This is a genomic window from Flavobacterium gelatinilyticum, assembly GCF_027111295.1.
Classification (GTDB): Bacteria; Bacteroidota; Bacteroidia; order Flavobacteriales; family Flavobacteriaceae; genus Flavobacterium; species Flavobacterium gelatinilyticum.
Genome location: NZ_CP114287.1, coordinates 57672 through 115342 on the forward strand (window position 1 = coordinate 57672; position 57671 = coordinate 115342).

The following is a 57671-nucleotide window of genomic DNA, read 5'->3' on the forward strand; positions in this document are numbered from 1 at the left end:
ACAACTGACATTGTTCCTGTGTTTCTGTGGTTTTAACGGTACATTGTTTTACATCGGTGCTTATGATATGTTGTTTTGCCGAAACGAGAATCGATTTGGGATTGGACGGAACAGCCGCTTTATCTGATGAAATATCTCCTTTAAGAAGTTTTACATCCTGAAGAAAATCTACATAACCTAATTTTTCGATGTAATTAATAAGTGAACTGCTGTGAATGCTGACCCCGAATGTGATAGGAATACTTTTATCTACAGCCCATGGTGATAAAAATTTGATTATATCAGAATTGAGTTCCTGTCTGTAAAAATTCTCATCGTAACCGGGTCTGAATTTTACTTTTAAATGCACTGTAACTTCTTCGTATTTAGGATTTATAACAAAAGTATTGACGTGCATGGAGTTCAGCTGATCCATATAATTTTTGACTTTGTTCAGCATTGCGGTGCTTACGCGGGGCTGATAAATATCGAATACGTTTTTATTGACCGTGTCCGGAATAACAACGAGCGTAACATTGCCGGGCGACTGATATGATTTATCTGATGTATGGTTAAGGCATTTTACTTTGTACAATTCAGGGAATTGCTGCAATACCATATGTTCGTAATCCCACATTGTAATGGCGCGGTTTTTATGGCGCAGACGTTCGCTGACTCTTCTGTAATACTCTGGACTGGATTCTTCCGGTTTATGATCGAAACTGTTATAAGGCTGTGTAACCGATTTTACATTGCTTAGCCTTTGCAGCAGTTTCGAAATGGTATTGGCTTCGATTCCGGTTTTTAGATGTGATAAATCATTTGAATTATTCTGAAAAGATGCCCGAACCGCCTGAGAATGTATACCTATCATTTTACAGACTACATCGTATTGTTTGTGCATTTTGGCTCTCAGCCAGATATAATTTTCAGGAAGTCTGGTGTTGTTTTGAGTGGCTTCTTTTGGAAGACTGAATTTCAGGATTCCGGATTGCAGCAGGTTATCGGTTTCATTTAATACAATATCGGCATGGTCAAGAATGCGCCATTCGTTATTACCCAAAACAGCCCATTCTATTTTTTGTTTTCCTGTAAAGGATGGTGTTTCGGGATTTTCGCTTCCTTCCAGTACCTGAAAGAGCAAAGTAATCTGCTGTAATTCGAGTACATTTTGAAGACCAATAAACAATTCGCCGCCTTTGCAATAGGTTGGAACCAAATAAGAATCGGCTGCTTTTACATAATTCAGGCGGGATTTTAAATAACTGTGTTCTTCTGAATAGCCAAAAGGATGAATCTGGAATAATTTTGCCGTATTTTTTTTATAAACGTCTTCGATTGTTTGTCCTGTAGAAACTAAAAAACGGGTAGTTTCAGAAGCCGTGTAATGCAGTACAATACTTTCGGCAAGCGGCGTGTAGGGTTCATTTGGAATTACGACATTTTTATCTTCACTGGAAAGTGCCAGAGCGTAACTTTTAGCATACAAATGATGCAGAAATGAAGACGAAAGCGTTAGTTTTAATTCGCCGTTTTTCTTTGTATTGTAATCGGCACTGCTGTTTATCGTAAAAGTGGTTTTAAACGGATTTACAGACGAAAACAAATTGGCAGAAGTACTAAGATTCTTCCAGATATTGTCTGACAAAAGATCCAGTTTATATTTAAAATAATCATTAGAAGTTACTATTGCTTCTGCGGTATTAAATACTATTTGTGTGCCGTTTTTTTTCACTACACTATCTCTAAACATATTGGTACTGATGGTCTTTTCAGATGTTTTTTTATATGCTTTGTAATGTTCGACGAAATCGGCGGGCGTATTTTTCCACAATAATTCAACATTGATGGTTTCCCAGTTTTTAGAAAAAGCTTCGTTGTATTTAATGTGAAAGTTTGAACCCAAAACAGGTTGTGATGAAAAAGGGAAAAACGGTTTTAAAGCATTCATGCTGCCGTTGTCGTTCTCTAAAACCATGTTTTTTATGTTCTGAACGTCAACATTAATCGTAATGGTTTCAATTATATTCTCAGCTAAGGATTTATACAAATTATAGCCGTTGTCTTTTGAAGAATCCAGATAAAACCGTACTACAGGCAGACTGGTATTAAATTTATCTCCTAATACAGCCGCATTGTAACCTGTAACGGGATCTGCATTTTCGTCGAGCAGAAAAGCGATTTTCATAATTTTTCCGCTTACAGAAGTGGTATATGGATTTCCTGATTTTACAGGCAGTGACAGCTGTATTTTACCGGGATTCAACCATTTTTTTGCTGTTGTTAACTCAAGATGCAGACAGTCTATAAGGTCAGTTGGATTAACAACGGCATCGAGGTTGTTTTTAAAAGTAAAACTTATCTGAATGCTTCGTTTTCCCTGTTCTAAAGACAAAAGAGGCGAGGCAATGGCAAAACCCAGCGGAAACTGCGTTAATTCTTTTGGAGAATTTTCAGCTGCAGGACTGCCGAATGGCCACCATTGTGCATTATTTTCATCAGGAAAAGGTTTTCCTAAACCATCGTATGAATCTGCAAATGGGCGGACGGTTATTTTTTTTGAATCTTTGTGATTGTAAATATTTTTGAGTGACGTAACAACTGTTTTACCGGCTGTTAATTCATTTTCTGAGTAATAGGTTCTGGTTTTTCCAGAAGTATCTTTTCCGCCGTCGAATCCGGTTTTTGCGCTGATTTTTTCCTGAACGGCATTTTTTGCCAATTCAAAAATCAGGTATACTTTGTCAGGTTCGGCAGGGAGTTTTTCAATTTTTAGAACCTGATTGTAATAAAAATCAAGATGACGTTTGGTTAGATTGTTGTATCGTTTTTTGCTGTTTTCAAGCAGCATTAAAAAAGTCAGGAATAAGGTAAGGTGAGGCGTAATGGAGGCTTCTTTTTTGTGTTCGGCAATTACATCTGCAAGTTCTTTTTTGATGCGGTCGAGTTTCATTTGATTTTCTACCGATGGTTTCTGGTCATTCAGTTTAAAAAAATCAAAGAAAGCTTTCCAGTCTCCCGAAGGTTTTTCGGGAACAGCGGTTTCGTAATAATTTACATATTCAGAAAAATTGCAGGCAAACAAAACCCAGTCGGTTAGTTCAAAATCATTAAGTCGAATGCTTTCCGGTTGTAACGCGTTTATATAGCGCTGCTTCTGGTCGCTGCCATTCGAGGACAAAACACTCACTATCGTATTACAATTACTCATTTTTACACAATTTTATAAATCTGTTCCTTCTTGTTTGTATAATGGATATACCATATTGATTCTCGAATTGGTAGATCGTATTCTAAAATCAACCAAAACCAGTAATTCTCCGGTTAAGTCGTCGCCTTTTGTAATGTCAATTTTTTCCACATCAATTCGGGGTTCGTGGTATAAAATGGCTGTTTTAATCATTTCAGAAACAAACGTTTTCAAAGTCTGGTTCAGCGGATTAAACAAGAGTTCATCCATATTACAGCCGTATTTGGGCTGCATAATGCGCTCACCAATTTTAGTCGAAAGCAAAATCTCCAGACTGCTTTTGATATCGGCTTCGTCGCTGAGCATGGAAACCGCTTTGATGTTCTTTCTAAATTCGGGCGGAAAACTCCATCCTGTGCCTAAAAAATCTTGTTCGGTTTCCATAGCTAACCAATTAATACCGTTGGACATCCTCCTGCGATTGTGCCTCCGTGTGCGGTAGAATCGCCCATTCTGGCAGCAGGCTTACCGCCAATTAAAACCGTTGCAGATCCTCCTAAAATAGTATCCGGCGGTCCTGTACAAGTTGCCATATCACCTGCACAGGCAGCGGGAACGCCGCCAATCAGGACGGTTGCGGTGCCCGGAGGCAGTATAGGACCGCCCACATGAGGAACCGTTGCGGTTACCATTGGGCATACATGCATGTCTGTAATTCTTGCTGCTGGTGCTCCCATAATTTTAATTTATTTGTACCATACTTCCTTTTACAATCGCCACAGCTCCGGATGACATTTCGGCTCCGGCACTTCCTTCGGCTTTAAACATCGCTTTTGCTTTTAAGGAGACGTTTGTACCTTCTATTTTTACATCGCCGGAAGCGATTAACTCAATATTTCCGGCGCTTTCCATTTTAATACCGCTGCTGTCGATGGTGATAATATTCGAATTTTCATCTTCGATTTTAATTACTCCTTTGTCTTCATCGAGCGTTATTTTTTTTCCGGCTGGTGTTTCAATTCCAATTGATTTTTTCTCATCATCAAAAAGGACTTTCATTTCGCTTCGGGTTACAATTCCTTTTTGATGATTGTCATCTGAAGCCGGAATAGGAGCGGGTTTGCCGCTGCTGTGAAGCATCCCTAGAACAATGGCGTTATTGGGATCTTCATTTACAAAACCTATAATAACCTCATCTTCAATTTCAGGTCTGAAATAAACACCTCTGTTTTCTCCTGCATCTGGCGAAGAAACTCGGCACCAGATGCCCTGTTCTTCATTATTAATGATGGGAATTTTAACCAAAATCCGGTCTTCGCCGTTTGGATCGCCTTCCAGCTGGGTTACAATCCCGGCGTGAAGTCCTTTGATGGCAGGAATAATTCCGGAACCTGTTGGTGTATGAATGTCAAATGTTTCAGAGAACCATTCGGGATTTAACCCAAATTGGGCATCGATCGTCCAGTTTCCTTCATTTAATTCGTGGAAAACACCTGTGATATAGGCTTTTCCGTTAAAGCGGTCGCCCACGCCTTCGAGCGTGATAATCGTATTGGGTTTTACGGCTGGAATTCCCTGAAATTTTACTCTTCCGCGGATTTTTGATAATTGCTGAAACAGTAATTTCGCATCGGCCCAATCCTGAAGTTCAACTTCTGTAATGGTGCCGCCGTGGCGTAATTCGAAGTTTTCGAGTTTTACAATATCAGATAAATCAGCAGCGGACAAATTGCCGTTCAGGCTCACACCTGGGTCACTGGCTTCAATTTCGACCAATTCCTGATTGGTATAATCCCAGCTGTACGAAGAGACTTTTGTAAACTGATTGCGGGCGTCAATTTCGGCATCAAAATCAATTAATGAAGCGCCAAACGTAACGGTTTCAACAGATGAAGAGGAAACATCCGGTTTGCATATCTTAATTTTTCCGTTCTCTGTAAAACACAATTTTCCGTTGGCCTGCGCTCTTGAAACAATGAAATCCCAGTCGGATGTATTGTACTGCACGAGCTCTTTATGGCTGAAATTGGTTGCTTCGACCTCTTTTTCCAAACCATAAGCATCGATGATTTCTTCGAATACATCGCTGTCTTTTACTTCATAAAAATATTTGCTTTTTCTGCCAATGGTCAGTTTTACAGCTTCGTCTTTACATTCAATAATCAACAGCGACGCGTTGTTTTTTATTTTAATAGAATGTTTGATGATAATGCCTTTGTAAATCGTTTCTTCATCATTGTGATAACCTGCATTTATTTCGATTTTTTTCCCCGGAACCAGCAAATCTTCATTGCTTAATTTAAAATCCCTTTCCGAAGCTTCTCCGTCTAATAGTACAATTTGCGCCATAGGAATTCGGTTGACCTCATTTTGGACCACTATACTTTTTACCTGAAAGGTTTTAGATAATTCTTCGCCTTCAATTAAAATTTTATGCGTTACTAAATCGGCACTTTTACTGGTTTGTATGACTCCGCTGTTGTTCATCAGGATTGCTTTTGTAAAGGCGGAAAGAATAATTTCTGCCCTGTTTTTAATTTTCTGAAATTGACAATGTTGTTTACCCTCGCGACTTCGAGATAATATTTAGAATCACCGTAGATGTAATAAGACATTAAAGGCAGCGTATCGCCGTCTTTTACGACTCGGTAATGCGTTAAGTCTGGCGATTTATTGTTTTCTTTTGCAGCTCTTAGATTATCTTCTACAAATCCCTGAAACTTTGCTTTTGCAATGGCTCTTATCGGTGTACCATCGGGTTTAAAGAGTTTGAACTCGACGTCCATTTCTGTTAGCGAACCTTTAAACAGAAGGGTTCCCCAGGAAATAATCAGGTAATTTGGTTTATGCTCATCTCCATTGTAATCCAGAATGACTTTTTTGAATTTCTCCAGATCATCAATAATTCCGTTAGGCACACTTTGGTAACCGTTGATTACACCGGATCTGTCGAACACAAAATCGAGTTCCAGGTTTTCGGGTAATTTTTTATTGAATCGCGGCGAAACCGTACTCGTTCCTGCTGCCTGTGTGGCATCGGTTTCGATCTTATAATGAAAGGTGTATTTCTCCGGATTCATAAGCGTAGAAAATTCACCTCCTGAAATTTTGTTATTAAATTCAGGATCACTGTAAGCGGCGATTTTTAATTTTTCTAATTCTCCGGCCATAATCAGCGTTCTTTTTTACGTTCGATGATTTTCATTACTTGTTCCACACACTCAGCCACCGGATCTTCATCTTTGCTTTTTGGAGCAGATGGAGGCGGGGCTTTGGGACCTTCGTTCACGTTTATTTTAATGTGAAGCTCTTTTATTTCTATTGGCATAACTAGCTTTTAATTAAAGTGAAATAATTGTAGCTGAGCTCAAAGTTTTCGACGACAAGCTTGCTTTCTTCGGCACTAAAATCTTCTACGGCCCATTTTACGGGAAAAGCATGTACGACATTCCAGGAAATCAAAGGCTGATGTTCTTCATTCAGCAGTTTAATGGTCAGGTTTACAGGTTTAAAAGAAAAATTTTCTATTGCATCCCTGCACCAGTCAATTACAGCAGAATCAAGCAGCATTCCTCTCTTTAAAGTCAGGTTTGGATATTTTGTTTTTACCGGAAGTTTGTGCTTGAACCTGTTTTCTCCACCTTCGGCTATTTCTTCGGTTTCAATATCCACAGACAGACCGGAAACCGACTGAAACTGATGGTCTTTTTCCTTAGAGCCAATGCCTTCAAATTCAACTAAAAAATGAAAACCGACAGGCGGATAGTAGTTAGCCATGATTAATCATTTTGAATAGACAAACCTTCGTGTACCAGTTCCATAGATTCGATAGCGACTTCGTTTCCGTCTGCTTTTAAATCAGTAGACTGAATTTTTGTCGGCCAGGCATTTTTCACCTTCCAGGTAATTACCGGTTCGTGCTCTTCGTTTAGCAGTTTGATCGTAATATCTCTTCTTTCTATCGTATTTAGTTTTACGGTATTCCACCAGTTGTAATACTCGTTGTCGCCTGCAAAAGTTCCTCTTTTTAGAGTAATGTTGGAGAATTTCTGCATGCCCGGCATTTTGATTTTGCTGTATTCGGGACTTGCTCCCTGACGGTATTCTATAACTTCAGTTTCAACGTCTAATCCGGAAACTTCTGTAAATCCTATTTTTGTTCCACCCCAGTCAACTGAGAAATGAAACTTTGGTAGCGGATAACTCATGATTTAGTATTTTTTGAGATTGATAATTAGTTAAGATTCCTGCATTTTATGAGAGAAACGAAGGATGATAAATTCTGCCGGACGCACAACGGCCATTCCGATTTCGACTATCATACGACCTTCCAGAATGTCGAGTGCCGACATCGTTTGTCCTAACCCGATTCTGACATAAAATGCCTGTTCCGGTTTTGCTCCGGCCAAAGCTCCGGCTCTCCATTGCAGGATCAGGAAGTTCTCGATCATGGCGCGGACTCTTATCCAGGTATTGGCATCGTTGGGTTCAAACACAAACTGCTCGGTTGCTTTTTTGATAGATTCTTCGGCCATGTTAAAGAAACGTCTCACCGGAACATAACGCCATTCGTTGTCATTTCCCGCCAAAGTTCTGGAACCCCAAACGAGTGTTCCTTTTCCTGTAAAGGTTCTGATTGCGTTGATGGATTTTCCGCTTACGGTATCGATATTTAAATTGTCCTGAATGGTGTTTGTAATTTTTACCGTTGGACGTATTACGTAGTTCAGACTCACATTGGCAGGTGCTTTCCAAACGCCTCTGTCTTTGTCGACTCTTGCATACACTCCTGCGATGGCAGAACTTGGAGGAAGTGTTACCGGAAGATTGTAAATCTCTGCCAAGATTTTGTTGTACGTTGCATTGTCAAAAGTTTCAACAGCGCTTAGTTTTCTTCCGTTTAATTCGCCGTTGTTTACATCTTTTCCGTCAATTGATTCTATTGCGGTGATTACCGCAGCAAGATCAGTTGTCACAGAAGCAAAAATATTCACAACATCGGAGACATTGCTTTGAGCGGTTAAAGGAGTGTAGTTTAGAAGTTTTTTTAATTCTGTATCAAAACTGACAGCATCTGTCTGGATTAGTTTTTTCAGTTTGGTATCAGTGTTTTCATCCTGTAATTTTTTCTTTAATGTTTTTAAGTTTTTGTATACAGAATCGATTTTGCCTGCCGCTGTAAAGTTTGAATTAAAAGTTGTCAGTGCAGTTGAAATAGCTCCTGCCAAAACCATATTTTCGTCAGAAATAGTACTAATAGCCGCGTTTGCTTCTTCGTTTACCGAATTTCTCAAAAGAGAGATTTTTTCTAAAGTAGCCAATAAAGGATTCAGTCTTTTTAAGAATTCCGTTTTTTTAGTATCATTTGTAGTAAAATTTTCAGGAAGATTAAAACCTGTTGTATCGCTGCTGTATAACTGTAATAGCAAATCACTTATTTGTCCCTGAATTTTCTCAGAATCAGGTTGAGATACCAGTTGAGCTATCGTTGGAGTAAATCCTGTATTTACATCTGTGATTAAGGTAAGACCCGCAGCAATTTTATCGTAAGCCTTTGCGGTATAGGAGTAATGTTTTAAAATAATTTTAGTACTGTCAAAAGCATAGTCCAGTATCGTTTCAAGATGCGGATAATAGGCTGCACCGTATTTGATAGTGTCTTTCTCAACACTGATCACATTTCGCAGCTCATCGATATTATCATCCACAGGGCTTGATTCGTCATAACTTAAGGTATCAACTATCGTAAAACGATCCTGCAGGTTTTTGCATTGCGCCAAAGCATCGTTATATAATCCGTAAAAGTCAGCAGGCAGTATACCCGATACTCTGGTAGCGTCCGGAAACACAATAAGAGTAGGCTCGTCTACTTTTTCCAGTTCCAGTAAACCGTCGCCTAAAGCTTTAGTATTGATTATTGCGGTAACAGGAGTATCTAATTCGTCTAAATCAGAACCATAACGGCCTACTGATATGATATAACACGGTCCGCCGCCATTGGCAAAGTACAGCTGCAAGGAATAATACATTAAAAAAGGCTGTTTTGCAGCTGGCTGATCTACTACGATAGATCTGATATCGCCATTATCAGTTAAAACATCATTAATTGTCACGTTGATTGTTGTTTCCGGTTTTGCAAAGCCAAAAAAACGTTCATATTCTAATAAAGAAGTTATACGGGTTGGTTTTAGTTTTAAATCGCCGTTGATCTTGTTTGTTGCTTTTTCGGTATACCCTATAAAAGCAGGAATCGCTGTTTCTACCTGGGCAACAGAAGGAGGAAATTTTACGATTTCCTCAACATATACCCCCGGTGTTTTGTAAGTTGTTGCCATAATTTATTGTTTTTTAATTATTAGATAAATATTTCAGAATAGTAATTACCGCTGATTTTTTTAATTGATTTTGCAGAAGGATTAGCATAAAGACTTTCCTCGGCCTGAGGAGGTGTAAAATCAGTCAGCGGATCAATTTCAACAAAACCGTACTGGGTGAGCGGTTTTGCGGCATTGGTTTCAATTTCGGTTTTTGCTTTTCGGTTAATGTATTTCCAAAGCGTTTTTCGGTTATCAAAATGAATTTTAAAATTCGGTCCTGTCAGTTTACCCTGGCTGGTAATGATGTTCCCCGAAGTTTTATCGCCCTTCAAAGTGAGTGATACCAACCCGAATACGCCTTGTTTTTCTGACGGATGAAGTGTCGAAATCAAATCAGCCGTTGTTTCTTCGGATACTAAATAAGAATTAGAAATTAATTTGGTTTCGTTTATTTTAGGAAGATATTGAAACGTAATTGGCTCAGTTAAGGGCTTTACATTGCTGAAAAGGAATACTTTACTAAAAGCAAAATCCAGATTCGTAAAATTTTCAAACTGAAAGTTATTAATGGTAATAATGAAATTTAAAGTCAGGCTGGCGGGAATTTTTAAAAAAGGCTCATCCGGTTCTTTAATTTTTGTATAAATCCTAAAACCGGTTTTACTTTTTTTAAACAGCATTTTGTGGTTTCTCAATTCAGTATTGGTTTCCAGAGTAGGCTGAATGGTTAGGAAGGAATCGACGCTGAAGTTTTTAAGCATTTTTTCTTTATCATCGGCAGACATCGCTGCAAAGGTTTTTTCGCCGTTATCCAGATAATAGTTATGAAGAATTGTTACTTCAAACAACAAGCCGTATGTAAGATCAAAACTCATGACTGATTCTTTATTTTAGTTGCGCTCTGGTAGTTGCTTACAAGCTGTCCTTCGGCCTGCGCTATATCGCGTTCAATTTGTATCAGGCTTACTTTGTACAAGGCAGACGGAAGCTGTTTACCGCCCAAAGTTCCCCAGATATAATTCAGTTCCTCAAAAGTGGGGGTATAAAGCTCAACCGTAAATCTGAAATTTTCTACATGAGCCATCGAAACATCGTTTCGGTTGAATAAGGTATTGGCTTGTGTAAAAAGTTTTTTGCCCTGAAAAAAGGCAATGATTTTAGAGATATCTTTGAGCGAATTCACATATTTGTCTCTGTTGGCGCTGAAAAGCAGGTACAGATTTAAATTGATGACACTGTTTTTATAAATGGTTCTGTCGCTTTCGATACTGTGATTAGGGAAATTTTTTAAAGCCGCTTCTTCGTCAAGATTAATTAAAGTAAGTGCCACCTTGTTTTTTAACGCCCCTGCTATATCATCGTTTTGAGATTCCAGGTACGCGATATTTTCGGCTACAACCGTTTTTTCGAGCCCAATTTCATCGAGATAGTTATTTACTTGTTCTACAACTATTTGAATAATCTCAAAAATCATTTTCTGCTAAATTTAGGTTCTAAATTCCTGTTGGATTTACAATGGTTTACTAAAAAGTATTTTTCAGAAAGTACCATTCAAAAAATCATGTTTTAAAACAATATCGGGTATGAAATTCTGTACTGAAAAAATAAGTTCTAAGGCTCAGATGGGATAAATGGGGAAAGATTTTCCGGCTTTGATTTGAAACTTGTGGTGTAAAAGGGAGCTTATACAACCTGTCAAATTTAGAGAAACAGAAGTGTATCAGGAAAGGGTATATTTCCCCTTTTTTTAGGGTTTAAATACCTGTTAAATAATTGATTTTAAAATATTTAGTATTTGTTTTTTTGTGTTTGCCTTTGTTGAAAAACAGGCGTAAACAATTGTAAAACCAGATGTTTTTTTATAAGAAAGAAAAGAGATAATCTATTTTCGGGAGTCTTTTTTCAAATTTATGGAAAATTAGATTTGCACCTAAAGTTTTTCAGGTGTCGCCATTTTACTCTGCAGCGATTTTCAAAAAGCAGTCATTTGAGGTTTTGCTGCAAATTTTCCCTGCTTCATTACAAAAACGGAATTTTCGATGTTCCTTTTATGAAATTTTAAAATTCAGTATGCTAAATTTGAGTGTAATGTAAAAATAGTATGTATGCAGATCAATACAAATTCAGATTCATTTTGGGGAGTTAAAAAGAGAATCCCCTTCTGGAAAAGATTCTTCTGGAAAGAGAAAACGACAGCTAAGGCACTTACTACTCCCGAAATAATTGGAAAATTATGCAGCGGAATAACAATGGGAACAGAAAACCTGAAATCGTTTTTGTTTTCTACCGATATGGCCCTAATCGAAAATAATGACGCCGATGCTATCCTGGCGGTGTATCCCTTTGCGCCATCACCCAGAATAATTAAAGCTTTGATAGATTTTTCGGGTAAACCTGTAATCTGCGGTGTTGGCGGCGGTACTACAAAAGGAAAGAAATCCCTTGAAATGGCCGTATACGCTGAAGAAACCGGAGCAGCAGGAATTATCGTAAATATCCCATTTGAAAATAGAGACGTAAAAAAAATAAAAGAAAAAATAGCAATCCCAATAGTAGCCAGTGTTGCCACATCTGATTACATCTTTTTAAAAAACAAAATAGAGGCGGGAGTTGATGTTTTTCATGTAACAGCAGGAACACAAACTAATTCGATTATAAAAGATATAGCCACTCAGTTCCCGGGCTTTCCTGTAATGGCCACGGGAGGAAAAAGCCTCGAAAGTATAGGAGAAGCGCTCGATGCCGGCTCTCAGGCCATTGTGCTGTCGCCTCCTTCAAACAAAGATTTATTTAAAAACATGATGGTGAAATACAGAGGAAGCTTAAATAATTTTTAGAAATTCCAGATTGCAATCTCCGGAGGCATAAAATCCAATACTTAAAAATCCAAATTGAACGGGTCAAAATATCGATACGGTATTTAGGCCCGTTTTTTTATACGCAAAGTGAATTTTAGATTTTATAATTTCGATAAAGATGTAAGAAAAAACAGGTAAATATACGTACTCCTGTTTTTGAATTTTGATTTAATATTGTAAGAATAAAGAAGTCGTAAAAGTTACGGCGTTAGAGCATATAAAAATTTAATAAGTTAAGAAAACGAAGGTTTTTCAGAAGTTAAGTATCATAGTTATTAGTACTATATAATTGTTTTTCTTTTTTGAAAATCTGTTTGTTAAGTTGTAATTGTCTTATGTTCGGTAAACGAATAAAAAGCAATTCGAAACCGGAAGAGCAGATGTTCGGGAGGAAAATAAAAGAATTAGAATATCTATTTTATATTGTAATTATTGTAAGAAGTAATTGCTGCCTGACAGTGGTGCTTTTCATTGGATTAATTGCAGTTTTTGATTGAACGGATTATTAACTTTTAAAACTCATATTATGCTAAAACGTACCAATTCTGCCGAAGAGATCCATGTATCTCTCGCAGCCAAAAGTTTTGACGCAGGTCAGAATGAAGTCCAATTTGAAAGCGCTTCGGATAGTCAGGGGCAAATAGAAAAACTTCTGTCCCAATACTCAAAAGTAGCAATCGAAACCCCAATCAGACCTTTTCATGAAAGCAATCTTCAGGAGATACTTAAGAAAGTCGATTATGGTGTTTTATGTCTGCTGGAAGGCACGTGGGTAAGCCATATACACAACGGAAAAAACGATAGAAAGTTCATAGGGAGCGGTATTCATACTACCATTATGCCGTCTCCTGGAACCAATGCAGGCACGATTCCGGGAAAATACAGCTTTGAATGCGAAGAATATATCGAAAAACTGACCTTTAATTTAGTTGAAGGAGGAGTCCGAAATCGCGGCGGTGCAAACGAACAATTCTGCGGTGCCATAAAATACGAGCAGAGCATTAAAAGTGTAAACAAAGTTGGAGATCAATTAAAATATACCCCAATTCATGAAGAGAACGGAATGTATTTATGGCTTAGTGATGTATTCAATTATGCCGCTACCGAAAAAACAATTAAAGATGATCGTGGTATACACGCTATAGCGCCAGATAATGAGAACAAAGATTTATATAAAAGCGGCTATCAGGACGAAACCCTTTTTCATATTATTAATGAAAAAGGCGAAAAAGAATATGTAACTCTTGAAAATTTAAACGGAAGAGACTACTTTGATATTCTTCCGGCAAAAGAACTTAAACCCGGAGCCGGCCAGACAGGACCTTATTTTATACCGGATTACTCGATTTCAAGAAGCGGTGTTATACCGCATGGCAGCACCATAACCTTATTAGGAGATATGGTTCCTACGGTTGTGAAAGTTGATGGAAAAGATAAAGTAGTATATGTAATAAACGGCGCCCCGGATTTTCCCGAAGGAAAAGCAGCATGGAAATACGACCATCTTTCTATTTCCAGAACAATGGGTGGTGCCGGCGCAAGCGCAGATCCTATAAATCTGGACGATCCTGCACCGGCCTGGGTAACTCAGGTGCTTGATGATGTGAATGATCCGGGAGAAAATAAAATCTACACACAACGTATTCTTGCTCACCCTTTATATCCGTATTCAGTACGACCGGATTTGCGTCTTCGCGACAGCAATACAGGAGAAAATATAGTAAATCATGCTTTCATTCAGATGTCTTCTAAAAATAAAACCGGAGCGCAGGGCGGGGTTTTAAATGTTCCGTTTGTAAATCGCTTTGTTCCTGCTGTTGAAATGAATATGAGAATGTGGATCGAAACGGTTAAGGAAGGAGACAAAGAAATTCTACAGCTGCAATACGAGCAGATTATATTTTTTGAATTTGATTTTGGCGATGACGGCGGTACTACAAGCTGGCCTCATATACAAGTAAATACACTTCGTAAAATAGATGATGTTTCGGCAGAAGAGAAACGTTTAATCGAAGAACAATTTTCAGCGTCTAAAGCGGCAGCAGCTTCGGGATGTCCTTATCATAAAGAATAAAATCAAAAAATAAATCAAAGTATCTGAACAGAAAACTTTGATTCCCCAAAAATCAAAAAAAATAAAAACAAACAAAAAAAGACATTATGAATTTCAACCCCAAACGAGACCATTTTATATCACCGATATTAGAATGGGCAAAAGCAAATAATGCCCCCAAAGCAAATTTAAATACTGGAAAAAACCTGTTCATTACTACAGATTTAGCTCAGGAGATTGCTGATAATGTAATACATGATGATGTAACTGAGATAAAACCTTTTAAAGTTCCCGCTCAGTTTAACGGAAAAGATTATATCACGATGCTTCTTCAGATTGATGCCGAGATTGAGCAGGGCTTAATGCTTCAGTATCTATATGCGGCTTACAGCATTGGAGGACCGCAGATTCCGGAAAAACACAGAGAAAAAGTGCATACCTGGCAGAATATAATTCTGGGTATTGCAAAAGAAGAAATGGGACATTTTATCTCGGTTCAGAATGTATTGAAAGTAATTGGAGCGCCACTAAATTTCGGACGTGAAAGTTATCCGTGGGACAGTCCTTTTTATCCGTTTCCTTTTACCCTTGAAAGGTTTTCTCTCAGCTCACTTGCCAAATACGTATATGCCGAAGCTCCCGCAGAATGGCTTGAAAGCGGTGAACCTTTGGCAGAAGAAATAAAAAAATCAGTAAATTCAACAGTCTCAGATCCGCATACAGTGGGAGCCTTGTTTATTGTATTGCTGCAGCTTATCCAGGATCCGGATGTAATTTCAGACGAAACCTTTCAGGCTGCAACCTACAATTATCAGGCTAAGTTTGATGAATGGGGACGCGGTTATACAGGAGGAAACAGAGGAAGCGACGGACAAAACATTTATACCAAAAGTCCGGATGTATTAGTAGCTCCTTTATTATCCCGAGATGATGCCTACAATGCCTTGTCGGAAATTGCAGAGCAGGGAGAAGGCTTAGATACAAAAGATACCGTACCCTCGCATTTTGAGCGTTTTTTGCACATCTATAAAGAATACAAAGAAATACTGGCAGAAATTCCTGCATTTGAACCTTCACGAAATGTGGCAACAAATCCGTATGTGGGTTCAACAGACGATTTGGAAACTGCCGTGGCCGCAATTGAAACAGAAGGCGATAAAATTACAAATCCGGAGTGCATACTTTGGGCAGATTTATGCGATATACGGTATCGATTGCTGCTTAATTTCTTAAACCATAGTTTTTTACTGGATAACGGGTATAACAATTCAGGAAGTTATTCGCCGAGAGGTATGATTATCAATTCCGCTTTTGGAGAAATGTATAATTTAAGAAGCCTGTCTACAATTTTGGTTCAGACCCCAATAAATAAAAGTAACGATAAAACGGCAGGACCTCCTTTTACACTTCCGTATACATTCGATCTGCCTTTTGGAGAACACAATAGATGGAGACTGCACAAAGATCTGCTGGAAGCCTCAAATAACATTATTAAAAAATTGAAGAGGTTAAAAAATCAGCCGCATATTCAGTACCTGAACGGATTACAGGAAGCCGATCAAAAACTGCTTCAGGCAATTGCAAGTTTAACACAAGAAAATTTGGTATAGCCAATATAATTTAACTATTTAAAAATATTACGATATGAAAATTATAGAGTTACGAATTCTTCCTCCAATTGCCATAGGCAGATTAGGAGAATCAAATACACCAATGGCTGCCTATGATCTTGAGTTATCAAAAGATAAGCCGCTCGATTACAGAGAAATTATCCCAAAAACAACTTTATCTGTAGATCCTGTTACCGGAGAAATTAAAGCAGCAAATCCGCTGAATATAAAATTTAAAGAAGCATCGGGACTTGCTGACCGCAAAGGAAAAATTCATCCCGTTTCGCCTTTTTTGGAAGTTTTTGCCATAACCGATGAAAATAAGGATGACTTAGTACCACTTACAGAAGAACTCCTTACTAAAGCAGGATTAAGCCTAAAGGATATCAGTTGGGATGTAAATGTGGCGAACATAAAAATATTCAGAAGAACCGAAGATGTAAATGATAAAATGACCGCTTCGATTACGAATATTAATTCGCACGAATTAAAACCATTACTTGCTGACTGTAACAATTTTTTGAAAGATAAAAAATTACCGCTCGGTTCTGTTCAGTATGTAAAACCAACCAAAGATTTTCCCGGATTAAGACTGCGATATACACCGGCAGGCGGAAAAATTTACGGTTCTGATTTATACAGGAAAACAGGTCCCGGAGAAAAAGATTTCGAAAAAGACCCGACTTTTAATAACGCAGATCAGATATTGTATAATAAAGAAAAAGGCAAATGGTGCGGTTATAAAGAAGGCAGTAATCCTAATTTGTTTTACACCGCTCCAGCTCAAATTTTTGCCGGATATTCCTATAGCGACAGCGAGCAAAGCTATCAGGTAAGCTGGGGATATATTGATGATGAATGCGATGGTTTTGTTACTGTTAAGTTGAAAACACCAGAAAAAACGCTGACAGCCAAAGCGCATATTAGTGCCGGACCGCCTGCTTTTGCTCCTGATACACTGCCAATTCGTGTTGTTTCTGATGAGCTGGAACAGATTATTTTGAGCACAGAGATAGAAGGAGAGGTAGAAATCGAAGAAGCCGAAGAAATTATCAGAAGAGCTTTTGAAACCATCCGACTTATGAATACCGCAATCATGAACGGTAATAGTTATGAAGGAAAACAAAATGTTGCCAGTACAATGGTACGTCAGAATACCAATGATTTCGGACGCCTTTTTGAACCTATTATGGCATCTTCTCTGGTTGATAATCTGGCTTTGCAGTTACTGCATGAAAGGGTATTCAATGGTATCAGTTCCGGTGCATCGCCGTGGTTTAGCGATTTACTGCGAAGACCTACAGAAATAGGCGATTTATCAAGTAAAGCACTTCGAAAAATGCCGGCCTTAATGCGTGGTGCCGATGGAAGATCGCTTACCTTCACGTACAGACAAATCAATACGATTATCAAAGCTGCGGCGACTTCGATATTTAAAGATGCCAATCCGGATACACTTCCCGTATCGTATGGTTCGCCTTTAAAAGCGGCCAATTTAACCGCACAGCTTCATTACAGAGGAGAAGGAAATCCTATTGCAGTACTGCCAAGAACCGCGATTTCAAATTGTTTTCCGGGACTGGAATTTGATTTTAGAAATCTGTGGAGAAGGGCTTTCAACGGAATCATATTAATTGAAAACAACAATTATGTGCTGGAAGCCACCGAAGAGAAATTCAGCAATCTTGTAGGTCACCGATTAGTGGCTATAGAAGGCAAACCGACAATGGTTCAGACTTTTGGACCTGTTTTTCCTGATGGTGATAATGTTCCTTTAAAAACAGATGCCAATCCAAACGGTGTTTCGTTTATGGAATGGTCAAATTCTATGGTTCATGTTTTACAAAAGCAGGGGCAGGAAGTAGTATGCCATTTTACAGCAGAACCGTCAAAACCGGAAGTGGTAGTCGATTTAAAAGATCTGGATGATCCGAAGAAATACAAAGCCGTAACTTTGACCGTTAATACCATATTTGACGGAAACAGCGCCGCATTTTCAGATACTATTCTGCAGCCGGGAGAATTAACTCAGGGATTATGTGCCCCGTGGCAAAATGATTATCGTGAATGTTCCTGTTATTATTGGGCCGCCAGCCGACCTGATTTTGTAAACATTGTTCCGGATGAAAATGGTCTGAGTACAGGCGATTTATGGATGTCCAAAAAACGAACAGGATCGTATATTCCGGATGACTGGAAAAATTCAAGACTCCTTTCATATCAGGATCTTTTTGAGAACTGGCAGGGCGAACTTAACTTTATTATCGAAGGAAAAGATGCAATCGAAAGTAAACCTGTAAAACCCAAAACAGCCGATAAGAAATGACCCAAACCATTGAAAAACTTACCGAAACGCAGCAAAATGCTTTACTGGCATCAAGACTGGCACAAGTTATTGTACCGCAGTCCAAACCGTATTCTGCGAAAGCTCATCTGATAAAAGGCGGACAATCTACTCAGATTTTTATCCCAAATGGAAGTCGGCTGTATACTATTCCGCAGGAAATCGAACAGAAAATAGCTTTTCTAATTCAGGAAAAAGATGAAAAAGCCCTGCAAAAAGAACTTCTTCATTTAGGACTCGAAGCGCCGGATTATATAACAGATGAACCATTGCAGAGCCCGCCATTGCATGCTTTGTCTCTGGCAATAGCGCAAAATTGCAATATGGGCTGTACGTATTGTTATGCCGATCAGGGAGATTTTGGCGGACCATCAAAAAATATGACTTTAGAAACCGCTTTTAAGGCCATTGATTTATTGGTGAAAGATTGTCCCGAAGGAGGAAAAGCACAACTCACTTTTTTAGGAGGAGAACCCCTGATTAACAGATCTGCCATAAAAGAAGCTGTATGGTATACCGAAACCAGTGCAAAAAAGAAAAATGTACAGATTAGTTATTCTATTACAACAAATGGAACCCTGTTGACAGAAAGTGATGCCTTTTTTTTTGAAGAATACGGTTTTTCAGTAACCATCAGCTTAGACGGAATAGGTAAGGAACACGATCTCAACCGCCCCATGAAAGGCGGTCAGGGAAGTTATGACCGGATAATGAAAAATGTACAGCCTTTATTGCTGCTGCAAAAGAAAATGCAGGTTTCCGTAAGAGTCACCGTAACTCCCGAAACGACGAATCTTCCGGATGTTTTAGATGAGTTTATCCGTATGGGATTTCACGGTGTTGGTTTTTCCCCTTTACTGCGATCCAGTAACGGACAAAACGAAATGAACAATGAGCAGTTGTCCGTTATGCTGGAGAATATGATTGCCTGTGGTCTTGCTTTTGAAAAAAATGTTCTGGCAGGAAAACGTTATCCTTTTTTGAATATGGTAAATGCACTGAAAGAAATATCAAAAGGAACGCACCGCCCTTATCCATGCGGTGCAGGAGCAGGTTATATGGGCGTTTCTGCAGATGAAGAATTGTTTGCCTGTCATCGTTTTGTAAATGAAGACGCGGGAAAAATGGGAAACCTAAACGAAGGTATACAGCCTGATCTTCAAAACAACTGGCTTGCTTCCCGACATGTAAATACTCAGGAACCCTGCTCAAAATGCTGGGCGCGATACCTTTGTGGCGGCGGCTGTCACCATGAAGTTATTGAGAAAGGAAGACCGGCATGCGATTATATCCGTTCCTGGCTGTTCTATACCATACAGGCCAGTGAAAGATTATCACGATTAAAACCCAACTGGAATAACTGATTGTAAATGAAAATACTGCCCGAAACTTTTGATGTGTTTATTCTTGGCGCCGGACCCGCCGGATTGTGCGCGGCCATACGATTGCTGGATATGGGATATTCTGTCGGACTGCTGGAACAGGAAGTATTTCCAAGACCTCAGATAGGCGAATCACTCTCTCCGGGAATACGTAATATTTTTGATTATCTCAATGCATCGCCTATATTGGATAATTCAGAATATTTAGAAAATACCGGTGCCAAAGTTATTTGGGAAAGCAGGGAAGAAATATACAATCGTTCCGGGCAGCAAAACGGAGGAATAATCGTAGACAGGAGCAGGCTCGATCAGGAACTCCTTAAATTTTCGGTTTCCAAAGATTTGTATGTCATACAACCCGGAAAATTACTGCATTCGAAAAAATCAGAAGATGTGTGGCATTTAGAAATCGCTCATAATTCAGAGGAAGTTACAGCGAAGGCAAAAGTCGTACTGGATGCCCGCGGACGTAAAGGCACACTTTTGAGTGATAGACTTTCAATTGCGCCGCCTGCCGTTGCGGTATGGACGCATATAGAAAACAACTCTATTTACAATGAAGCATTTATAGAAGCTGTCGATAACGGCTGGCTATGGGGATCGCCCATTTGCGGTAAACGGTACCGCATTATGGCTTTTACTGATCCTGCTGCCCTTAAAACAAACAAAGACCGGCATCTTTGGAATTTAATGCAAAAAACACAATTGTTTGCTTCATTAACAGGAAAATTAAAAAACATCTCTATAGAAACGTGTTCCGTTACTTCGTTTGTTAATCAGTTGCCCTGGCATAATCAGTTTATAAAAATTGGCGAAGCGGCATTTACATTAGATCCGCTTTCGTCTACCGGTGTAGAAAAAGCAATGCGGTTTTCTTTGCAGACGGCTATTGCCGTAAATACCTTTTTGAAAGATCCGGACTCAGAGCATCCAAAGAATTTTTATGAAGAAAAAATGATAGAATCGGTTGTCAGCCACGCAGACTGGACAGCCGATTACTATCGTAATGCATGGTTGTACAATACTCAATCAGAGTTCTGGACAAAACGAACCGACTTTAAGCTGGACATTTCAAAAAACAAAACCGATTTTACCAGTAAACTTGAAAAAGAATTTTCTAAAAAGAACATTCTCATCGAAAAGAAACAAACAGCATCCATTCCTGTTGATTATGTTTTATACAGCCTCTGGAATGAAGAAGTGATAGTTTCTTCTAAAATTGCATTTAAATCTACATATGCCGTCGATAAGGATTGTATCGTTATAAAAGAAGCAGTTATTCATCCTAATTTAGAAAGGCCTTTGGTATATCTGGATCAGATTGAATTATTCTCTTTATTTAAAATTATAAATGGTAAAACCGTTTCTGGTGTTTTAAATCATCTAAACCATAATATACCATTAGAAAAATCAAAAAAAATACTGGCTTTTCTTTTGACTAATCAGTTGTTGGTTGTAAATGAAAAATGCCCGAAAATTTAGGGATTTCAAATTACTGAACAGCCTGCACAATATATTTTTCCATTGTAGCATATTCTCTGTCCGGTGCAGTATTCGAATTGTAAATGATATTTCCTTTTTTATCTACAATCATATAAACAGGAATGCTCGTAATATTAAACTGTTTAATAATAGGACTTTTTCCTGCTTTCAACCCATCACAAACATTAATCCAGTTTAATTTGTTTGCAGCGATGTGATTTTTCCATTTTTTATCATTATCATCAAAATTAAAATACACTACTTCCAGCGATTTATCTTTATAAGCATCATAAAGCGCTTTAATTTGAGGTTCCATTTGTTTGCAGGGCGTACACCAGGTTGCAGAAAAAGCAATCATATATGGTTTTCCTGATAACGAACTATTGGTGAAATTCTCTCCTTTATCTGTTTTAATTTGAAAAACCGGAACCTGTTGTGCAACAGAAGTGTCTGTTTTAGCTTTCAGAAAATCATTTGTTTCTTTATAAAATTCAATTCCAAGAAGATCATTTTGTAAGAATGGGTTCAGATTTTTAAATATTTCTATCAAAGGCAGTGGATTCCTATGATAAGGATTATTGCGGAAAGATTCATATAGAAATATAAGAGAATAAAACGAATCCGGATATTTTTTTACTATTTCCAATTGTTTCTCTCGTAACTCAAAAGTCTTTTCTCTGTTCTGCAGCAATCGTATCATGGTGATTTCTTCCGGTTTATTGTTATCCCAGGATTTTACATCTTCTGCATATTTATCAAAGTATTCTTCATACAGGATATTTTGCTGATTGTAGATGTCATTAGAAACAGAAACAGGACGTACAGCATTTGAGAATGCACTTTCAGAACCTGGTTTTGGAGTATTTATATTGATAAAATTCTTTCCGCTGTCCAGTACAAAACGAATGTCGTCATTTTTAAATTTTGTTTTATCATGTAAAAACAGCAGCTTGGCCATTTCTGATTTTTTGGTTAACTGGCCTGAAAATTTAAAACTTCCATTTACAACAACACAAGAATCTAATTTTACAAATTCATTTAAAGAATAATTGTCGCGGATTTCCAGATAGATTTTTTTCTGAGCCGGATCCTGAACCCGTCCTTCTAAAACAAATTGATACTGGGCGAAGGAGTGCTGGAAGATAAATGCACTAAGGATAAGTAATGCTTTTTTCATAGTTTATATTGCTTTTGGCGGGGAATAAGAATTATACTAAATATAAGAGATTACGGTATAAACTGAAGGTTAATACTATCATAAAAAACATTAGAAATCAGGTTTTAAAATCCGTTTTTTTAGCAATTTTTAAACTGTTGTTATTAGTAATAATGTTTCGTAATAGCTTTAAAATTACATATACTGTATTTTTAAGTATGTATAACTGAGTTATTGTGTGTGATTTTATTAATATGTTGTAATAAAGTTAAAAAATGGGTAATATAGTATTATCATGTGGTAATATAAGCATTTTCCGTACTTTCAATTTAACATAACTTTACAAGTGTTAAAAATACACTAACCAAATTGTTTAAAGTTATGAAACCAGCCACACATGTTTTTAAAGGTATCGGAGTATCTCATTACAAAGAGAAAATGCTCTATACGATCTTATTCCTGTTCGTTGCTTTTTGTTCTTTTTCGCAGCAAAAAATCAGCGGTAAAATTACAGATTCCAATAATTTTCCTTTACCGGGTGTATCCGTTTTAGAGAAAAATACAACCAATGCATCTGCCAGTGATTTCGATGGTAATTTTGAAATTGTTACCAAAGGAAGTAATGTTGTTTTAGTTTTTTCATATATAGGTTTAAAATCAAAAGAAGTCAGGACAGATGGCAAAAGAACTCTAAATGTAGTTTTAGAATCTGATGTAAATGAACTGACAGAAGTGGTCTTAATTGGTTACGGTTCGCAAAAAAAAGGTGATGTAACCAGTGCAATTGCCTCGGTAAAATCAGCTGATTTTGTACAGGGAAATGTACGTGATGCAGCACAGTTAATTCAGGGTAAAGTTGCAGGACTTACGGTTTCGGCACCTTCGGGAGATCCTACAGAAGGTTCTCAGATTCAGTTAAGAGGATTCTCGTCTATTTCAGGAGGCAGTAATCCTTTGGTTTTGGTCGACGGAGTTCCGGGCAGCTTAACCACGGTAGCGCCCGAAGATATTGCTTCTATAGATGTTCTTAAGGACGGATCGGCAACGGCAATTTACGGAACGCGAGGAACAAACGGGGTGGTTATTATAACCACAAAAAGCGGGAGCTTCAATTCGAAACCCACAATCGAATACAATGGTTACTCTACCGTTTCGACTATAAGCAATAAGATGAACTTTTTGGATGCGGGACAACTGCGTCAAAAAATGGCCGAAGGCTATACGTTTATTGGCGCAAACAGTCAGGATTTTGGTGCTGATACGGATTGGCTCGATGAAATTACCCGCCCTGCTATTACTCAGACTCATAATCTATTATTCAGAGGAGGAAATGATGTAACCAATATGAGTGCTTCTGTTAACTACAAAGGAGGGGACGGAATATTTTTAAAGTCTGATAACACCAGAATGACCGGAAGAGTCGATGTTAACCATTCTATGTTTGATAAAAGATTAAAAACCAATGTAGGCTTTATTGTAAGCGAACAGGTCTACAATGCATTGGGAGACGGAACAAGCTTTAATCCCTACATCTACAGACAGGCATTGATACGAAACCCTACGGAACCTATTAGAGATGATGCAGGAAAATGGTACGAAAGAGACGTTTATTTTTATGATAATCCGGTAGGATATATTGAAGAAACGGTAGGAGAGAACCGAATTAGAAAAACTCGTTTTGATTTTAGCATGAGCTATGATTTTAATGAATATTTTAAAGTAAAAGGAGTATATACCAGAAAAGGAGACTCTACTATCAGAGGATTTTATCAGACCAAAAACCATGTTTCTACAGTAAAATATGCACAGGACGGATTTGCGACAAGAAGTGCAGAAGATTACCGTGGTAATTATGGCGAATTTACACTCGATTACAAACAGTCTTTCGGGAAACATAATGTGACAGCACTTGCGGGATATAACTACGAGGATAACGTAACCGAAGGTTTCTGGGCATCTAACAGACGTTTTCCAACAGATGCTTTTACGTACAATAATATAGGTTCCGGTCAGGGACTTCAGCTGGGCGAAGCAGGAATGGGAAGTTCTAAAAATTCGAGTACGCTGATTGCCTTTTTTGGACGTATGACGTACAACTATGACAATAGATACCTGCTTATGGCGAGTATCAGACATGAAGGTTCGTCCCGATTTGGAGAGGATAATAAATGGGGAAATTTCCCCGGGATTTCTGTAGGATGGCGTCTTAACAATGAATCTTTTATGAAAGATATCAAATGGATCGATACAATTAAACTAAGAGCCGGTTTTGGTATTACGGGAATCAATGCAGGAGAAAATTATCAGTCATTAAGCGGTTTAACCTATGGTGATTATTTTTTAAGTGACGGAAAATGGATCAGAGAACTGGTTCCTACCAGAAACGCCAATTCGGATTTAAAATGGGAAAAGAAAGAAGAGCTTAATTTTGGTCTGGACTTCGGCTTTTTTGAAGATCGTATAAGCGGTGCAATAGATTATTATGAAAGAAGAACCAAAGATGCCCTTATGGATTACAGTGTACCAACACCGCCTTATGTATACGGAACTATAAAAGCCAACGCTGCCGAAATTAAAAACTCAGGTTTAGAAATCCTTTTAAATGTTACGCCAATCAAAACAAGCAATTTCAGCTGGGTTGCAAACCTGACCTATTCTACCAATATCAATAAAGTAGTTTCCTTATCGAATGACAAATTTCAATTAACCAATAACTTTTTTGATACAGGATATACCGGAGAACCTATCCAGATTTCAACACACCGTGTTCAGGAAGGACAGCCTATCGGGAATTTCTTTGGTCTGAAAAGTGTCGATATTACCGATGATGGTATCTGGATTATCGAAACACCTGACGGAAGAAGAATTCCGGCAACCCAGGCTACTACCGAAGACCGTCAGGTTTTAGGAAACGGTCTGCCTAAATCTTATTACAGCATCAACAATACATTACGCTATAAAAGCTGGGATTTCAATGTTAATTTAAGAGGAGCACGTGATTACCAGATTCTGAATTTCTCCAGAATGTATTATGAAAACCCTACAATTGCCTACAACACTTTAGATACAGCATACGACAAAGTTTACGGTAAAGCAGTATTAAATGATGTACAGCGTTATGTAAGTTATTATGTAGAAGATGGTGACTTCCTGAAAATTGATAACATTACCATAGGTTTTACACTTCCTAATGCAGGATTTAAATTCATCGATACACTTCGAATTTATGCTACAGGAAATAATCTGGCCACTTTTACGAAATACAAAGGAATTGATCCGGAGGTTAACAGAGACGGATTATTTCCGGGTAATGATGACAGAGATAAATATCCTTCTACAAGATCATTTTCAATTGGGCTAAACATCACACTTTAAAAATAAAAGAAATGAAAAATCTAGTAAATCAATTGTCTTTCTTTAAAAAGAGCATTTTGTGTTTCGGTTTAGTGGTTATGGCATCCTTGTCATTTTCTGCCTGTACCGATTTAAGTGAAGAAGTATTTTCAGAAGTAACCGAATCTAATTTTGTGGCTTCAGAATCTGATATTATAGCCATTATGGCTTCTGCCTATACACCGCTGCGATATGTTATGGCCTGGCAGGGTTTATTCGACCTTCAGGAAGAACCTGCAGATGCATTGGTTACCCCAACAAGGCCAAATGGCTGGGATGATGCCGGAACATATAAAAGAATGCATTTTCATGAATGGACCAAAACCGAATGGCAGCCAAGAAATACCTGGGTTACCTGCTTTAACGGAATCAATGCCGCCAACAGGGTTATGCTTCAAATGGAATCCGGTAAATTTCCTATTACCGAAGAACAAAAAACAGCAATTCTGGCCGAAATGAGAGCTGTAAGAGCCTTATATTATTCTATTCTGGTAGACACACACGGCAATGTTCCTATTATTCCAAATTACAGCGACCAGCTTCCGGTACAAAATACAAGAACCGAAGTCTATAATTTTATCATAAGCGAATTAAACGAAGTCATTCCTAATTTAGCTTCAAAAGTAGACAAAAGCACTTACGGGCGTATGACACAATGGGCCGCCTATCATGTACTGGCCAGAGTGTATCTTAATGCTGAGGTATATTCAGGAACTCCGCAATGGCAGAAATGTATTGAAGCCTGCAATAAAATTATAGAAAGCGGCTTGTTTAAAAAATCAGATTCTTATAAAGCGATTTTTAATGCCACAAACGAAACCAATCCGGAAATGGTTTTTGCCATACCATACGATCAGTTATACGCTCCGGGTTTCAGCGCACACATGAAAATGTTACTGCCGGGTCACAGACGTGTTTTCGGAATGGAAGCACAGCCTTGGGGCGGTTCAAGCTGTAATCCGCAGTTTATAGATACCTACAATCCAAAAGATAATCGTTTAGAAGATACCTGGCTTATGGGAAATCAGTACAGTGCAGACGACGGCAGTATCGTATTTGCCTTAACGAAAGCCATGCCGAGTATTACTTTCTGCGAAGAAACCGAAGGCTTTAGATGCGGTAAATACCAAATACAAAGAGGAGCAAGAACAGATCTTAATAATGATTTCCCTTTCTTACGATACACCGATGTTTTAATGATGAAAGCTGAATGTCTCCTGCGAACAGGTCAAAGCAGTGAAGCCGCCACAATAGTGACAGAAGTAAGAACCAGATCATTTGATAATGCAGCCGATGCCCTTGTAACAGGAACAGAACTTCAGGCAAACAGCGTATTCAAATACGGTACACTGGCAAAAAACGGAACCATCGATCAGTTAGGAGATCAGACTGCTGTTCCGTACGGAAGATTTCTGGATGAATTAGGATGGGAATTTGCAGCGGAGGGAAGAAGAAGAACCGACTTAATCCGTTTTGGGGTTTATCAGAAAAAAAATTGGTACAACCATGTTCCAAAAGGCGATTATACAACTCTTTTCCCAATTGGATTAGAAGAAATGAACACCAATAAAAACCTAAAACAAAATCCCGGATATTAAAATCCTGATATAGAATAAATACCGTTTAATTTTAACACATAGAGCATAAATTTACTGTAAACATAACTTGTTGGGTGCAATTGATTTTCTATGTAACATTAAAAATCCGTGTCTTCGTGATAACGAATCCGTTTAATCCGCGTCAGAATATAAAATTTTTGAATTACACCTAACGGCTTTGTTTAAAACAGTGAAACGCCTTTTTTAGTTTGCAATATAACTATGTGTTAAATAACTACGGAATTAAAAATTTACAAGTTCGGTTAGCTTGTAATTATAAGTGGGTGAAAAGCTATTCTTATCTAAGAATGGCTTTTCATTTTAAAACAACAGCACTATGAAACATACTTTAAAAATCATTATTAGTCTGATTATTTTTCAAACTATTCTATACGGAAAAACAATAGATAAAACGCCGGATAAACCGTTAACGATGAACTATTCGGTTGCTTTCTCAAATCCGGAATCCCATTATCTTGACGTAATTCTCGATTTTGAATCGCTTCCGGACGAGCATACCAATCTTGTGCTTCCGGTCTGGACACCCGGCTATTATTTAATTCTGAATACACCGCGTTATATTGTAGATTTTGATGTAAAAGATTCAGACGGAAACAAAATTAAATGGAACAAAAAGACCAAAAACTGCTGGACAATCCAAAACGGAAAAAAATCTAAAATCAGCGTTTCCTACCGGGTTTTTGCTAATAATAAATCGGTTGCAGAATCTTTTGTCGATTCAGAAAAAGCGTTTCTAATGCCCAACACTATTTTTATGCACGTAGAAAATGCATTGAATAACCCGGTACAGCTAACGATTACCCCGCATAAAAACTGGACAAAAATTTCAACCGGATTACAGCCCGGTCAAAAAAACGGTTTTACTTTCACAGCCAAAAATATTGATGCTTTTTATGACAGTCCAATCTATATTGGCAATCAAAAAGTAATCGATTTTAAACACGAAGGAAAATCCTATTCTCTGGGAATTGCCGTACCACAGGGATTAAACGAAGAAAAATTCACTTCGGATCTCAAAAAAATTATCAGCGCCACAACCGGAATCATGAAAAAAGTACCGTATGATTTCTACAGCTTTATTATGATGGAAAAAGGCGGAGACGGTCTCGAACATGCAAACTCTCAGGCCATCTTTACCACAGGAAGTTTTAACTTTGAAAATAACGATGCCTATGTAGATTTTTTAAATTTTGTAACCCACGAATACTTTCATCTTTACAATGTAAAAGCAATCCGCCCAATAGAACTGGGGCCTTTTGATTACAACAAAGAAAATTATACCACCATGCTCTGGGTTTCCGAAGGTTTTACAGTCTATTACGAATACATCATTATGATGAAAGCCGGGCTGCTCGACGGAAAAAGTGCTTTGAAATACATTACCGAATCTATTAAACGATACGAGAATATAGAAGGAAGCCGTCACATGTCACTTTCCCGCTCAAGTTTTGATATCTGGCTAAACTTTTTTAATCATGAAAGCAATGCACAGGAAACTACAATTTCGTATTACAACAAAGGCCCCGTAATAGGTTTTTTACTCGATTTAGAAATAAGAAACAATACACAAAACAAAAAATCATTAGACGATGTCATGCGCTTTTTGTACAATGAATATTATGAAAAGAAAGGCAGAGGATTTACCGAAGAAGAGTTCTGGCAGATTTCTGAACAAACGGCTGGTAAAAAACTAACCGAAATAAAATCCTATGTCGAAACCACAGCCGAAATCGACTATCAAAAATATGCCCGTTATGCCGGACTTCAAATAGACCTGACTCCCGGAAAAACATTCGGAACAAATAAAAATCTGACCGAAAAAAGTTTTGAGTTAAAAGAATTACCAAAAAGTACAGCTTTACAGCTCGAAATCAGAAAATCGGTTTTTAACTTTTAAAATCTAAAACTGCAAGCGGTACTGCGAAGGCGAAACACCTTTAAGTTCTTTAAACTTTCGGTTAAAATTGGCAATGTCCTGAAAGCCGCACAATTCAGATATAGAAGCGATCGACAAATCCTTCTTATTATGCAAAAGCTTGCAGGCATTTTCAATCCGGATCTGAATCAGAAATTCAAAAAAAGTTTTGTTTGTTCTTTTCTTAAAATAACGGCAGAATGCGTTCTTACTCATATTGGCCCTGTCAGCGACTTCTTCGAGCGTAATATTCTGATGATAATTTTCGATCGCATATTCAAAAACAGCACTCATGCGCCGGCCTTCATCATCCGTATATTTTTTCTTGTACACAAAAGAAGAAAGCGGCGTTTTATCCGAAGAAATAATAATATTGATGATCTTTAAAAAAGAAGCAATCCTTTGAATCTTGTTCTGCTTTTTCAGTTTTGCAAAGTGGTGTATGATTTTTTTCTGATTAGACAAAATCTTCATTCCGTATTCTGATTCCTTAAAAAAATCATCAACACTGCTCATATCATTAAGCGTGAAAAAGTCTTTCCCGAAAGATGTTTTTGTAAAGAACAAAGTAAGCATAACAGACTCCGGACTTGCCTCTGGATTGCTCCTGAAAACATGAGGAATATTTTCGCCAATTACTAAAATATCATCTTCTTTATAATCGTTTATAGAGTCTCCAACTATCAGTGTTCCGGAACCTTTTAAGATATAACTTATCTGAATTTCTTCGTGCTGGTGAAGCTGGTCATAGAAAATCCGTTCTATATCTTCCTGGTAAATAAGAGCTTCTCTGTCGTTTTTTGGTATTTTGAATGGTAGGATTTTCAATGAATAGTTTTTTTGTTTATGTAAATATTGTCAAAAAAAAAATAGTACACAATAGATGTGCTAATATAGTCCTGATATAGGATAATAATGACAAAGACGCCTTTTTGATTAAAACCTATTTTTGATAAAAATTAAGATATGAAAATAAATTGGGAAGGCGTAATGCCGGCTGTAACTACCAAGTTTACAGCAGAAGGTCAACTGGACCTCGTAATGTTCGAGAAGAATATTAAAGCACAAATTGATGCCGGGGTTAACGGAATTATTTTAGGCGGCACACTGGGAGAAGCCAGTACGTTAACTAAAGAAGAAAAAGAAGTTTTAATTACCAAAACTTTGGAACTGACAGAAGGAAAAATACCCGTAATAGTCAATATCGCGGAGCAGACCACTTCTGAAGCCATCACTTTAGCAAAACGTGCACAGGAACTAGGTGTAAACGGTCTGATGTTATTACCGCCTATGCGTTACAAAGCAACCGATTATGAAACGGTGGTGTATTTTAAAGAAATTGCAAAAAGTACATCACTGCCCATTATGATCTACAATAATCCGGTAGATTATAAAATCGAAGTAACACTCGATATGTTTGAAGAACTTTTAAAACTGGACACTATTCAGGCTGTAAAAGAATCTACAAGAGATATTACCAATGTTACGAGAATAAAAAATCGTTTTGGGAACCGTTTAAAAATTCTTTGCGGTGTTGATACTTTGGCTCTTGAAAGTTTACTGGCAGGTGCCGATGGCTGGGTTGCAGGATTGGTTGTAGCCTATCCGGCAGAAACAGTTGCCATTTACAAATTGACCAAAGCCGGAAGAACCGAAGAAGCACTTTCAATTTACAGATGGTTTATGCCATTATTAGAACTGGATATTTCGCCGCAATTGGTTCAGAACATCAAACTGGCTGAAGTAGCAACAGGCCTTGGAACCGAGAACGTAAGAGCGCCAAGACTGCCCTTGCAGGGAGCCGAAAGAGAGCGTGTTCTAAATATCATTGATACCGCAATGAAAAGCAGACCTACGCTGCCGGATTATAAAAACATATAATTAAATTTTAGAAGAAAGCGATGACTACAGGAAAAAATTATATTGGAGAATCCCTTTCCGCAAAAGGTACAAACACATTCAGAACCATTAACCCGGAACTGAATCTGGAAAATGAAACTGTTTTTAATGAAGCTTCGGAAGAAGAGATTTCCCAAGCTGTAACGCTGGCAGAAGAAGCCTTCAAAATTTACGGTTCTGTTTCAGATGTAAAAAAAGCCGAATTCTTAGAAGCTATTGCAGAAGAAATAGAATCCCTGGGCGAAGACCTGATTAAAACCTACATGCAGGAATCAGGTCTTCCTGCCGGAAGGGCAAACGGCGAGCAAGCCCGTACAACCGGACAATTAAGAGCCTTTGCCGCAATGCTGCGAGAAGGCTCCTGGGTAGAAGCGATCATCAACAAAACCGAAGGCAAACCGGATATCAGAAGATTCCAGATTCCGCTGGGACCAGTTGTTGTATTTGGCGCCAGTAATTTCCCTCTTGCTTTTTCAACAGCCGGAGGAGATACTGCAAGCGCCCTTGCTGCAGGATGTCCTGTTATTGTAAAATCGCATCCGCTTCATGCCGGAACAGGAGAATTAGCTGCTTCTGCCATTATCAAGGCTGCCAAAAGAACCGGAATGCCCAACGGTGTTTTTTCTAACCTAAACAGTAAAGACACTGTAGTTGGAAAAATATTGGCAGAGCATCCGTCAGTCAAAGCAATTGGTTTTACCGGCAGCATAAAAGGCGGTACAGCACTTTGTAAAATTGCCGCAAACAGACCCGTTCCCATTCCCGTTTATGCCGAAATGGGAAGTATTAATCCCGTACTTATTTTACCATCGGTTTTACAGAATGAACCCGAAAAATGGGCTAAAAATTACGCCGTATCGATCACAGCTGGTACAGGACAATTTTGTACCAATCCGGGACTTATTTTAGGAATAAACAGTGCGGAATTAGAGAATTTTATTACTATTTTAGCTTTAGAGACCGATAAAATAGAGCCAGCCTGCATGCTGCACCCGTCTATTAAAAATCAGTACGAAAGTCTCAAAGCAGAAGTTCTTGGACAGGAGGGATTTACGAAAAACACAGCCGTAGAGAAAGAGACAAAACCTAATTATGCACAGCAGAGTATTATAACGGTAAACGGCGATACTTTTTTAAAAAACAGAACTTTTCACAAGGAAGTTTTCGGACCTTTTTCTGTTGTAGTCAAATGCGATGATATCAAACAGCTTAATGAAATTATTCTGGATCTGGAAGGACAGCTTACAGGAACCGTTTTGAGTACTGATTTAACAGAGTATGAAGCTTTTAAAGAAGTAATCGAAAATCTGAAAAACAAAGTAGGAAGATTGATTTACAACAATGTCCCTACAGGCGTTGAGGTATGCTCGGGCATGACGCACGGCGGACCGTTTCCTGCCAGTTCAGACAGTAAATTTACATCGGTAGGTATAACAGCTGTAAAAAGATGGGTTCGTCCCGTTACTTTTCAGGACTGGCCAAATGACCTGCTTCCGGCTGCGTTACAAGATTCAAATCCGCTGCAGATAAACAGAACAGTAAACGACATATTAACCAAAAATCCTATTTAGTTTATGCCAAGAAAAACCTTTTTTTGCGTTGATGCCCATACCTGCGGCAATCCGGTGCGGGTAGTTGCCGGAGGCGGACCCAATTTAGCTGGAAACAATATGAGCGAAAAACGCCAGCATTTTTTAAGCGAGTACGACTGGATCCGAAAAGGCCTGATGTTCGAACCCAGAGGCCATGATATGATGAGTGGCAGTATTTTATATCCGCCAAACGATCCCGAAAATGATTTTGGAATTCTGTTTATCGAAACTTCGGGCTGTCTGCCTATGTGCGGCCACGGAACCATCGGAACCATAACAATTGCAATAGAAGAAGGTTTGGTAGTACCTAAAACTCCGGGAAAAATAAAAATGGAAGCCCCTGCCGGTTTGGTTAAAATTGAATATCAGCAGACAGGAAAAAAGGTAGACTGGGTGCGCCTTACCAATGTAAAATCCTATCTGGCAGCAGAAAGTCTTACCGTTGAATGTCCGGAACTGGGAGAAATTGTGTTTGATGTGGCATACGGAGGAAATTATTATGCGATAGTCGATCCACAGCAAAACTTTTCCGGTATTCAGGATTTTACAGCCGGAAAAATCGTCCAGTACAGCCAGGAAGTCCGCAAACGCATCAACGAGAAATATCCAAATTTATTTATCCATCCGGAAAATGATACGATCAGAGATGTAAGCCACATGCTCTGGACAGGCGATCCGCTCGATCCTGCTTCATCAGGAAGAAATGCTGTTTTTTACGGCGATAAAGCAATAGACAGATCACCTTGCGGTACCGGAACCTCGGCGAGAATTGCACAGCTTCATGCCAAAGGAAAACTCAAAAAAGGAGAAGACTTCATTCACGAAAGTTTCATAGGAAGTAAATTTATTGGAAGGGTAGAAGAAGAAACTTCTATTGGAGACATAAAAGCAATCGTTCCGAGTATTCAGGGCTGGGCAAAAGTATACGGCTACAATACCATCATTATTGACGAAGATGATGATCCGTATGCATATGGCTTTCAGGTTATTTAAAGAAAAAATACAGAATCACGAATTCATTGGTTTACAGAAATATTCCAGCCGGTAATTTTAAAAATTATAATAATAATGAAAAAAGTAAGTATAATTGGCGGCGGTATAATAGGGTTAACTTCGGCCTATTATTTAGCTAAAGAAGGTTATGAAGTAGTTGTTTTTGATAAATCAGATATGAATGACGGCTGTTCGTACGGAAACGCCGGAATGATTGTTCCCTCGCACATTATCCCGCTTGCACAGCCTGGTATGATTGCTCAGGGTATAAAATGGATGTTTAACAGCCAGAGTCCGTTTTATGTAAAACCCAGATTAAACACCACTTTAATGAAATGGGGAATGCAGTTTTATAAACATGCCAATTTAAGCCATGTCCAGAAAGCAATGCCGGCTCTTTGCGATTTATCTCTTTTGAGCAAAGAACTTTATCAGGATTTTGCCAGAGAAAGCAGTTCATTTTTCTATGAAGAAAAAGGCCTGCTGATGCTTTATAAAACAGATAAAACAGGTGAAGAAATTCATCACGAAGGAAAACTGGCAGAAGAGCTGGGTTTAAAAGTCGATTTTCTCTCAAAAGAAGAAGTTTCAAACTTAGAAAAAGGCACCGCAACAAATGTAATAGGAGGCGTTCATTACAAAAGTGATGCACATGTGTATCCGCAGAAATTTATGCAGTTTATAAAAGAAGAGCTGCAGAAACTCGATGTAAAAATCTATTCACATACTACTGTAACCAATTTTGTTCTAAAAAACAATGCCGTTGCCGAAATTGTAACCGACAAAGGTTCTTTTACCACAGATGAGGTTGTTCTGGCTGCAGGATCATGGAGCCCTGAAATAGCCGGAAAATTAAATATTAATATTTCGATTCTGCCCGGAAAAGGATATAGCTTTACCTTAAAAGACCAGGATCACAAACCTTCGATTCCGTCTATTTTGTGCGAAGGAAAAGTGGCAGTAACTCCTATGAACCGTGATATCCGTTTTGGAGGCACCATGGAGATTACGCATACAAACGACACAAAAATAAACCAGAACAGAGTACAGGGAATTGTAAATTCAATTAACGATTTTTATCCGGAATTAAAAATAGAAATGCCGGAAGAAAAAGACATTTGGTACGGTTTCAGGCCTTGTACGCCTTCTGGAATGCCTATAATTGCGCGGGACAAAAAACTTAAAAACCTGACTTTGGTTACAGGACATGCCATGATGGGATTAAGTCTGGCTCCGGCAACCGGAAAAATAGTATCCGAGATTATTTCTGAAAAACCAACTTCGGTAAAAACTGAAATGTTTCAATTCTAGAAATTCAGCTTCATTTTAATTTTAAGTGAAGCTGAATTTTTTGTTTTTGATGGGTTAGCCGCGAATTCACGAATTTATATGATTGGGTTTGAAATACGGATTAATTCATCACGAATTAATTAGGACCAAATATTAGCGGACTACCCGTAAAAAGCAAATACCTCGTTCAAAATTGTTCCATCGGAACTAATATCAACAATATCAAAATAATTAATTACAAATGAAATAATACGCTGACTCACAACGAAATTCAAAAGACAAACCAATTTCGAATTTCAATTATTCTTTTGTAATCTGATCAAAAAATAACCAAAAAACAACCAAACAAGCCACAAAATGACAGAAAACAACCAGGAAGAATTTAAAAAAGAACTCGGATTACTAGACGGCACTATGCTCGTCGTAGGATCGATGATAGGATCCGGAATATTTATTGTAAGCGCCGATATCGCCAGACAGGTTGGTTCTACGGGATGGCTGATTGCAATATGGCTGCTTTCGGGAATTATTACCATGATAGCTGCCGTAAGTTATGGTGAATTAAGTGCCATGTTTCCTAATGCAGGAGGGCAATATGTATATTTAAAAGAAGCATATAATAAACTTATTGCCTTTTTATACGGATGGAGCTTTTTTGCCGTAATTCAAACCGGAACTATTGCGGCAGTTGGGGTAGCATTTTCAAAATTTGCTGCCTATTTGATTCCGGCGGTCAGCGACGAAAACATACTGTACGAAATAGGAAGCTTTAAACTCAATGTAGCACAGCTTGTTTCTATTGTAACCATCACCTTTCTTACCTATCTGAATACACGCGGCGTAAAAAACAGTAAGACACTGCAAACGATCTTAACCATCATTAAAATCCTGTCTATTTCGGGATTGATTATTTTCGGATTTACACTGGCAGCTAAAGCTTCGGTTTGGAATGCCAACTGGACCGATGCCTGGACACCCCGTGCTTTTAATACCGAAACAGGTTCATGGTTTCCAATAGGAGGAACAGCCCTGATTACAGGAATTTCGGCCGCTATGGTTGGAACTTTATTTTCCAGCGATTCCTGGACAGGCGTTACTTTTATTGCAGGAGAAATTAAAAATCCAAAACGCAATGTAGGTTTGAGTATGTTCCTGGGAACTTTTATTGTAACCGTAATTTATGTTTTGACAAACGTAATGTATGTTGCCGTGATTCCGCTTAACGAAATCGCCGCTGCAAAGTCAGACCGCGTTGCCGTTGTGGCTTCTCAGTATATCTTTGGCGACATCGGAACCCTGATCATCGCCCTTATGATTATGATTTCGACATTTGCCTGTAACAACGGTTTAATTATGGCAGGAGCGAGGGTTTATTATACAATGGCAAACGATGGTCTTTTCTTTAAAAAAGCAGCAAAACTCAATCATGCCAGCGTTCCGGAATGGGCGCTTTGGGCACAGTGTTTATGGGCTTCTGTACTTTGTCTGACAGGAAAATACGGTGATTTGTTAGACTTTGTAATTATCATCGTTCTTATTTTCTACATTCTGACCATTTGCGGCATCATCATTCTTCGAAAAAAAATGCCCAATGCTGTACGTCCTTACAAAGCAGTTGGTTATCCTTTTCTGCCGGTATTGTATATTATAATTGCCACAGCGGTCTGCATATCCTTACTGTTTGCTAAATTCTCAACCTGCGGATGGGGCGTTTTAATTATGCTTATTGGAATTCCGGTGTACTATGCAATTGAACGAAAAAAATAAAATCATCATCTTCAAAAAGTGAAAATGCAGCTTTAATAGCAACAATAGGATTTTAATAACTGAAACCTTCGCATTTTTTATTCTGATGGGTAATATTGTATTACTATGTGTTAATATTATCCCATTTTACTCAGGAAATATTATATATTTTTATGAATATGAAAATTATGAGAACAACTATCCAAAAAATAAGTGTAATTTTAACACTTTCGTGCTGTATGTCAGGCTATTCGCAGGGCACACTGAAAGAGTATAAAAAAGCAAACGCAGTAGATTCTTTGTTTAAAAACAAGGTAGTAAATAATCCTGACACCTTTCATTGGATTGGGAACGATTATATGTGGTATACCAACAACGTTTTTAAGGGGAAAGAATATCTTCTGTCAGATGTCAAACAACAGAAGCAGTCACAAGCTTTTGATCATAATTTACTGGCACAGTCACTATCAGGATTTTTAAAAAAAGAAGTAAAAGCAAAAGAACTCCCAATTCAGAATCTGGAATTTGATAAAACACTTTTGAATCTGACTTTTACAACCGACAGCCTTAAGCTTTCGTGTAATTTAAAAACATATGAATTAACCAAAATAGGAGACTATAAAAATCCACTGAAAAAGAGGGATTATTGGGGCGGCAGTTTTGATGAACTTGGCAATAAACCTATAGGATCTCCTGATTCTTTGTATACAGCCTTTATCAAAAATTATAATTTATACATAAAAGATAAAAAAACAAAAACAGAAACCCAGTTGAGTTACGATGGCTCAAAAGGATTTTATTACTCGTCTTATATGCTTTGGTCGCCTGACAGCAAAAAAATCATGGCCTACAAAGTACGTCCTGGAGAAGAACATAAAATCTATTTTGTAGAATCAAGTCCAACAGATCAGTTTCAGCCAAAATTACAAACAAGAGAATATTTAAAACCCGGTGATCAGCTGCCATTTAAAAGTCCGCAGTTGTTTGATGTAACTTCGAAAAAACAACTGGCAATTGCAGCCGACTTATTTCAGCAGCAATACGATCTTTCGGAAATAGAATGGAAAGATGACAGCAGCAGTTTTACCTTTGAATACAATCAGAGAGGGCATCAGGTGTATCGTGTTTTAGAAGTAAATGCCGCGACAGGAAAAGTTAAAGTAATTATTGAAGAAACAAGTCCGACTTTTGTAGAATACAGCGGTAAAAGATTTCGACATACTATCAAAAAAAGCAATGAAATAATCTGGGCTTCGGAACGTGACGGCTGGAATCATTTGTATTTATACGATGCTGTAACAGGAAAAGTAAAGAATCAAATAACAAAAGGTAACTGGCCTGTTCGACAGGTTATTAAAGTTGATGAAGAAAATAAACAGATTTATTTTACAGCCAGTGGTTTAGACAATGATCAGGATCCGTACCTGATTCACTTCTGCCGAATTGATTTCAACGGAAAAAACTTTAAAAGATTAACCACCGAAAACGGAAATCACAAAGTTACTTTTTCACCGGATTATAAATATTATGTCGATCAGTATTCGCGGGTAGATATGGCTCCGATAACTGTTTTAAAAAGCACCGAAACTCAAAAAACGATTATTCCGTTACAGCAGGCTGATATTTCTGAATTACAGAAAACAGGCTGGACAGCACCAGAAGTTTTTACGGCAAAAGGTAGAGACGGTAAAACCGATATTTGGGGCGTTATTGTGCGTCCGACTACTTTTGATCCTAATCGTAAATATCCTGTAATAGAATACATTTACGCCGGTCCGCAGGATTCATTTGTTCCCAAAAACTTTCAGCCGTATTATTGGGCGATGTCTTCTCTGGCAGAATTAGGATTTATCGTAGTCCAGATTGACGGAATGGGAACTTCAAACCGATCAAAAGCCTTTCATGATGTGTGCTGGAAAAACTTAAAAGACGGCGGATTCCCCGACAGAAAACTTTGGATCAAAGCTGCGGCCGCCAAATATCCATACATGAACAGCGAAAAAGTCGGCATTCACGGAACATCGGCAGGCGGACAAAATGCAGGAGCAGCCCTAGTTTTCAATTCTGATTTTTATGACGTGGCTGTTTCTTCCTGTGGATGCCACGATAACAGAATGGATAAAATGTGGTGGAACGAACAATGGATGGGCTACCCGATAGGACCTGAATATGAAGCTTGTTCTAATACAGCAAATGCTTCACAATTAAAAGGTAATCTGATGTTAATTCTAGGAGAACTTGATGATAATGTAGATCCCGCATCGACCATGCAATTTGCCAATGCTTTAATAAAAGCCAATAAAAATTTTGAACTGGTAATTGTTCCCGGAATGGGGCACTCTGCCGGAGGCGATTACGGAGAACGAAAAAGAAGGGATTATTTTGTACAGCATCTATTAGGAGTTACACCTCCTGCATGGAGCGAAGTGTATAAATAAGACTCTTGGAAACATAAAACAAGGATTTTGTAAATCTTAAAGAAATAATTTAGGTATGAAAAAAAGTACGTTATTTATTTGTGCTGTACTCAGTTTTTGGACATTCGGCACAACGGTTTTACAGGCACAAAACGGAGATCAGATTTTGGACGGAATCGGGGAAACCGGATTAATTGCCCGTTATGTTTTTGACGGTGATGCAAAAGACTGGTCACGAAACAATCTGCATGGTAAAATAGACTCAAAGGCGAAATTTGTAAACGACGATCAGTTTGGTAAAGTACTTTCGCTGCCTGTTGACAGCAAATCTTTTGTTTCTATTCCTGCTGATGGAGTTTTAGGCGAAGAATCATTGAGTATTACAGGATGGGTTTACCTTCGTTCGGCACAAAAAGGACAGTATTTTTTTGATTTCGGAAAAAGTGCCGCTTCGCATTTTTTTACGGCGCCGGCAGGAACTCAGACCAAACCGGGTTTACTAACCGAAATTACGGGAGCAAAAGGAACGAAATACAATACAGCTTCTCCTGCATTACCCATAAACAAATGGAATCATATAGCTGTCGTATTTAATATTCCGTCGAAAACAGTCAGCACCTATGTAAATGGCATTTTAACAGGGGAAACAAAGAATGCCGAATTAAATCTGGAACAATTATTTGACAGTAAATCAGTCGAAAAAAACAAGCTTTTTATTGGGAAATCAATATCTGATGAAGATTCCTATCTCAACGCTAAATTGCACGATTTCAGGATTTACAGAATTTCTTTAAATCAAAAACAAATCAGCCGTATTTTTAATAACGCCTTTAGAGACGGAGAAGAAGAAGAAGCGCCGGAAGAGAAAAATGCCGATCTTCCGTCATTTGCTAAAACAACGCCTCAGTTGTATAACCAGTATTTAACCAGCGTACAGGATATAAAAGTAGAAACAACAGCAGGATACCTGCCAAGAATCCCGTCGTATGTTAAAGGAGTTTACAGAGACGGTGTTCAGGGACCGGAAGTACGCGTGATCTGGCCTTCGCCAAAAGACAATCAAGAAGTGCTTAAAGCAGGACAATATACCGTAACCGGAATAGTTTCCGGAACCGATTTAAAACCAAAAGCAGTTATAACGGTAAAAGAAGCCAAAACCAGTAAAGCGCCAAAACGAAAACTGGAAGCTTTTAATCTGGACCAGGTTTCATTAAATAAGGATAATGACGGACAGCAGACAAAATTTATCGAAAACCGCAATAAGTTTATCACCACATTGGCCGCCACAGATCCTGATTCGTTTCTTTACATGTTCCGCAATGCATTCGGACAGCAACAGCCCAAAGAAGCAGAACCGCTTGGTGTATGGGACACGCAGGAAACCAAATTACGCGGACATGCAACCGGCCATTACCTCACAGCAATTGCTCAGGCGTATGCCAGTACAGGGTATGATAAAACGCTGCAAGCCAATTTTGCCGATAAAATGCAGTATTTGGTTCATACATTATATGACTTATCACAGCTTTCCGGACAGCCAAAAGAAGTTGGAGGAAAATTTGTTTCAGATCCTGCGGCAGTACCGCCGGGACCAGGCAAAACAGATTATGATTCAGATTTAAGTGCGGAAGGAATCCGTACCGATTACTGGAATTGGGGTAAAGGATTTATCAGCGCTTATCCGCCGGATCAGTTTATTATGCTTGAAAAAGGCGCTACTTACGGTGGGCAGAAAACCCAGATTTGGGCGCCGTATTATACGCTGCATAAAATTATGGCAGGCTTAATGGATATTTACGAAGTAAGCGGCAACGAAAAAGCACTTGCCACAGCCAGAGGAATGGGAGACTGGGTATATGCCCGAATGAAAAAACTCCCAAAGGAAACGCTTATCAGTATGTGGAACCGATATATAGCAGGAGAGTTTGGCGGTATGAACGAAGCGATGGCTCGTTTATACCGAATTACAAAAGATCCTCATTATTTAGAAACAGCGCAGTTATTTGATAATATCAAAGTATTTTACGGTGATGCCAATCATTCGCACGGACTGGCAAAAAATGTTGACACTTTCCGCGGACTGCATGCCAATCAGCACATTCCGCAGATTATGGGAGCACTCGAAATGTACCGCGATTCAGATGCTTCAGACTATTATCACGTAGCCGATAACTTTTGGTACAAAACCGTAAACGATTATATGTACAGTATTGGCGGCGTGGCAGGAGCCAGAAATCCAGCCAATGCAGAATGTTTTATCAGTCAGCCCGCCACGATTTACGAAAATGGATTTTCATCGGGAGGTCAAAACGAAACCTGCGCGACCTACAACATGCTGAAATTAACAGGCGATTTGTTTTTATACGAGCAGAAAGGAGAATTAATGGATTATTACGAACGCGGGCTTTACAATCATATTCTGGCTTCGGTAGCGCAGGACAGTCCGGCGAATACCTATCATGTTCCGTTAAGACCCGGTTCTGTAAAACAATTCGGGAATCCGCACATGACCGGTTTTACCTGCTGCAACGGAACAGCAATAGAAAGTAACACAAAATTTCAAAACTCTATTTATTTCAAAAGTGCCGATAATAAAGCCTTGTATGTCAATCTTTATGTGCCGTCAACTTTAAAATGGACAGAAAAAAACATGACAATTACACAGACAACAGATTTTCCTAAACAGGATTTCACCCGTTTGACCATTACAGGAAATGGAAATTTTGACATCAACGTACGTGTGCCTCAATGGGCTTCAAAAGGATTTTTTGTAAAAATAAACGGTAAAGAAGAAAAGGTGAAAGCAGAGCCGGGAAGCTATCTGACCTTAAACCGCAAATGGAAAGACGGCGATACGATAGAGCTGCGCATGCCGTTTGAATTTCATTTAGAACCCGTAATGGATCAGCAGAACGTTGCCAGTTTATTTTACGGTCCGGTTCTGTTAGCCGCACAGGAAACGGAACCTCGTAAAGAATGGCGTAAAGTAACGTTTGACGTAAAAGATATCAGTAAATCAATTCAGGGAGATCCTAAAAAACTGGAATTTACAATCGACGGAGTGCAGTACAAACCATTTTATGAGACTTATGGTCGTCATTCTGTTTATCTGGATGTTACTTTAAAACAGTGATAAAATTTAGAAACACAGTATTCAACCCAGCCATTATTCAAAACATAATTCACCCAGATTAGTGAAATCTGCAATAAAAAATGAAATTCTTGGTAACTAACATAAAACCGGAAACATGAAAAACTTAATTTTAAGCCTTTTTTTATTTATATTTATGATTACACCTTCGTTTTCAAGCGAACTGACAGATGTTGTGAACACCTATCAGTCTGACAAAACAGCTCTTCAAAACTTTTATTCAAATGCGGAATCAGAGGAATACTATGTACGATTTTCTAAATTTTATGCTGACTGGTCCAGGCAGATAAAGGAAATTGATTTTAAAAATTTATCCAAAGACGCCAAAGTAGATTATCTTTTACTGAAAAACCTCATTGCAAAAGAAGATTACTTTTTGCAGATTGAATACAAAGCTTATAAAGAAGTCGCTTCTGTACTCGATTTTACAGCTGAAATTAATCTCTTTATTCAGGAAAGAAGAAGAGGAAAACGTCCTGTTGCCAATAAGCTGGCAAAAGCATTTGATGCAGCCGAAATTACCATCGACAAAAAGACAGAACAGCTGAAAAACAAACCCTTCAAAGACTGGTTTGCAGCCGATAAAGCATCAAAATCCGTTAGATCTTTTCAAAGAGCCTTAAAAGAGGCCTATGAATTCTATTACAGCTACGATCCTGATTTTACGTGGTGGATGGAAAAACCCTATCATAAACTGTCTGAAAAGCTTAAAACGTACGAAGAATTTTTAAAAACAAATTATGCTAAAACCAGTGTAAAAGACGATGGAAGCGGTATTATTGGAAAACCAATCGGCAGAGAAGCCATTATAAAAAGTCTTTCATACGAATATATTCCGTATTCGCCCGAAGAATTAATTGCCGCGGCTCAAAGTCAGTTTGAGTGGTGCAAAAAAGAAATGATCAAAGCCTCTGCCGAATTGGGTTACAAAAACGACTGGAAAGCCGCTCTTGAACACGTTAAAGATACCTACGTTCCGGCAGGAGAACAGCCTCAGGCTATTACCGATTTGTACAATCATTCGGTAAAATTTATAGAAGACCGCGATTTGATAACCCTTCCGGAACTTACAAAAGAAACCTGGCAGATGATTATGATGACGCCCGAACGTCAAAAAATAAATCCGTTTTTTACAGGAGGCTGGGAAATAAGTATTTCATATCCAACCGAAGATATGGACCAGAAAGATAAACTAATGAGCATGCGCGGGAATAACCCAAATTTTTCTTTCCCAACTGTTCAGCATGAATTACTTCCGGGGCATAATCTCCAGTTTTTCATGAACAGCCGCCACAAATCTTACCGCGCTCCATTTGACACTCCGTTCTGGATGGAAGGCTGGGCTTTGTACTGGGAAATCATCCTTTGGAACAAACAATTTCCGCAGACACCGGAACAGAAAATGGGAATGTTATTCTGGAGAATCCACCGTTGTGCGCGAATCATCTTTTCGCTTAAATACCATTTAGGAGAAATGACGCCGCAGCAATGTATTGATTTATTGGTAAATGAAGTCGGACACGAAAAAGCCAATGCAGAAGCCGAAGTAAGACGTTCCTTTGCCAGCGGTGACGCGCCTTTATATCAGGTCGCGTATATGACAGGCGGTTTGCAGTTTTTTGCTTTAAGAAATGAATTATTGGCAAAAGGATGGACAGAAAAACAATTTCACGACCGTGTTTTAAAAGAAAATATGATGCCTGTTGAATTATTAAGAGTTTTACTCGAAGATCTTCCTGTAACCGAAGATTATAAAACAACATGGAAATTCTCAACTGATTTTAAATAAAAGGCTGCTGAATACCTTTTTATTTAGATTTTAACCCGTTGGGTACAATTGTATTTTCTATGTAACATTTAAAAATTGTAACGCGGATAAAACAGATTTGCTTCGCAAAAACGCGGATAGAACTGATTTATATATTAAATTAAAAAAATCAGTAAAAATCTGCGTCTTCGTGATAACGAATCCGTCTAGTCCGCATCAAAATATATAATTTTTGAATTACACCTAACGGGCTGATATAATTTTCTCATAGTCCTTCTATGTGAATTTAAAAGAGTGAAACACCTTTTTAAGCTTAACAAAATCAATTTTCCTGTGTGTTGAAATTATGCGCAGCGGACTAAAAAAACATTTAAATTATGAAAAAAATAAAAGTACTGGTTTTGATGATTTCCTGCTTAATTATTTCAAATAATTTACAGGCACAGGAATATTGGGATAAAATAAAAGCGAAAAAAGCAACACTCGAAATTGACAAAGGATTTATAAATCTAAAGACAAAAGCCTTTGAATTAAAATTAGTAAAAGCATCACAAACCGTTGCGTCTTTATCTCCGGCTGCAGACAAAAGTTTCGATTTTACGCCGGGCGACCGATTAGCTATTCGTGATAAAGACGGATTGTATCAGCTTGGCGATATTAACCTGCGAATCAAAGCCCCGGACGGAAGCTGGAAAAGTTATTCTACAGCTGCAAAACGAGCTGCTGTTACTGCTTTGGATGCATCGGGAATGGTTTTGGCAGCAGCTGATCTTTCGAATACATTACCACAGGATATTCCCGTAGCCATAAAACGTTTTTATGAAGAAAAGAACGGAAACCTGATTCTTAGATTTGAAATAAAAAATAAAACGAATGCAGCTCTGGAAATTGGAGCATTGGGTATTCCGATGATTTTTAATAATATCCTGGAAGGGAAAACATTAGATGAAACCCATGTGCAAAACGTATTTTTTGATCCGTACATTGGTAAAGATGCCGGTTATCTCGAAGTAAAAAGATTGAGCGGACACGGACCTGCACTTTTGCTTCTTCCCGAAGAGAATATGCCGTTTGAAGCCTATCGTCCGTTATTGGATGATGAAACACCAAGAAGTATTGTTTTTGAAGGTTTCCACGAATGGATGCCGTTTAGTAAAGCGTATGCCGAACAGGAATGGAAAACGGCGGAACAATGGAATACGCCTGCATCGCTGACTCTTCAGGCAGGCGAATCGAAAAGTTTTGCTTTGAAGTTTGTAATTGCCGACCAGATCAAAGACATTCAGTCAGTTTTAATTCAGAATGAACATCCTTTGGCAGTTGGTGTTCCCGGATATGTTTTGCCTCTCGATGTAAACGGACAGCTTTTTCTGAAATATAAAAAAGCAGTGAAATCGTTAAAAGTAGAACCCGAAGGCACTTTGGTTGTAACCGAAAAATCAAAAAATAAAAACGGTTATTTTCAGTATTCGGTACAAGGGAAAAAATGGGGAAGAGCCCGATTAACCGTAACGTACGAGGATGGACTGGAACAAACCATTAATTATAAAGTCATAAAATCAGAAACCCAGACGGTGGCAGATTTTGGACATTTTTCGACAACGGCACAATGGTTTAATGAGAAAAACGATCCTTTTCATCGAAATCCTTCGGTAATCTCATACGATTATGAAACTAAAAAACAAGTAAGCCAGGACAGCCGTGTCTGGATTGCCGGTTTAAGCGATGAAGGCGGTGCAGGCGGATGGCTTGGCGCGATCATGAAGCAATTAATTGAACCGGATAAAGAAGAAATACAAAAACTGGAACAATTTGTAGACAAAACACTTTGGGGCGGGATTCAGTACAATTCAGCTGATACTTTAAAATACGGCGTTAAGAAAAGCGTTTTTTATTACGAGCCGAAACTAATGCCCGAAGGAACCTACAGTAAAGACATCAATTATAAAACATGGGCCGCGTGGGATAAAAAAGGCGCTGATGATCCGGGAAGATCTTATAATTACCCGCACGTTGCCGCCGCACACTGGACAATGTACCGTCTGGCACGTTATCATGAAGGTCTGGTTACCAATCACAGCTGGGACTGGTATTTAAAGAATGCCTATGAAACCAGTGTCGCTATGACCAGACTGGCACCATATTATGCACAATTCGGACAAATGGAGGGTACAGTTTTTTTATTGATTTTGAAAGATTTAAAAAGAGAAGGGTATACTGAAATGGCAAACGATCTGGAAGCCAAAATGAAGCTGAGAGCCGATCACTGGCGATCCCTGAATTATCCTTTTGGAAGTGAAATGCCCTGGGATTCAACCGGACAGGAAGAAGTTTATATGTGGTCGGATTATTTTGGCTATGCCGATAAAGCAAAAGTAACCCTTGACGCTATTCTGGCTTATGTACCCGTAATGCCGCACTGGGCCTATAATGGTAACGCACGCAGATACTGGGATTTTCTTTACGGAGGCAAATTATCGAGAGTAGAACGTCAGATTCATCATTACGGATCGGCTTTGAATGCCATTCCGGTTTTGGAACAATACAAAAAAACACCCGATGATTTCCATCTGCTAAAAGCTGGATACGGCGGTTTATTGGGCGGAATTGCCAATATTACCGAAGACGGATTTGGTCCTGCTGCTTTTCATTCGTATCCGGAAACGCTGAAAATAGATTATTTGTCAGGAGATTACGGTTCCGGTTTCTTTGGTTATGCCGTGAATACCGCAGCATTCATCACCAATGAAAAAGAATACGGCTGGCTGGCTTTTGGCGGTAACGTAATAGAAAAAGGAGATGAAGTCGAAGTAGAAATTACCACTGCCGCCAAATCGAAAGTATTTATTGCGCCAAAAAAAATCTGGCTGGCGCTGGATGCAGGAACATTTAAAAAAGTGAGTTATAATGCCAAAACCGGCGCAATTACAGTAACTTTAGACAGCAAAACAACTTATACGCCAAACGCTTATTTACGAATAGACAAAGAGGTTAAACTGCCTTATGAAAAAGTGAGAGGGGCGTATAAAATTGCTTTAAAAACCAAACCTGTTCAAATTACCTTTTAAAATACAAAATGAAGCACGCATCCCATTTTTCCAAAACACTATTTATCCTGATTGGATTGTTAACCGGTTTCAATTCAATTGCCCAGAATTTCGAAAAATACTTTCCAAAAAAAGATCTGACAACGGTTGGGGTATATTATTATCCTGAACATTGGGATGAAAGCCAATGGGACCGCGACCTGAAAAAAATTGCCGAAATGGGTTTTGAGTTTACTCATTTTGGAGAATTTGCCTGGGCACAGCTGGAACCTCAGGAAGGCGTTTATGATTTTAAATGGCTGGATAAAGCCGTGGCAATCGCAGCAAAATACAAACTGAAAATTGTTATGTGCACCTCGACTGCAACACCTCCTGTATGGCTTGTACGCAAACATCCGGATGTGCTGGCGACGTATGAGGACGGAACCAAAACCGATCACGGTTCAAGACAGCATGCTTCATTTTCGAGTAATTACTATAGAACCTATTCTTTAAAAATGATCGAACAGCTGGCAAAAAAATATGGAAATAATAAAAACATCATAGGCTGGCAGGTAGACAATGAACCGGCTCGTTTTCTGGATTACGGAGTAGATGCGCAGCAGCGTTACCGAAATTGGTTAAAAGAAAAATATAAAAATATAGACGCTCTAAACGATGCGTGGGGAAATAAATTCTGGAGTGGTATTTACAGCAGTTTCGACGAGATTAACATTCCGCTGCACAAAGAGTGGGGAATGAACCTGCATTCGCAGTTAGACCATTACCGATTTGCCGATGAAGAAACCGCTACTTTTCTGGATTCGCAGGCAGTAACCATTCGAAAATATGTAAGCAAAGACCAATGGATTACTTCCAATTACAGATCCAACTACAATGAAGGTTTTGTAGGCATGAGCAAAGAGCTTGATTTTGACTGCTATACGCGTTATCTGGTTTATGGGTCTAGTTTGGGAGTAGGAAAAAATGGCTATCGCTTAGGCGACTACACGGCTATAGGAATGTCAAATGATTTTTTCAGACCGCTAAAAGGAATGTATGGCTGTATGGAATTACAGCCGGGACAGGTAAATTGGGGAAGCATTAATCCGCAGCCATTACCGGGGAGTGTTCGCATGTGGTTATGGCACGTTTTTGCCGGAGGAAGCAAGTTTGCCTGTACTTATCGCTTTCGTGCGCCTTTGTACGGTTACGAGCAGTTTCACTACGGAATTGTGGGTACAGACGGTGTGACACCAACACCGGGAGGTCTGGAATTCAAACAGTTTATAAAAGAAATCGATACACTCCGTAAAAAATACGATGCCAAAGCAAAATTGCCGGATGATTATTTAAAGCGAAAAACAGGAATTCTGTTTAATGCCGATAATGTAATGGGAATTGACTTAAACAAACAAACAAAAGAATGGAATACCATAGGACATTTTCTAAAATATTACAAAGCAGCGAAATCTATTGGCGCGCCGGTTGATTTTGTGAGAGATACGACAGATTTTTCCAGATACCCGTTTTTAATCGTTCCGGCATATCAGATGATTGATCAGAAAATGATTGACAAGCTGCGTTTATATGCAAAAAACGGAGGGAATTTAATCTTAAGCTGCCGCTCCGGAATTCAAAATCGTCTGGGACATCTTTGGGAAACCAAATTTTATGAACCTATGTGGAGTTTAATTGGTTCTCAAATAGATTCTTATGATTTATTGATGCCGCAGTCTCCCGGAACCATAAAATTTGAGGATAAAGATTTTAGCTGGACAAGCTGGGGTGATTTATTAAAGCCGAATAAAGGAACAGAAATCTGGGCGACGTATGAAGGTGATTTTTATACCGGAACACCCGCGATTATTTTACATAAAGAAGGAAAAGGAACGGTAACCTATATTGGTGTAGATTCGAAAAATAGTGACCTTGAAAAACAGGTAATTAGAAAATTGTACAAAAAACAAAACACAGCTGTAGAAGAGTATCCGGAAGGCATTATGGTCGATTACCGTGACGGCTTCGGAATTGCGGTTAATTATTCGGATAAAGAATACGATATCAATTTACCAAAAAACGTACAAATTATCTTCGGAACAAAATCAATCAAAACGGCTGATGTTCTGGTTTGGAAGTATTAGTATAAGCTTGTTGTGTTAAAATAATTAGGCCCGATTAAATCTGAATATACAATGTCGAAAAAGAAACTTTTTTACTGTTTGATTCTGTTGGTTTTTAAGGGATTCCTTCTGGCTCAGAAAAAAGCAGATGTGACTATTCCAGGAGCCGGAAATCCAATTTTACCGGGCTGGTTTGCAGATCCTGCTATTAAAAAGTTTGGTGATATTTATTATATCTACGCCACGACAGACAATGAAATGCTGGCATCTGGCGCGCCGACGGTCTGGTACAGCAAAGACTTTAAAAACTGGTACAATTACATCATGGAAATCCCTTCTTTTTCGTCAAAATCCATTACTAATTTTTGGGCTCCGGATATTCTGCAGGGAAATGACGGAAAGTATTATTTGTATTTTGGAAACTGCGAAATAGGCTGTAATATTTACGGTTACGTTTCAGATTCCCCTGTCGGTCCGTGGGAAAAACTTAGTCAGGATGATGTTCCGGTTATTTCAAACGGATATCCCCGTGAAGGTTTTCCATCTCTGGATGCACAGTTTTTTCAGGATTCAGACGGGAAGATTTATGGCTATTGGGGAACTTGGGTGCATTATAACGGAGGTTACGCTGCAGGTGAATTAAATAAAGATATGAGCAGTATGGCTAATTCGGTTAACATACCTCTGGAGCAGACTCCGGAACCTTTTGAAGCAGCTTACATGATGAAAAAAGACTCTAAATATATCCTGATGTATTCTGGAGCGTCCTGTCATGATGAAACGTACAACGTGCGTTATTCCTATTCTGATTCGCCATACGGACCTTTTATTCCCGGAAAAAACAATCCCGTTCTGAGTACCAATGAAGACAAAACGGTACATGGTCCCGGGCATCATTCGGTTTTAAAAGAAAACGACGATTATTATATCGTATACCATAAGCACGATTATCCTATGACTCGCGGCGGTCTGGCAAGACAGGTCTGCGTGGATCAGATGATTTTTGAGAACGATTCAACCATTAAAAAAGTTATTCCATCCATAAAAGGAATTAAGGATTTGGTAAAATCAGACGTTCCCCAAAATATTGCTTTTGGAGCAAAAATTACAGCGTCTTCGCATTATCATTTGAAATCAACGGAATATGATTATGAGTACAAACCATCGTTTGCTGCAGATGATAATAATGCCACGATGTGGAAGGCAGGAGATAACACAACTCCGCAATATTTAATGGTCGATTTAGGAGCAGAAAAAAAGGTTAAAAGAGTTATGACCCAGTTTGAATTTGCGAGTTATTATTATCAATACCAAATTGAATACTCGGTAAACGGAACTAAATGGTTCATGTATGCGGATAGATCGAAAAACCAGACAGCGGGAAGTCCCATGATTGATGATCAGGATGTTTCGGCTCGTTATATAAAATTAACGATTTCCGGCACCGAGAAAACAGGACTTTATCCGGCAGTCTGGAACATCAAAATATACAGCAGTTTATTTGAAATTCCGCTGGCATTACAAAACAAAAAATCAGATAAAAGCCCGGCGGTTAAAAGCACTGAAAAACTGTTGGCTGATATTGACGCTTCTAAAATTTCGAATGAAGAATTATCCTATTCCATAAAAAACAAAGGTTCTCTTAAAGGGAATTTTATAAAAGAAGGTGACGTAAGGCTGACTAAAGAGGACGGAATAAAAGCATTCCATTTTATAAACGGATCATTGATTTTAGACCAGCCGGTACCCAAAAGTTTAGCATGGAATGGTTCGTACACCGCTGCAGTCTGGGTTAAAAATCCGGAAATAGCAAAAGAAGGAGAAATTCTGCTGTCGTGGTGTGACCGAAACGAATACAATCTGGCAAATTCCTATAATGCACTGGCTTACAATAGCGGTAATTACGGAGCAGGTGTACATCTGGACGGTCATTTTGATATGAAATATACCAAAGTTCCCCAAGCTGATCAATGGCATTATATTGTTTTAACTTTTGATGGTGTTGTAGAGAAAGTGTATGTAGACGGCGTTTTAGATAATTCGCAGAATATGCTCTTGTCATCTGCCATCGATAAGGCAAAAATTAGAATTGGGGCATCTGATATTGGGGAGAATTTCTCCGGATTTATAGCTTCGGCAGGTTTGTATGATTACGCTTTAAATCAGGAAGATGTACTTAAAGTAATGGAAAAAACAAGACCTAAGAAAGAATAATCGGTAAGATAAACCGAAGGATTCGGGGATACTAAAATCATAAACACTTAAATTAGCACTTTACAATTTAAAATATTAAAAAATGACAATAGGAATTGGCGGTTCAACTGCAGCCATAGAATTAGATAAAATAGAAAACAGAACTCAAAACGTAAAACCTATTGAGTTAAATGAATATTTAGAGCGTATACAAAAAGCAGTACGGTTCATGAAAGAACATTCGGTAAAAGTACTATACATCAATGCCGGAACGAATTTGTATTATTTTACCGGAACCCTTTGGAGCGCTTCTGAAAGAATGGTCGGAGCCTTGTTGTTTGAAGACGGTTCATTGGAATACATCGCTCCGAAATTTGAAGAAGGAACGTTTCATAAATATATGAAAGTACAATCAGCTGTAAATTGCTGGGAAGAACATGAATCACCATACGAATTGATAGGAAAGCTGCTAAAAAATAAACAATTAACGGGTGGTTCCTTTGCCATAGACGAATCTGCTCCTTATTTTTTAGTCGATGGTATTTCTATTGCAAACCGTTCGTTTAGTTTTGTTAATGCACAGCAGATCACGGCGGGATGCAGAATGGAGAAATCCAAAAATGAAATTGCCATTATACAACAGGCAAAAGATATTACAATCGAAGTACAAAAAGCTGCGGCAAAGATTCTGAGACCCGGAATTACAGTAAACGAAGTGACAGATTTTATTAATAAAGCCCATATTAAAGCCGGAGTATCATCGGGATCGTATTTCTGTATTGTTTTGTTTGCAGATGATACGCAATATCCTCATGGAGTATCGGTTCCGCAGCCATTAAAAGAAAACGAAGCCGTGATTATCGATACTGGATGCAGATTAGAAGGCTATCTTTCGGATATCACAAGATCGTATGTGTACGGCGAACCATCAGAAGAATACAGAACGATCTGGGATTTAGAAAAGAAAACACAGCTTGCCGCTTTTGAAGCCGCACAGCTTGGTTCTTCCTGCGGCTCTGTAGACGATGCTGCCCGAAAAACTTTAGCTGCAGCAGGATTAAGTGCCGATTATAGTTTACCGGGTTTACCGCACAGGGTAGGACACGGAACCGGACTTGACATACACGAATATCCCTATCTGGTAAGAGGAAGCGAAATAAAACTGCAGGAAGGTATGGTAGTCAGCAATGAACCTATGATTTGTGTTCCGGGAAAATTCGGAATCAGACATGAGGATCATTTTTATATGACCGAAAACGGACCAAAATGGTTCACAATACCAATGCATAGTTTAGATAATCCTTTTGGATATTAGTAAGCACTTGGACAAGATTGAATTTAATACATAGAAACAATACCGGCGAATTATTAAAAATAAGAACAGATGAAGCGATTAGTATTTGTATTACTGCTATTTTTTTATGCGTCTTTGCATGCACAGGAAGGGAAGCTTATTACTATTGAAACCGAAACTTCGGCTTTGGTTTTAAAAGTAGGCAGAAACAAAAAGCTGTATCAGACTTATTTCGGAACAAAACTGAATAATCGTTTGGAGTATGAATTGATTTCAAAAGAAAACACCAAAAAGTTTGTGATAAACGACGGGAATCCTCTTATAGATCTCCGTCACGCCGCGTATCCCACTTTTGGTACTGATAATTTATTCGAGCCAGCCGTCAGAATGACGCATAATGACGGTAATCCTTCATTAGAACTGGAATATCAAAGTCATTCGATTCAGAAAATTGATGCGAATACAGAACAAATCAGTATCAAATTAAAAGATCCGCAGTATCCTGTTTATGTGACGCTTCATTATAAAACTTTTAATAAAGAAAACGTAATCGAATCATGGACAGAGATTCAGCATCAGGAAAAGAAATCGGTTTTGCTTTACAATTACGCTTCGTCTGCATTGCATTTGGATGCTGATAAATACTGGCTGACTCAGTTTTACAGCGATGTGGTAGAAGAAATGCGAATGGAAGAAAGCCAGCTTACGAGAGGCCGTAAAGTAATCGATTCTAAATTAGGCGTCCGCACGAATATGTTTGCGGCACCTTCTTTTTTTCTTTCACTAAATTCAAAACCCGAAGAAAATACAGGAGAAGTAATTGCGGGTTCAATCGCGTGGTCCGGGAATTTCAAATTTACATTTGATATAGACAATAATAATGAACTCCGAATTATTTCGGGAATCAATGAGTTTGCTTCAGAATACAATTTAGAACCTGGAAAAGTTTTTAAAACACCTGTTTTTATTTATACATTTTCAAATCAGGGAAAAGGACAGGCGAGCAGAAACCTGCATAACTGGGCCAGAAAGTACGGGCTTAAAGACGGCGAAAAATCGCGTCTGACTTTACTGAACAACTGGGAAACTACTTTTTTTGATTTCGATCAGGCCAAACTCAGCAATATGTTTGACGATGCTAAAACTTTGGGTGTCGATATGTTTTTGCTGGATGACGGCTGGTTTGGCAATAAATATCCAAGAAGCGGTTCTGTTTCAGGTTTAGGAGACTGGCAGGCAACAAAAACAAAACTTCCTGACGGGATTGGTTTTTTAATGCAGAAAGCTAAAGAAACCCATGTAAAATTCGGAATCTGGATCGAGCCTGAAATGATTAACGAAAAAAGCGAGTTGTATGAAAAACATCCGGATTAGGTATTAGCGCTTCCCAACAGGGAAAAAAGTTTATACAGAACGCAATTGGTTCTGGATTTAAGCAACCCAAAAGTTCAGGATTTTGTTTTTAAGGTGGTGGATGATATTATGCAGACAGAATCGGGTGTGGCATTTTTTAAATGGGACTGCAACCGAATGATGACCAGTGCGTATTCAGCGTATTTAAAAGACAAACAATCGCATTTATTCATCGAGTATACAAACGGTTTGTATAAAGTACTGGACAGAATAAAAACAAAATATCCTGATTTGCCTATGATGCTTTGTGCCGGAGGAGGCGGCAGAGCCGATTATGGAATGCTTAATTATTTTACAGAGTTTTGGGCCAGCGATAATACAGATCCTTTCGATCGTATTTTCATACAATGGGGATATTCTAATTTTTATCCTGCTCTGGCGGTCTGCAATCACGTTACTTCTATGGGAAAACAGTCTGTAAAGTTTAGAACAGATGTGGCAATGATGGGAAAACTGGGGTTTGATATTCATGTAGGAGATTTAAAAGAAGATGAACTAAAATATGCGCAGCAGGCCGTTGCGAATTATAAAAGATTAAGTCCTGTAATCTGGAAAGGCGATTTATACCGTCTGGTTTCTCCTTACGAAGACAGCAGAGCTGTACTGATTTATGTAAATGAAGATAAGACAGAAGCCGTTTTGTATTCGTACACCCTGCATCCGTTAACAGATCCAAATTACGGACTTGTAAAACTAAACGGACTCGATCCTGTAAAACAATACAAGGTGAAAGAAATCAATACAATGCCAAATGCCAAGAATACTTTTGAAGAATCCGGAACGGTATATTCAGGAGATTTTTTAATGAAAATTGGCTTAAAAGTGTCGTCTTACAGACAGGAAAGCAGCGTTGTACTCGAAATTTCAGCTGTCACGGACTAATATAGATTAACTGGTTAATTATTTCTAACACATAGAAACATAACTTATTGAATACATAAAAAAGGTATTTTACTCATTTGTATACACATAGTTTATCTAGGTGTAAAAACTTGTTTTTTTATTACTTTATTTCCGATGCAATCCCGATAGCGGTGAGGAATATTATAGATTAAGTTTTAAAAAAGAAAAAACACCTGTAAAATTTTACAGGTGTTTTCCATTAAAAATTGGTGTCTATCTCAATTATTAAAAAACTCTTGTAATTTATAAAAAGGTTACAACTCCCGTCTGCATATTATAATAAGCGCCAATAATCTTAATTTGACCACTATCTTCCATTCCTTTCAAAATAGGACTTTTTGCTCTAATGGTCTTGATGGTATTGATGACATTATTTTTTGCAACATATTCTACATATTTTGGATTCGCTGCTGTTTTATCGCCGTCAAAGTCCTGCGAGGCTGTTACTGCCGGTTTTATATTTTCGAGCATGGCAGTTATATTGCCCAGTTTTGCACCTTTGATTGTGTAGGTAATGGCTCCGCAGGATTCATGCCCTAAAACAAGAATGAGCTTTGCTTTCATAATTTTACATCCAAACTCCATACTTCCCAGTAAATCAATATTGGCAAAATTACCTGCAACGCGTCCTACAAAAAGATCGCCGATACCTTTATCAAATACATCCTCTACAGGAATTCGGCTGTCCAGACACGAAAGTATAACCGCTTTTGGAAACTGTCCTTTTACCGCATTTCGTACCATTGCCGAATGATCCCTTGCTGTGACATTATTAGTTGCAAATCGTTGGTTGCCATCTTTCAGGCTTTTTATTACAGCATCGGGAGTCAGAGCAGCCTGTTCTTCTGCTGTTAGTACCCTTTCTCTTAAAGGGGTTGGAATTGGCAGGATTTGAGGGCAGTCTTGTTTCTTTTCCGAATTATTACAGGAAAAAAGCATAAATGCCGTAATGGTGTAAACTGATAGAATTGTTCTTTTCATTTTGCTAAAAATTAATAGGTTAAATTGATTCTAAAAAAATTACATAAAAAAATAACTGCATAGGATGAACTCACAGGAATCCAGTTTGAAAAACAATGTTTCAATTTTTTTAAACATCTGTAAAAAGGAGTGTAGAAAACAAGTCCGTTGTGTTTAGCAGGAAACTAAATCCCAAGCCGACTTGAAAATCCCGATTCGGGACTTGAAAAGGTGCTGACAGGCTGACTTTTTATAAGTACATATCATTAATAAAATAAAATCCGGGTACTGCTTATTTAGAAAATAATCTATTGGGCTTAGAAAAATATGCCTCGCACAAAAGGTTTCGTTTGAGGATATTAAGTCGTGGTTTTTGTAATGACTTTCAAATTTATGTATTAATAATCAAGTGGTTATGAGTATAAATACGTGTTTTTTGAGATGATTCTTTTATTAGGTTTAAAGTAACGTAGGCTGGTTGTTATTTCAATTTGAAACTATTTATTGTTTATGACAAAAAATCAATCTGTCGTACCCAAAAAAAGAGGATTCGTAACAATTTATCAGCTGGCTGTTTTAATAGAATCTAATTTTATAGTAATTAAAAATAAGCTGTGGAGCAGAACCCACTTTAAAAAACGCGGCAATATCCGAAAGGCCAAGAAGTAGGAATTAATTATTAGAAATCATGGCATACGCACAATGGATTGAAGTTAAGATTGTATCAGAAAACATGACCTTAAAAGTTCAAAATGCAAAATTAAGCTGGGGCAAGTTTTATGAATACGGAAATAAAGACAAAGAGCTTAGTACCAGTGAAATAAACAACATAACGGTTGATTCCGGTACAAGTACAAGAATTTGTTCCTGCGGAAGATCTGATGCTTCATCGGGCACCGAGGGAAGTTTTGACTTATACGACGGAGATACTAAAATTGGGTCTTTTAACTGGGATTGCCCGTGGGGGAAAAAGAAGAACAGTTTTAATTGGAGCCAGAGCGCCAGTAAGGATTCTTACAGTACTGACAGAGAAGGCGGTAACACAGATTCTGGCGCGATAGGAAATGTAACTATTACTTGTGTTAAAATATAAAGGATTGTAAAAGAAATTTAATTTGAATCTTTTCTACAAATAAATAACCACATAATTATGAGCAATACAAAAGGTACAAACGGAGCCATTAATCCTTTTTACGCTGTTGAGATTGGAAGCGTTATAAAAGGCGATACAGGGCGTTTCCTCACATCGATAATTAAGGGAGATATTACCAGAATGGTTCCTGATAAAGAGGTAAAACAAACCATGACAGGAGGCAGTTCTTATGCTTATACAGACAGTTTAAACCAGGGATCTGTTGGGGTTTCGGGTTCATACGGGATTTCCGGACTGGCGAGTATTAATGCGGGATTATCTGTATATGCCGGAAATTCGGCGGCAGAACTGACAAAGAAAGTAGCTGTTAATTTTAATGTGCAGATGCTCTCCGGTGTTGAGTATGTAAATTTTAACGATTTAAACGCGGCAGATTTAATTAATTCACTTCAGGCAAATCCAAAACAGATGGCACTGGATGCGTTAGATAATTATAATGCCCTGATGAAAAA

General features: G+C 38.4%; 39 protein-coding genes and 1 pseudogene (3 of these 40 running past the window's edge). 25 read left to right on the top strand and 15 right to left on the bottom strand.

Annotated elements, in window-relative coordinates; all coding sequences use genetic code 11:
* Positions 1-11: the start of a hypothetical protein gene (locus OZP11_RS00200; RefSeq protein ID WP_281233228.1), read on the bottom strand. 2728 nt of this gene lie to the left of the window's left edge; the window shows 11 of its 2739 coding nt (coding positions 1-11); the start codon lies at positions 9-11; its stop codon lies off the left edge, out of view.
* Positions 1-3190, bottom strand: partial view of a baseplate J/gp47 family protein gene (locus OZP11_RS00205; RefSeq protein WP_281233229.1) — the 5' portion only. Its footprint begins 2 nt before the window's first position; only the first 3190 of its 3192 coding nucleotides appear in the window; it begins with the start codon at positions 3188-3190; only part of the stop codon is in view: it crosses the left edge, with 1 base visible at position 1. The genes OZP11_RS00200 and OZP11_RS00205 overlap by 13 nt, the downstream gene beginning before the upstream one ends.
* A gap of 12 nt (positions 3191-3202) precedes the next feature.
* Positions 3203-3613 (bottom strand): GPW/gp25 family protein, encoded by a 411-nt coding sequence (locus tag OZP11_RS00210; RefSeq protein WP_281233230.1) that lies wholly within the window; start codon positions 3611-3613, stop codon positions 3203-3205.
* 2 nt (positions 3614-3615) lie between these two features.
* The gene (locus OZP11_RS00215; protein WP_281233231.1) at positions 3616-3906 is read right to left on the bottom strand and encodes a PAAR domain-containing protein; all 291 of its coding nucleotides are present in this window, start codon (positions 3904-3906) and stop codon (positions 3616-3618) included.
* Positions 3907-3910: 4 nt separating this feature from the next.
* Positions 3911-5656, bottom strand: a complete 1746-nt coding sequence (vgrG, locus tag OZP11_RS00220; RefSeq protein ID WP_281233232.1) for a type VI secretion system tip protein VgrG — start codon at positions 5654-5656, stop codon at positions 3911-3913.
* Positions 5656-6339 carry a CIS tube protein gene (locus OZP11_RS00225; protein ID WP_281233233.1) on the bottom strand — a complete coding sequence of 228 codons (684 nt, stop codon included), beginning with the start codon at positions 6337-6339 and terminating at the stop codon, positions 5656-5658. Before OZP11_RS00225 ends, vgrG begins: the two co-directional genes overlap by 1 nt.
* A 2-nt stretch (positions 6340-6341) precedes the next feature.
* Complete coding sequence (locus OZP11_RS00230; RefSeq protein ID WP_281233234.1) at positions 6342-6497, bottom strand: DUF5908 family protein; 156 nt, start codon at positions 6495-6497, stop codon at positions 6342-6344.
* Between the two features lie 2 nt (positions 6498-6499).
* Positions 6500-6946, bottom strand: coding sequence for a phage tail protein (locus tag OZP11_RS00235; RefSeq protein WP_281233235.1), 447 nt, complete (start codon positions 6944-6946; stop codon positions 6500-6502).
* 2 nt (positions 6947-6948) lie between these two features.
* Entirely contained in the window at positions 6949-7377 is a 429-nt protein-coding gene (locus OZP11_RS00240; RefSeq protein WP_281233236.1) for a phage tail protein, read from the bottom strand.
* Between the two features lie 30 nt (positions 7378-7407).
* Positions 7408-9504, bottom strand: coding sequence for a phage tail sheath C-terminal domain-containing protein (locus OZP11_RS00245; protein ID WP_281233237.1), 2097 nt, complete (start codon positions 9502-9504; stop codon positions 7408-7410).
* A 20-nt stretch (positions 9505-9524) separates the two neighbouring features.
* A complete protein-coding gene (locus OZP11_RS00250; RefSeq protein WP_281233238.1) occupies positions 9525-10361 on the bottom strand; it encodes a hypothetical protein in 837 nt (278 codons plus the stop codon).
* Entirely contained in the window at positions 10358-10960 is a 603-nt protein-coding gene (locus OZP11_RS00255) for a Pvc16 family protein (RefSeq protein ID WP_281233239.1), read from the bottom strand. Before OZP11_RS00255 ends, OZP11_RS00250 begins: the two co-directional genes overlap by 4 nt.
* Positions 10961-11591: 631 nt before the next feature.
* Here OZP11_RS00255 and OZP11_RS00260 point away from each other — a divergent pair.
* The 6 genes from OZP11_RS00260 (at position 11592) to qhpG (ending at position 21215) form a co-directional block, all read left to right on the top strand.
* Positions 11592-12323, top strand: coding sequence for a beta/alpha barrel domain-containing protein (locus OZP11_RS00260; protein WP_281233240.1), 732 nt, complete (start codon positions 11592-11594; stop codon positions 12321-12323).
* Positions 12324-12870: 547 nt separating this feature from the next.
* Positions 12871-14418, top strand: coding sequence for a peroxidase, FMP-type (locus tag OZP11_RS00265; protein WP_281233241.1), 1548 nt, complete (start codon positions 12871-12873; stop codon positions 14416-14418).
* Positions 14419-14504: 86 nt separating this feature from the next.
* Complete coding sequence (locus tag OZP11_RS00270) at positions 14505-16007, top strand: ferritin-like domain-containing protein (RefSeq protein WP_281233242.1); 1503 nt, start codon at positions 14505-14507, stop codon at positions 16005-16007.
* Positions 16008-16041: 34 nt separating this feature from the next.
* Entirely contained in the window at positions 16042-18333 is a 2292-nt protein-coding gene (locus tag OZP11_RS00275) for a hypothetical protein (protein WP_281233243.1), read from the top strand.
* Entirely contained in the window at positions 18330-19715 is a 1386-nt protein-coding gene (locus tag OZP11_RS00280) for a radical SAM/SPASM domain-containing protein (RefSeq protein WP_281233244.1), read from the top strand. Before OZP11_RS00275 ends, OZP11_RS00280 begins: the two co-directional genes overlap by 4 nt.
* 6 nt (positions 19716-19721) lie before the next feature.
* Positions 19722-21215, top strand: a complete 1494-nt coding sequence (gene qhpG / locus OZP11_RS00285) for a flavin-dependent monooxygenase QhpG (RefSeq protein ID WP_281233245.1) — start codon at positions 19722-19724, stop codon at positions 21213-21215.
* Between the two features lie 10 nt (positions 21216-21225).
* Here qhpG and OZP11_RS00290 read toward each other — a convergent pair whose 3' ends face one another.
* Positions 21226-22392 carry a thioredoxin-like domain-containing protein gene (locus OZP11_RS00290; protein ID WP_281233246.1) on the bottom strand — a complete coding sequence of 389 codons (1167 nt, stop codon included), beginning with the start codon at positions 22390-22392 and terminating at the stop codon, positions 21226-21228.
* A 360-nt stretch (positions 22393-22752) separates the two neighbouring features.
* Between OZP11_RS00290 and OZP11_RS00295 the strand changes: the two genes are divergently transcribed.
* From OZP11_RS00295 to OZP11_RS00305, 3 genes are all read left to right on the top strand, one after another.
* Positions 22753-25746 carry a SusC/RagA family TonB-linked outer membrane protein gene (locus tag OZP11_RS00295; RefSeq protein WP_281233247.1) on the top strand — a complete coding sequence of 998 codons (2994 nt, stop codon included), beginning with the start codon at positions 22753-22755 and terminating at the stop codon, positions 25744-25746.
* Between the two features lie 11 nt (positions 25747-25757).
* Entirely contained in the window at positions 25758-27362 is a 1605-nt protein-coding gene (locus OZP11_RS00300) for a RagB/SusD family nutrient uptake outer membrane protein (RefSeq protein WP_281233248.1), read from the top strand.
* Positions 27363-27699: 337 nt separating this feature from the next.
* Complete coding sequence (locus OZP11_RS00305) at positions 27700-29280, top strand: M61 family metallopeptidase (protein ID WP_281233249.1); 1581 nt, start codon at positions 27700-27702, stop codon at positions 29278-29280.
* A gap of 3 nt (positions 29281-29283) precedes the next feature.
* Here OZP11_RS00305 and OZP11_RS00310 read toward each other — a convergent pair whose 3' ends face one another.
* A complete protein-coding gene (locus OZP11_RS00310; RefSeq protein WP_281233250.1) occupies positions 29284-30126 on the bottom strand; it encodes an AraC family transcriptional regulator in 843 nt (280 codons plus the stop codon).
* Between the two features lie 138 nt (positions 30127-30264).
* Between OZP11_RS00310 and OZP11_RS00315 the strand changes: the two genes are divergently transcribed.
* From OZP11_RS00315 to OZP11_RS24875, 14 genes and pseudogenes are all read left to right on the top strand, one after another.
* A complete protein-coding gene (locus OZP11_RS00315; RefSeq protein ID WP_281233251.1) occupies positions 30265-31179 on the top strand; it encodes a dihydrodipicolinate synthase family protein in 915 nt (304 codons plus the stop codon).
* Positions 31180-31199: 20 nt separating this feature from the next.
* Positions 31200-32768, top strand: a complete 1569-nt coding sequence (locus OZP11_RS00320) for an aldehyde dehydrogenase (NADP(+)) (RefSeq protein WP_281233252.1) — start codon at positions 31200-31202, stop codon at positions 32766-32768.
* Between the two features lie 3 nt (positions 32769-32771).
* Positions 32772-33782, top strand: coding sequence for a 4-hydroxyproline epimerase (locus OZP11_RS00325; protein WP_281233253.1), 1011 nt, complete (start codon positions 32772-32774; stop codon positions 33780-33782).
* A 75-nt stretch (positions 33783-33857) separates the two neighbouring features.
* Positions 33858-35093, top strand: coding sequence for an NAD(P)/FAD-dependent oxidoreductase (locus OZP11_RS00330; RefSeq protein WP_281233254.1), 1236 nt, complete (start codon positions 33858-33860; stop codon positions 35091-35093).
* Positions 35094-35429: 336 nt separating this feature from the next.
* Entirely contained in the window at positions 35430-36839 is a 1410-nt protein-coding gene (locus OZP11_RS00335; protein WP_281233255.1) for an APC family permease, read from the top strand.
* 167 nt (positions 36840-37006) lie between these two features.
* Positions 37007-39256, top strand: coding sequence for a S9 family peptidase (locus OZP11_RS00340; protein WP_281233256.1), 2250 nt, complete (start codon positions 37007-37009; stop codon positions 39254-39256).
* Positions 39257-39311: 55 nt separating this feature from the next.
* Positions 39312-42368, top strand: coding sequence for a beta-L-arabinofuranosidase domain-containing protein (locus tag OZP11_RS00345; RefSeq protein WP_281233257.1), 3057 nt, complete (start codon positions 39312-39314; stop codon positions 42366-42368).
* A gap of 115 nt (positions 42369-42483) precedes the next feature.
* Positions 42484-44175 carry a DUF885 family protein gene (locus tag OZP11_RS00350; RefSeq protein WP_281233258.1) on the top strand — a complete coding sequence of 564 codons (1692 nt, stop codon included), beginning with the start codon at positions 42484-42486 and terminating at the stop codon, positions 44173-44175.
* Between the two features lie 356 nt (positions 44176-44531).
* Positions 44532-47222 carry a DUF5695 domain-containing protein gene (locus tag OZP11_RS00355; protein ID WP_281233259.1) on the top strand — a complete coding sequence of 897 codons (2691 nt, stop codon included), beginning with the start codon at positions 44532-44534 and terminating at the stop codon, positions 47220-47222.
* 8 nt (positions 47223-47230) lie between these two features.
* Positions 47231-49324 (top strand): beta-galactosidase, encoded by a 2094-nt coding sequence (locus tag OZP11_RS00360; RefSeq protein ID WP_281233260.1) that lies wholly within the window; start codon positions 47231-47233, stop codon positions 49322-49324.
* Between the two features lie 51 nt (positions 49325-49375).
* Complete coding sequence (locus OZP11_RS00365; protein WP_281233261.1) at positions 49376-51517, top strand: family 43 glycosylhydrolase; 2142 nt, start codon at positions 49376-49378, stop codon at positions 51515-51517.
* A gap of 82 nt (positions 51518-51599) precedes the next feature.
* On the top strand, positions 51600-52811 hold the full coding sequence (locus OZP11_RS00370; protein WP_281233262.1) for a M24 family metallopeptidase: 1212 nt from the start codon (positions 51600-51602) through the stop codon (positions 52809-52811).
* Positions 52812-52880: 69 nt separating this feature from the next.
* Positions 52881-54749: pseudogene (locus OZP11_RS00375) on the top strand (alpha-galactosidase); the annotation flags it as partial.
* Between the two features lie 60 nt (positions 54750-54809).
* Positions 54810-55085 carry a GH36 C-terminal domain-containing protein gene (locus tag OZP11_RS24875; protein WP_349293785.1) on the top strand — a complete coding sequence of 92 codons (276 nt, stop codon included), beginning with the start codon at positions 54810-54812 and terminating at the stop codon, positions 55083-55085.
* 264 nt (positions 55086-55349) lie between these two features.
* Here the strand turns inward: OZP11_RS24875 and OZP11_RS00380 are convergent, their stop codons facing one another.
* Positions 55350-56087, bottom strand: coding sequence for a carbonic anhydrase family protein (locus tag OZP11_RS00380; RefSeq protein WP_281233263.1), 738 nt, complete (start codon positions 56085-56087; stop codon positions 55350-55352).
* A 667-nt stretch (positions 56088-56754) separates the two neighbouring features.
* On the opposite strand from OZP11_RS00380, the gene OZP11_RS00385 reads away from it, so the two are divergent.
* Together OZP11_RS00385 and OZP11_RS00390 are read left to right on the top strand one after the other, a co-directional pair.
* Positions 56755-57159 carry an aegerolysin family protein gene (locus OZP11_RS00385; protein WP_281233264.1) on the top strand — a complete coding sequence of 135 codons (405 nt, stop codon included), beginning with the start codon at positions 56755-56757 and terminating at the stop codon, positions 57157-57159.
* Positions 57160-57216: 57 nt separating this feature from the next.
* On the top strand, positions 57217-57671 hold the 5' end (the start) of the coding sequence (locus OZP11_RS00390) for a hypothetical protein (protein ID WP_281233265.1). Its footprint extends 1750 nt past the window's final position; only the first 455 of its 2205 coding nucleotides appear in the window; its start codon is at positions 57217-57219; the stop codon falls past the right edge of the window.

Coding starts and splice junctions, on each gene's coding strand:
- OZP11_RS00315 (WP_281233251.1), top strand. CDS start 30,265: ATGAAAATAAATTGGGAAGGCGTAATGCCGGCTGTAACTACCAAGTTT.
- OZP11_RS00330 (WP_281233254.1), top strand. CDS start 33,858: ATGAAAAAAGTAAGTATAATTGGCGGCGGTATAATAGGGTTAACTTCG.
- OZP11_RS00305 (WP_281233249.1), top strand. CDS start 27,700: ATGAAACATACTTTAAAAATCATTATTAGTCTGATTATTTTTCAAACT.
- OZP11_RS00255 (WP_281233239.1), bottom strand. CDS start 10,960: ATGATTTTTGAGATTATTCAAATAGTTGTAGAACAAGTAAATAACTAT.
- OZP11_RS00240 (WP_281233236.1), bottom strand. CDS start 7,377: ATGAGTTATCCGCTACCAAAGTTTCATTTCTCAGTTGACTGGGGTGGA.
- qhpG (WP_281233245.1), top strand. CDS start 19,722: ATGAAAATACTGCCCGAAACTTTTGATGTGTTTATTCTTGGCGCCGGA.
- OZP11_RS00380 (WP_281233263.1), bottom strand. CDS start 56,087: ATGAAAAGAACAATTCTATCAGTTTACACCATTACGGCATTTATGCTT.
- OZP11_RS00365 (WP_281233261.1), top strand. CDS start 49,376: ATGTCGAAAAAGAAACTTTTTTACTGTTTGATTCTGTTGGTTTTTAAG.
- OZP11_RS00350 (WP_281233258.1), top strand. CDS start 42,484: ATGAAAAACTTAATTTTAAGCCTTTTTTTATTTATATTTATGATTACA.
- OZP11_RS00215 (WP_281233231.1), bottom strand. CDS start 3,906: ATGGGAGCACCAGCAGCAAGAATTACAGACATGCATGTATGCCCAATG.
- OZP11_RS00250 (WP_281233238.1), bottom strand. CDS start 10,361: ATGAGTTTTGATCTTACATACGGCTTGTTGTTTGAAGTAACAATTCTT.
- OZP11_RS00335 (WP_281233255.1), top strand. CDS start 35,430: ATGACAGAAAACAACCAGGAAGAATTTAAAAAAGAACTCGGATTACTA.
- OZP11_RS00260 (WP_281233240.1), top strand. CDS start 11,592: ATGCAGATCAATACAAATTCAGATTCATTTTGGGGAGTTAAAAAGAGA.
- vgrG (WP_281233232.1), bottom strand. CDS start 5,656: ATGAACAACAGCGGAGTCATACAAACCAGTAAAAGTGCCGATTTAGTA.
- OZP11_RS00295 (WP_281233247.1), top strand. CDS start 22,753: ATGAAACCAGCCACACATGTTTTTAAAGGTATCGGAGTATCTCATTAC.
- OZP11_RS00300 (WP_281233248.1), top strand. CDS start 25,758: ATGAAAAATCTAGTAAATCAATTGTCTTTCTTTAAAAAGAGCATTTTG.
- OZP11_RS00290 (WP_281233246.1), bottom strand. CDS start 22,392: ATGAAAAAAGCATTACTTATCCTTAGTGCATTTATCTTCCAGCACTCC.
- OZP11_RS00370 (WP_281233262.1), top strand. CDS start 51,600: ATGACAATAGGAATTGGCGGTTCAACTGCAGCCATAGAATTAGATAAA.
- OZP11_RS00245 (WP_281233237.1), bottom strand. CDS start 9,504: ATGGCAACAACTTACAAAACACCGGGGGTATATGTTGAGGAAATCGTA.
- OZP11_RS00265 (WP_281233241.1), top strand. CDS start 12,871: ATGCTAAAACGTACCAATTCTGCCGAAGAGATCCATGTATCTCTCGCA.
- OZP11_RS00385 (WP_281233264.1), top strand. CDS start 56,755: ATGGCATACGCACAATGGATTGAAGTTAAGATTGTATCAGAAAACATG.
- OZP11_RS00355 (WP_281233259.1), top strand. CDS start 44,532: ATGAAAAAAATAAAAGTACTGGTTTTGATGATTTCCTGCTTAATTATT.
- OZP11_RS00270 (WP_281233242.1), top strand. CDS start 14,505: ATGAATTTCAACCCCAAACGAGACCATTTTATATCACCGATATTAGAA.
- OZP11_RS00340 (WP_281233256.1), top strand. CDS start 37,007: ATGAGAACAACTATCCAAAAAATAAGTGTAATTTTAACACTTTCGTGC.
- OZP11_RS00325 (WP_281233253.1), top strand. CDS start 32,772: ATGCCAAGAAAAACCTTTTTTTGCGTTGATGCCCATACCTGCGGCAAT.
- OZP11_RS00235 (WP_281233235.1), bottom strand. CDS start 6,946: ATGGCTAACTACTATCCGCCTGTCGGTTTTCATTTTTTAGTTGAATTT.
- OZP11_RS00345 (WP_281233257.1), top strand. CDS start 39,312: ATGAAAAAAAGTACGTTATTTATTTGTGCTGTACTCAGTTTTTGGACA.
- OZP11_RS00280 (WP_281233244.1), top strand. CDS start 18,330: ATGACCCAAACCATTGAAAAACTTACCGAAACGCAGCAAAATGCTTTA.
- OZP11_RS00320 (WP_281233252.1), top strand. CDS start 31,200: ATGACTACAGGAAAAAATTATATTGGAGAATCCCTTTCCGCAAAAGGT.
- OZP11_RS00275 (WP_281233243.1), top strand. CDS start 16,042: ATGAAAATTATAGAGTTACGAATTCTTCCTCCAATTGCCATAGGCAGA.
- OZP11_RS00360 (WP_281233260.1), top strand. CDS start 47,231: ATGAAGCACGCATCCCATTTTTCCAAAACACTATTTATCCTGATTGGA.
- OZP11_RS00230 (WP_281233234.1), bottom strand. CDS start 6,497: ATGCCAATAGAAATAAAAGAGCTTCACATTAAAATAAACGTGAACGAA.
- OZP11_RS00225 (WP_281233233.1), bottom strand. CDS start 6,339: ATGGCCGGAGAATTAGAAAAATTAAAAATCGCCGCTTACAGTGATCCT.
- OZP11_RS00210 (WP_281233230.1), bottom strand. CDS start 3,613: ATGGAAACCGAACAAGATTTTTTAGGCACAGGATGGAGTTTTCCGCCC.